Source organism: Streptomyces sp. CNT360, assembly GCF_000424785.1.
Genome location: NZ_AUKO01000001.1, coordinates 671,543 through 728,069, shown reverse-complemented (window position 1 = coordinate 728,069; position 56,527 = coordinate 671,543). Strand labels below are relative to the sequence as shown.

Annotated in this window: 55 protein-coding genes (1 of these 55 only partly in view); 35 read left to right on the top strand and 20 right to left on the bottom strand. The window is 71.5% G+C overall.

The annotated features are described in order from the left end of the window. The 12 genes from H297_RS0103165 to H297_RS40115 all read left to right on the top strand — a co-directional run. A protein-coding gene (locus H297_RS0103165) for an AAA family ATPase (protein ID WP_027735870.1) crosses the window boundary here: on the top strand, positions 1-1,219 show its 3' portion. The gene continues 590 nt to the left of window position 1, outside the view; 1,219 of the gene's 1,809 nt are visible here — the last part of the coding sequence; its start codon lies off the left edge, out of view; its stop codon occupies positions 1,217-1,219. Between the two features lie 6 nt (positions 1,220-1,225). Continuing rightward, on the top strand, positions 1,226-1,627 hold the full coding sequence (locus tag H297_RS0103160; RefSeq protein ID WP_027735869.1) for a TadE family protein: 402 nt from the start codon (positions 1,226-1,228) through the stop codon (positions 1,625-1,627). A gap of 112 nt (positions 1,628-1,739) precedes the next feature. After that, entirely contained in the window at positions 1,740-3,110 is a 1,371-nt protein-coding gene (locus H297_RS0103155) for a TadA family conjugal transfer-associated ATPase (RefSeq protein WP_027735868.1), read from the top strand. A gap of 101 nt (positions 3,111-3,211) precedes the next feature. After that, positions 3,212-4,168, top strand: coding sequence for a type II secretion system F family protein (locus H297_RS0103150; protein WP_027735867.1), 957 nt, complete (start codon positions 3,212-3,214; stop codon positions 4,166-4,168). 4 nt (positions 4,169-4,172) lie between these two features. After that, complete coding sequence (locus H297_RS0103145; protein ID WP_027735866.1) at positions 4,173-5,063, top strand: type II secretion system F family protein; 891 nt, start codon at positions 4,173-4,175, stop codon at positions 5,061-5,063. A 103-nt stretch (positions 5,064-5,166) separates the two neighbouring features. After that, positions 5,167-5,850, top strand: a complete 684-nt coding sequence (locus H297_RS42515) for a hypothetical protein (protein ID WP_051351437.1) — start codon at positions 5,167-5,169, stop codon at positions 5,848-5,850. Continuing rightward, complete coding sequence (locus H297_RS0103135; protein WP_051351436.1) at positions 5,847-6,827, top strand: hypothetical protein; 981 nt, start codon at positions 5,847-5,849, stop codon at positions 6,825-6,827. The genes H297_RS42515 and H297_RS0103135 overlap by 4 nt, the downstream gene beginning before the upstream one ends. 257 nt (positions 6,828-7,084) lie before the next feature. Next, positions 7,085-7,288 (top strand): hypothetical protein, encoded by a 204-nt coding sequence (locus tag H297_RS0103130; protein ID WP_027735864.1) that lies wholly within the window; start codon positions 7,085-7,087, stop codon positions 7,286-7,288. 50 nt (positions 7,289-7,338) lie between these two features. After that, positions 7,339-7,947 carry a hypothetical protein gene (locus tag H297_RS0103125; RefSeq protein ID WP_078513690.1) on the top strand — a complete coding sequence of 203 codons (609 nt, stop codon included), beginning with the start codon at positions 7,339-7,341 and terminating at the stop codon, positions 7,945-7,947. Between the two features lie 32 nt (positions 7,948-7,979). Further along, positions 7,980-8,567, top strand: coding sequence for a hypothetical protein (locus H297_RS0103120; RefSeq protein WP_027735862.1), 588 nt, complete (start codon positions 7,980-7,982; stop codon positions 8,565-8,567). Between the two features lie 2 nt (positions 8,568-8,569). Beyond that, on the top strand, positions 8,570-9,322 hold the full coding sequence (locus H297_RS0103115) for an OmpA family protein (protein WP_078513689.1): 753 nt from the start codon (positions 8,570-8,572) through the stop codon (positions 9,320-9,322). Positions 9,323-9,359: 37 nt separating this feature from the next. After that, the gene (locus tag H297_RS40115) at positions 9,360-9,947 is read left to right on the top strand and encodes a hypothetical protein (protein WP_051351435.1); all 588 of its coding nucleotides are present in this window, start codon (positions 9,360-9,362) and stop codon (positions 9,945-9,947) included. A 37-nt stretch (positions 9,948-9,984) separates the two neighbouring features. Here the strand turns inward: H297_RS40115 and H297_RS0103105 are convergent, their stop codons facing one another. Together H297_RS0103105 and H297_RS0103100 are read right to left on the bottom strand one after the other, a co-directional pair. Then, positions 9,985-10,947 (bottom strand): hypothetical protein, encoded by a 963-nt coding sequence (locus H297_RS0103105; RefSeq protein WP_027735860.1) that lies wholly within the window; start codon positions 10,945-10,947, stop codon positions 9,985-9,987. A gap of 209 nt (positions 10,948-11,156) precedes the next feature. After that, positions 11,157-11,378, bottom strand: coding sequence for a hypothetical protein (locus H297_RS0103100; RefSeq protein ID WP_027735859.1), 222 nt, complete (start codon positions 11,376-11,378; stop codon positions 11,157-11,159). Between the two features lie 208 nt (positions 11,379-11,586). Between H297_RS0103100 and H297_RS0103095 the strand changes: the two genes are divergently transcribed. Continuing rightward, positions 11,587-12,339, top strand: a complete 753-nt coding sequence (locus H297_RS0103095) for a prepilin peptidase (protein ID WP_051351502.1) — start codon at positions 11,587-11,589, stop codon at positions 12,337-12,339. Between the two features lie 186 nt (positions 12,340-12,525). On the opposite strand, the gene mgrA is transcribed toward H297_RS0103095, so the two are convergent. Then, positions 12,526-13,617 carry an L-glyceraldehyde 3-phosphate reductase gene (gene mgrA, locus H297_RS0103090; RefSeq protein ID WP_027735857.1) on the bottom strand — a complete coding sequence of 364 codons (1,092 nt, stop codon included), beginning with the start codon at positions 13,615-13,617 and terminating at the stop codon, positions 12,526-12,528. 106 nt (positions 13,618-13,723) lie between these two features. Between mgrA and H297_RS0103085 the strand changes: the two genes are divergently transcribed. From H297_RS0103085 to H297_RS34170, 4 genes are all read left to right on the top strand, one after another. Then, positions 13,724-14,485, top strand: coding sequence for an isoprenyl transferase (locus H297_RS0103085; RefSeq protein ID WP_027735856.1), 762 nt, complete (start codon positions 13,724-13,726; stop codon positions 14,483-14,485). A gap of 502 nt (positions 14,486-14,987) precedes the next feature. Beyond that, entirely contained in the window at positions 14,988-16,328 is a 1,341-nt protein-coding gene (phoH2, locus tag H297_RS0103080; RefSeq protein WP_027735855.1) for an RNA 5'-3' helicase PhoH2, read from the top strand. 420 nt (positions 16,329-16,748) lie between these two features. Next, on the top strand, positions 16,749-17,489 hold the full coding sequence (locus H297_RS0103075; protein ID WP_199787130.1) for an aggregation-promoting factor C-terminal-like domain-containing protein: 741 nt from the start codon (positions 16,749-16,751) through the stop codon (positions 17,487-17,489). 215 nt (positions 17,490-17,704) lie between these two features. Continuing rightward, positions 17,705-19,117, top strand: coding sequence for an AI-2E family transporter (locus tag H297_RS34170; RefSeq protein WP_037792532.1), 1,413 nt, complete (start codon positions 17,705-17,707; stop codon positions 19,115-19,117). A gap of 79 nt (positions 19,118-19,196) precedes the next feature. Here the strand turns inward: H297_RS34170 and H297_RS34165 are convergent, their stop codons facing one another. Beyond that, complete coding sequence (locus H297_RS34165) at positions 19,197-21,032, bottom strand: alpha/beta-hydrolase family protein (RefSeq protein WP_078513688.1); 1,836 nt, start codon at positions 21,030-21,032, stop codon at positions 19,197-19,199. A gap of 305 nt (positions 21,033-21,337) precedes the next feature. Here H297_RS34165 and H297_RS0103060 point away from each other — a divergent pair, with 305 nt between their 5' ends. Next, entirely contained in the window at positions 21,338-22,273 is a 936-nt protein-coding gene (locus H297_RS0103060) for an SPFH domain-containing protein (protein ID WP_027735853.1), read from the top strand. Continuing rightward, complete coding sequence (locus H297_RS41025; RefSeq protein WP_486589381.1) at positions 22,270-22,554, top strand: type II toxin-antitoxin system antitoxin; 285 nt, start codon at positions 22,270-22,272, stop codon at positions 22,552-22,554. Before H297_RS0103060 ends, H297_RS41025 begins: the two co-directional genes overlap by 4 nt. A 47-nt stretch (positions 22,555-22,601) precedes the next feature. Here the strand turns inward: H297_RS41025 and H297_RS0103050 are convergent, their stop codons facing one another. Then, positions 22,602-23,582, bottom strand: coding sequence for a hydrogen peroxide-inducible genes activator (locus H297_RS0103050; RefSeq protein WP_078513734.1), 981 nt, complete (start codon positions 23,580-23,582; stop codon positions 22,602-22,604). 176 nt (positions 23,583-23,758) lie between these two features. Between H297_RS0103050 and H297_RS34155 the strand changes: the two genes are divergently transcribed. Then, positions 23,759-24,313 (top strand): peroxiredoxin, encoded by a 555-nt coding sequence (locus tag H297_RS34155; protein WP_037792819.1) that lies wholly within the window; start codon positions 23,759-23,761, stop codon positions 24,311-24,313. Positions 24,314-24,319: 6 nt separating this feature from the next. Beyond that, positions 24,320-24,853: an alkyl hydroperoxide reductase gene (locus H297_RS0103040; protein ID WP_027735851.1), complete on the top strand. Its 534-nt coding sequence runs from the start codon at positions 24,320-24,322 to the stop codon at positions 24,851-24,853. Positions 24,854-24,982: 129 nt separating this feature from the next. Here the strand turns inward: H297_RS0103040 and H297_RS0103035 are convergent, their stop codons facing one another. The 5 genes from H297_RS0103035 to H297_RS0103015 all read right to left on the bottom strand — a co-directional run bounded on the left by H297_RS0103035 (position 24,983) and on the right by H297_RS0103015 (position 32,036). Continuing rightward, positions 24,983-27,085, bottom strand: coding sequence for a SpoIIE family protein phosphatase (locus tag H297_RS0103035; RefSeq protein WP_027735850.1), 2,103 nt, complete (start codon positions 27,083-27,085; stop codon positions 24,983-24,985). Positions 27,086-27,141: 56 nt separating this feature from the next. Next, positions 27,142-27,852 carry a methyltransferase domain-containing protein gene (locus tag H297_RS0103030; protein ID WP_027735849.1) on the bottom strand — a complete coding sequence of 237 codons (711 nt, stop codon included), beginning with the start codon at positions 27,850-27,852 and terminating at the stop codon, positions 27,142-27,144. A gap of 105 nt (positions 27,853-27,957) precedes the next feature. Next, positions 27,958-28,650, bottom strand: coding sequence for a cytidylyl-2-hydroxypropylphosphonate hydrolase (gene fomD / locus H297_RS0103025; protein WP_027735848.1), 693 nt, complete (start codon positions 28,648-28,650; stop codon positions 27,958-27,960). A 107-nt stretch (positions 28,651-28,757) separates the two neighbouring features. Continuing rightward, a complete protein-coding gene (locus H297_RS0103020; protein ID WP_027735847.1) occupies positions 28,758-30,155 on the bottom strand; it encodes a class II fumarate hydratase in 1,398 nt (465 codons plus the stop codon). A 180-nt stretch (positions 30,156-30,335) separates the two neighbouring features. Then, positions 30,336-32,036 carry a fumarate hydratase gene (locus H297_RS0103015; RefSeq protein ID WP_027735846.1) on the bottom strand — a complete coding sequence of 567 codons (1,701 nt, stop codon included), beginning with the start codon at positions 32,034-32,036 and terminating at the stop codon, positions 30,336-30,338. A 197-nt stretch (positions 32,037-32,233) separates the two neighbouring features. Between H297_RS0103015 and H297_RS0103010 the strand changes: the two genes are divergently transcribed. Beyond that, complete coding sequence (locus H297_RS0103010) at positions 32,234-33,019, top strand: DUF1707 and DUF2154 domain-containing protein (protein WP_027735845.1); 786 nt, start codon at positions 32,234-32,236, stop codon at positions 33,017-33,019. A gap of 376 nt (positions 33,020-33,395) precedes the next feature. Next, positions 33,396-33,767 carry a WhiB family transcriptional regulator gene (locus H297_RS0103005; RefSeq protein ID WP_027735844.1) on the top strand — a complete coding sequence of 124 codons (372 nt, stop codon included), beginning with the start codon at positions 33,396-33,398 and terminating at the stop codon, positions 33,765-33,767. Positions 33,768-33,894: 127 nt separating this feature from the next. Here the strand turns inward: H297_RS0103005 and glpX are convergent, their stop codons facing one another. Beyond that, complete coding sequence (glpX, locus tag H297_RS0103000) at positions 33,895-34,929, bottom strand: class II fructose-bisphosphatase (RefSeq protein WP_027735843.1); 1,035 nt, start codon at positions 34,927-34,929, stop codon at positions 33,895-33,897. Positions 34,930-35,161: 232 nt separating this feature from the next. Between glpX and H297_RS0102995 the strand changes: the two genes are divergently transcribed. Next, entirely contained in the window at positions 35,162-35,749 is a 588-nt protein-coding gene (locus H297_RS0102995) for a DUF4245 domain-containing protein (RefSeq protein ID WP_027735842.1), read from the top strand. A gap of 244 nt (positions 35,750-35,993) precedes the next feature. Here H297_RS0102995 and H297_RS0102990 read toward each other — a convergent pair whose 3' ends face one another. From H297_RS0102990 to H297_RS0102975, 4 genes are all read right to left on the bottom strand, one after another. Next, on the bottom strand, positions 35,994-36,587 hold the full coding sequence (locus H297_RS0102990) for a malonic semialdehyde reductase (protein ID WP_027735841.1): 594 nt from the start codon (positions 36,585-36,587) through the stop codon (positions 35,994-35,996). A gap of 198 nt (positions 36,588-36,785) precedes the next feature. Further along, complete coding sequence (locus tag H297_RS34150) at positions 36,786-37,130, bottom strand: exodeoxyribonuclease VII small subunit (RefSeq protein WP_027735840.1); 345 nt, start codon at positions 37,128-37,130, stop codon at positions 36,786-36,788. A 9-nt stretch (positions 37,131-37,139) separates the two neighbouring features. After that, positions 37,140-38,354: an exodeoxyribonuclease VII large subunit gene (gene xseA / locus H297_RS0102980; RefSeq protein WP_027735839.1), complete on the bottom strand. Its 1,215-nt coding sequence runs from the start codon at positions 38,352-38,354 to the stop codon at positions 37,140-37,142. A gap of 325 nt (positions 38,355-38,679) precedes the next feature. Continuing rightward, complete coding sequence (locus tag H297_RS0102975) at positions 38,680-40,110, bottom strand: APC family permease (RefSeq protein WP_051351434.1); 1,431 nt, start codon at positions 40,108-40,110, stop codon at positions 38,680-38,682. A 116-nt stretch (positions 40,111-40,226) separates the two neighbouring features. On the opposite strand from H297_RS0102975, the gene H297_RS0102970 reads away from it, so the two are divergent. Next, the gene (locus H297_RS0102970; RefSeq protein ID WP_027735837.1) at positions 40,227-41,264 is read left to right on the top strand and encodes a 4-hydroxy-3-methylbut-2-enyl diphosphate reductase; all 1,038 of its coding nucleotides are present in this window, start codon (positions 40,227-40,229) and stop codon (positions 41,262-41,264) included. 84 nt (positions 41,265-41,348) lie between these two features. Here the strand turns inward: H297_RS0102970 and H297_RS40110 are convergent, their stop codons facing one another. Beyond that, entirely contained in the window at positions 41,349-42,335 is a 987-nt protein-coding gene (locus H297_RS40110) for a DUF6542 domain-containing protein (protein WP_051351433.1), read from the bottom strand. A 265-nt stretch (positions 42,336-42,600) separates the two neighbouring features. Between H297_RS40110 and ychF the strand changes: the two genes are divergently transcribed. The 4 genes from ychF (at position 42,601) to H297_RS0102945 (ending at position 45,402) form a co-directional block, all read left to right on the top strand. Beyond that, positions 42,601-43,689, top strand: a complete 1,089-nt coding sequence (gene ychF / locus H297_RS0102960) for a redox-regulated ATPase YchF (protein ID WP_027735836.1) — start codon at positions 42,601-42,603, stop codon at positions 43,687-43,689. Positions 43,690-43,951: 262 nt separating this feature from the next. Further along, entirely contained in the window at positions 43,952-44,236 is a 285-nt protein-coding gene (locus H297_RS0102955) for a hypothetical protein (protein WP_027735835.1), read from the top strand. After that, positions 44,218-44,631, top strand: a complete 414-nt coding sequence (locus H297_RS0102950) for a PIN domain-containing protein (protein WP_027735834.1) — start codon at positions 44,218-44,220, stop codon at positions 44,629-44,631. The genes H297_RS0102955 and H297_RS0102950 overlap by 19 nt, the downstream gene beginning before the upstream one ends. 312 nt (positions 44,632-44,943) lie before the next feature. Then, a complete protein-coding gene (locus H297_RS0102945) occupies positions 44,944-45,402 on the top strand; it encodes a DEAD/DEAH box helicase family protein (protein ID WP_158693630.1) in 459 nt (152 codons plus the stop codon). A 93-nt stretch (positions 45,403-45,495) separates the two neighbouring features. Here the strand turns inward: H297_RS0102945 and H297_RS0102940 are convergent, their stop codons facing one another. Next, a complete protein-coding gene (locus H297_RS0102940; RefSeq protein WP_027735832.1) occupies positions 45,496-45,840 on the bottom strand; it encodes a hypothetical protein in 345 nt (114 codons plus the stop codon). A gap of 352 nt (positions 45,841-46,192) precedes the next feature. On the opposite strand from H297_RS0102940, the gene H297_RS0102935 reads away from it, so the two are divergent. Further along, complete coding sequence (locus H297_RS0102935) at positions 46,193-47,203, top strand: aldo/keto reductase (RefSeq protein ID WP_027735831.1); 1,011 nt, start codon at positions 46,193-46,195, stop codon at positions 47,201-47,203. 289 nt (positions 47,204-47,492) lie between these two features. On the opposite strand, the gene H297_RS0102930 is transcribed toward H297_RS0102935, so the two are convergent. Further along, complete coding sequence (locus tag H297_RS0102930; RefSeq protein WP_027735830.1) at positions 47,493-48,236, bottom strand: SDR family oxidoreductase; 744 nt, start codon at positions 48,234-48,236, stop codon at positions 47,493-47,495. A 167-nt stretch (positions 48,237-48,403) separates the two neighbouring features. Between H297_RS0102930 and H297_RS0102925 the strand changes: the two genes are divergently transcribed. The 4 genes from H297_RS0102925 (at position 48,404) to H297_RS0102905 (ending at position 52,397) form a co-directional block, all read left to right on the top strand. Continuing rightward, positions 48,404-49,330 (top strand): LysR family transcriptional regulator, encoded by a 927-nt coding sequence (locus H297_RS0102925; protein WP_027735829.1) that lies wholly within the window; start codon positions 48,404-48,406, stop codon positions 49,328-49,330. 23 nt (positions 49,331-49,353) lie between these two features. Beyond that, a complete protein-coding gene (locus H297_RS43130; protein WP_158693629.1) occupies positions 49,354-49,512 on the top strand; it encodes a hypothetical protein in 159 nt (52 codons plus the stop codon). A gap of 1,228 nt (positions 49,513-50,740) precedes the next feature. After that, positions 50,741-51,571: a GltA gene (locus H297_RS34135; protein ID WP_486589380.1), complete on the top strand. Its 831-nt coding sequence runs from the start codon at positions 50,741-50,743 to the stop codon at positions 51,569-51,571. Further along, positions 51,564-52,397, top strand: coding sequence for an AAA family ATPase (locus H297_RS0102905; RefSeq protein WP_027735828.1), 834 nt, complete (start codon positions 51,564-51,566; stop codon positions 52,395-52,397). Before H297_RS34135 ends, H297_RS0102905 begins: the two co-directional genes overlap by 8 nt. 190 nt (positions 52,398-52,587) lie before the next feature. On the opposite strand, the gene H297_RS0102900 is transcribed toward H297_RS0102905, so the two are convergent. Further along, a complete protein-coding gene (locus H297_RS0102900; protein ID WP_037792527.1) occupies positions 52,588-53,388 on the bottom strand; it encodes an aminotransferase class IV in 801 nt (266 codons plus the stop codon). A gap of 903 nt (positions 53,389-54,291) precedes the next feature. Here H297_RS0102900 and H297_RS0102890 point away from each other — a divergent pair. Beyond that, positions 54,292-55,083, top strand: a complete 792-nt coding sequence (locus H297_RS0102890; RefSeq protein ID WP_486589400.1) for a serine hydrolase — start codon at positions 54,292-54,294, stop codon at positions 55,081-55,083. A gap of 314 nt (positions 55,084-55,397) precedes the next feature. Here H297_RS0102890 and H297_RS0102885 read toward each other — a convergent pair whose 3' ends face one another. Beyond that, a complete protein-coding gene (locus H297_RS0102885; protein WP_027735825.1) occupies positions 55,398-56,153 on the bottom strand; it encodes a dienelactone hydrolase family protein in 756 nt (251 codons plus the stop codon). Positions 56,154-56,527 lie beyond the last annotated feature (374 nt).

Here is a 56,527-nt window from a genome sequence, read left to right as displayed (position 1 = left end):
GCAGGCCGGTGACGTGGCCTCGTATCTCGACGTGCGCTTCCGCCGCTCCGTCGTCGACCTGGCGGGCATCCGGGACCTGTCGCCGCGCGTCCTGAAGGACGCCGTCTATCCGCACGAGACGGGTCTGGGGCTGCTCCTGGCCCCCGCGGAGGGCGAGCGGGGCGAGGAGGTGGACGAGCGCGCGGCGCGTCAGCTCCTGGCCGCGCTGCGGTCCCGGTACGAGGTCGTCGTGGTCGACTGCGGCACCCAGCTGCACGCGGCCAACGCCGCCGCGGTCGAGTCGGCCGACGTGGCTCTGCTGCTGACCACCCCGGACGTGGTCGCGGTACGCGGCGCGACCCGCATGGTGCGGCTGTGGGACCGGTTGCGGGTCCGCAAGGCCAGCGAGACGCTCACCGTGGTCAACCGGGCCTCCCGGCACAGCGAGATCCAGCCGCAGCTCGTCGCCCGCATCACCGGCACCCCGGTGGCCCGCACGGCGGTGCCCGCCCACTTCAAGGAGCTCCAGTCGGCGCTGGACGCCGGCCGGATGCAGGACCTCGACCCCAGGGGCAGCGTCCGCCAGGCGCTGTGGGGGCTGGCCGGGGAGCTCGGCCTGACGGGGCAGGGGCAGCAAAGCGGCCGCACCGCACCGGGCGAGCGCCCCCGCGCCCGGCAGGCCCTGCCGCCGGGCGCCTCCGCACCGGGCGGCTCCGCACCCGGGACCTCCGCGTCGGACGGTTCCGCACCCGGGACCTTCGGACCCGGCGCCTCCCCGCCGCATACGGAGGGGGCGGGTCCCTCTCCTGGCGGCCCCGACCGGGGCGCGCTCGGCTTCCTGCGGCGGCACCGCCTGGCACCTCGTACCCGCGCCGAGGGGGAACGGGGCTCGCTGACCGTGGAGTTCGCGGGGATGGCGCCCCTCGTGCTGCTCACGCTCGCCCTGCTGTGGCAGTGCGTACTGATCGGCTACACCTTCTCCCTCGCGGGCAACTCCGCGGACGAGGCGGCCCGCGCCGCCACCGCGGCCGCCGCCTACGGCGACCCGCAGGGGGCGTGCGAGGCGGCGGCCCGCGCACATCTGCCCGCCAAGTGGCGTGCAGACGCCTCGGTCCGCTGCACCCGCGGCGGCACGGTGTGGAAGGCGGACGTCGACCTGAGAACGCCGCTCCTCTTCCCGGGCGCGGCCGGGCTGCCGTTCACGGTCGGTGGCGAGGCGGGCGCGGCGGAGGAGGGGTGAGCCGGCGTGCGGCGGAGCGGACGAGGGCGGGCGGCGCAGGGCGGCGACCGGGGCTCCAGCGCCCTGGAGTTCGCCGGGATGCTGCCGCTGCTGCTGTTCGTGGCGATGGCGGCCCTCCAGTTGGGCATCGCGGGGTACGCCGTGCAGCAGGCGGGCACCGGGGCGCGGGCGGCGGCCCGGGTGGCCTCCCAGGAGGAGATCGCGGACGGTTACGCGGCGAGCGGGCGGGCCGCCATGTCCGGCTGGACGGCGCGCCGCAGCAGCTTCGCGCTCTCCGCAGGGCGCGACGAGGTCCAGGTCACCACCACGGTGACCATCCCCTCCCTGATCCCCGGCATCGACGACCTGGGCGAGGTCTCCCGCTCCGCGACGATGCCGAGCGACGGAGCGAAGGACCGGAGCGGGTGAGCCGGCGTGCGGCGAAGGGAACGGAGGAACCGGAGCGGACCAGCAGGCGGGAGCCGACGAGGAAACCGCTCCGGCCAGGTGACGAGAGGGAGTTCGTGAGCGAGGGGGGACGATGAGCCTGCGGTCCCGGATCAGCGCCAACGCCGCACAGCAGGGGCCCGAGGGCGGTCCGGTGTCCGGCGCGGCGTCCGCCGACGCCACCGGTCACCTCGTGGCGGCCTACCGCACCAAGCTGCTGGAGGAGATCGACCTCGCCGAGATGTCGGCGCTGTCCCCCGCCGAACGCCGCTCCCGCCTCGAACGGGTGCTGGGCCATCTCATCAGCCGCGAGGGCCCGGTGCTGGCGACGGGCGACCGCACGCTGCTGATCCGCCGCGTGGTGGACGAGGCGTTGGGCCTGGGTGTGCTCGAACCGCTGCTGGAGGACGGCTCCATCACCGAGATCATGGTCAACGGCCCCGACCAGATCTTCGTCGAGCGCGGCGGCCGGGTCGAGCGGGTGCCTGTCCGCTTCGCCTCCGACGAGCAGCTCATGCAGACCATCGAGCGCATCGTCTCCACCGTCAACCGGCGGGTGGACGAGTCGAATCCGATGGTCGACGCCCGGCTGCCGTCGGGGGAGCGGGTCAACGTCATCATCCCGCCGCTGTCCCTGACCGGCGCCACCCTCACCATCCGCCGCTTTCCCCGCGCCTACACCCTGGCCGAACTCATCGGCCTGGGCACCCTCGACGAGCACATGCTGGCCCTGCTGTCCGGATTCGTCCGGGCCCGCTGCAACCTCATCGTCTCCGGGGGCACGGGCAGCGGGAAGACGACCCTGCTCAACGCGCTCTCCGCGCTGATCCCCGAGCACGAGCGCATCATCACCGTCGAGGACGCCGCCGAACTCCAGCTCCAGCAGAGCCACGTCATCCGGCTGGAGACCCGCCCGCCCAACGTCGAGGGCAAGGGCCAGGTGACCGTACGCGAACTGGTCCGCAACTCGCTGCGGATGCGTCCCGACCGCATCATCGTCGGCGAGGTGCGCGGCGGGGAGACACTCGACATGCTCCAGGCCATGTCCACCGGGCACGACGGCTCGCTGGCGACCGTGCACGCCAACAGCGCCGAGGACGCGCTGATGCGGTTGCAGACGCTGGCCTCCATGTCGGAGGTGGAGGTGCCGTTCGCGGCCCTCCAGGACCAGATCAACTCCGCCGTCGACGTGCTCGTCCAACTCGCCCGGCTCGCCGACGGCTCCCGCAAGGTCGTCGAGATCTCCCTGCTGGCCTCGCACGCGCGGGAGGCCTTCCGGATCGCGACGGTCTCCCGGTTCGCGGCCCGCCCCATGGGCCCGGACGGCCGGGTGCACGGCACGTTCGACCACCTGCCGCTGCCGCGCCGCGCCGCCGACCGGCTCCACCTGGCGGGCGAGTCGGTACCCCCGGCCTTCGGCGTGGCCCGCACCGACGACCAGCTCGCCACCAGGGAGGCGCTGTGACCGGTCCACTCGGCCCGCCGCCGGCAGCGGGACCGCCCTCCGTGCCCGCAGCCCCCCTCGCATCCGGGCCCGGCGGCCACCCGGCGCCGGTGGCGCTCGCGCTGGACGCCACCGCGGCCTTCGCACTCGGTGCCGCACTGGCCGCCTGCGTGCTCGCCGCCGCGGGCGTGCTCAGCCTCCTCTCCGGACGGGCCCGCCGCCGCGCACTGCTGGAGCGGCTCGGCCAGGACGAGGGCGCCGGCCAAGGAGCCGCATCCGGTCCGACCGGACGCGGACGCCGCTTCGCCGGTGTCGACCGTCGGGTGCGGGCCACCGCCGCAGGCCGCCGCCTGGAGAGCAAACTGGCCGCCACCGGGCTGGAGGTGACCCCCGGCGAGTACGTCGTCGCCATGGCCGGACTGGTGGCCGTGCTGTGGCTGCTGGCCTCCTCCGTCCTGGCGCCGTTCTTCGGACCGATCGCCGCCCTCGTCGGCGTCCTGGCCGGCAACGCGTTCCTCGGCCATCAGCGGCAGCGCCGCACCGAGCAGTTCATCAACCAGCTCCCCGAACTCGCCCGCATCCTGGCCAACGCCACCTCCGCCGGGCTCGCACTGCGCACCGCACTCGGCATGGCGGCGGAGGAGCTGGAGGCACCGGCCGGAGACGAACTGCGGCTGGTCACCGATCAACTGGCCGTCGGCCGCTCCGTCGACGACGCGCTCGGCGAGCTCGCCGAGCGGCTGCCGTCGCGCGAACTCGTCGTCCTCGTCACCACGCTGGTCCTCTCCAACCGCGCGGGCGGCACCATCGTCGCCTCCCTGCGCAACCTCACCACCACCCTGGAGGAACGCAAGGAGACCAGGCGCGAGGTGCGCACCATGCTCGCCGAGGTCAACGCGACGGCCTTCACCATTCCGCTGCTCGGTCTGGGCGCCATGCTGATGATGAACTCGATGATGCCCGGGGCCCTGACCCGCGTGACCGGCAGCCCCGTGGGGCAGATCGCCATGGTCGTCGCTGTCGGACTGTTCGCCGCCGGGTTCTGGGTGATCCGCCGGCTCGGCAGGATCGAGGTGTGAGCCCGTGATCGCACTGGGACTCGCCCTGCTCGCCGCCGTCGCCGTGTACGGGGCCTTCGCCGGAGTGCGGCTGTACCGGGCCGAGACCAGGCTGCCGCCCGACCTGGCCGTCGCCCTGGAGGTCGGCGCCACCCGCACCACCAAGGGCGAGGCCGCCATCGACCGCCTCGGGATGCGTCTCGCCCCTCTCGTGCTGCGGCTGATGGGGCCCCGCCAGGTCGCCCGCAAACGCCGCAGAATCGACCAGGCGGGCAACCCCGGCGGCCTCACCGTGCAGCGGTACGCCGCCCGCCGTGCCGTCTACGGCCTCTTCGGCGTTCTGATGGCCGTAGTGGGTCTCTCGGCCGGCAGCCTGTTCTTCACCGTTCTCGTGCTGGCGTTCGGCTGGTACGCCGCGGACCTCGTCATCCGGCAGGCCGTCAAGGACCGCCGCCGCGTCATCGAACGCACCCTGCCGGACTTCCTCGACGTCCTCGCCGTCGTCGTCTCCGCCGGCCTCGGCTTCCGCCAGGCGCTCGAACGCGTCGCCGACCGCTACGCCGGCCCGTGGGCGGACGAACTGCGCATCACCCTGCGCCAGATGGACATGGGCGTCAGCCGCCGGCAGGCCTTCGACGAGCTGCGCAGACGCAACGCCAGCGACCAGGTCGACCAGTTCGTCACGGCCCTCCAGCAAGGCGAGGAACTGGGTGCCCCCATCGCCGAGACGCTCATCCAGATCGCCACCGACATGCGCCGTACGGACGCGCAGAATGCGCGGCGCAAGGCGGCCAAGACCGTGCCCAAGGCGACCATGTCGACCATCGCCTTCCTCCTGCCGGGCACGCTCATCCTCATCGTGGCCACCTTCGTCCTCGGTTCCGACACCGACCTGGGTTCGGTGCTGGGCGGATGAGGCCCCAACTCCGCTTGTACGCATCGCTGTTGCGCCTGTCGCAAGGGTGCTCGAATGATTACTCTGGGCGGTCACCGCTGTCGGCTGACGGGAGTCGCGCACGATGAGCAAGCGGACCACTGCAACGTCCACGGCACTCACCGCAGCGGCCACCCTCGCGGCGGCGCTGCTGCTCGGCGCCTGCGGCGCCGAGGGCGGCTCCGGCGACGAGATCAAGGGGGCGGGCAAGGGCGGCGACGCCTCGGCCTCCGCGTCTGCTTCGGCCGAGGACCGCGGCGGCAAGAAGGCCGGCAAGGGCGACGGCCTGGGTACCCCCGAGTTCGACTTCCCGGACGGCGTCAAGGTCGACATCGCCGACGAGGACACCGGCGACCCGGCCCAGGACGAGGTCCTGCGGGACCACGGGTACGCGCTGCGTGCCGTGGTCCTGTCCATCGCAAAGGCCGACAGCGGCCTGCCGGTGGCCTACCGGTTCCTGTGGAAGGACGCCGGTGAGGCGCTGAAGTACCACATCTCGAAGTTCAAGGACGACGGCCAGGTCGGCACCGGCGTGTACCGCTACTACGACCGGAAGGCCGTCGTCCAGGACAAGGACTCGGCGGTCGTGACCTACTGCGAGAGCAAGCGGGACGCCTTCGCCAAGGTCGTGAAGACGGGGAAGGTCCTGCGGACCGAACCGAGCGACGAGGACTTCGCGCGCTTCCGGTCCCGCATGGAGAAGCACGGCGGGGAATGGAAGGCGATGACCATGACGGCGAAGACGGGGGACCCGGGATGCAAGCGGTGACGCCCAGACGCACCGGGGTCACCGTGTTCATCGCGGCCCTGGCCGTCGTGGGCGGATACCCCGCCCACGCGGGCGACGACAAGAGCTGGGAGCAACCACCGGCCCGGTCCGACAAGGGTGGTGGGGGCGGTGGCGGAGGCATCTCCGCCACCGTCCAGTACAAGAAGGTGAACGTCCCCTCCGGGGGTGCCCCGATGGTCCCCGCGGCGGGAGCCGCCTGGCAGCCGCCGCCGTGCTGGTACGTGCCGCGCTACACGCCGAAGCAGTTCGACAAGGTGACGCTGGCCGCACGCAACTACCCCGGCAGCGCGGCCGCCGAGCTGACGAGGAAGTACGGGGAGCACGACTTCAACAAGGGCCGCAAGGGCCTGTGGTGGGAGTTGGAGATCTCCGGGGACGACGACGGCTCCTGCAACACGAAGGAGGGTTTCTTGTGGATCGGCCCCAAGGATCCGCCGCCGCCCGATGCGCCCGTCATCGATCCGGAGATCCTCGCGGGGCTGGCCTACCGGGAGACGAAGCTCCCGGCGCCGCCGCTGGAGCTCAGCCCGCCCGCAGGACGGCAGATCGTCAATCTGAAGACGTACGCCTCGTTCGCGAGGAAGCTCCCGCGCGTGTGGGTGACCGCGAGTCTCGATTACCCCGGCGGGGCGCTGGCGGCGACGACGACCGCCGTTCCCACCAAGCTGCGGCTGGAGGCGGGTTCGGCCCAGGCCGACCCGTCCTCGTGCAGCTACGACCTGCGGGCCTCGAAGGGCTCGTACGGGATCGACACCAAGGGCGCGGGCTGCAACATCACCTACCGGCGCGCCTCGGGCGACAGCGGTTCCACCCTCACGGCGTACGTGACGTGGAAGGTCCACTGGAACGAGGGCGAGAGCCCGGACGGCGGGCCGCAGCATGCGATGCCCAGTGGCACGTCGGACAGCCGGACGGCGGTCACGGTCAAGGAGGTGCAGTCGATCGTGCGGGACTGAGGGGCGAGCCGCCGTGGACCGCGTGGCCGACGGGTTTTCCGCTCCCTCTTCGCCGCCACAACGACTTGTGGCACAGTCTGCATTCGGGCAGCGACTGTCAGCTACACCGCGCGGGGGTGAGGGAGGGGCGCGTGACGTGAGACCACCACGCTGCGGCGGTTCCCACGGCGGCCGCCACGCGGGACGGGTCAGCCGGTCGGACACGGGGACGTGTCCCTGCGGGGACACCGAGTCAGCCACCAACGGAGGAGATCCCGATGTCGAACGCCATCCGCAGGCGGATCCGGACCCGCGTCACCCGTCTTCGGGGCCGGGCCGCGGACCGGGGCGCCAACTCGATCGAATACGCCGGCATCGTCATCCTCGTCGCCGGCATCATCCTCGCCATCCGCGCGCTCGGGCTCGACTCGATGATCTCGGGAGCGATCGCCAACGCCGTCAGTGCCGTTCTGGGAGGCTGACCACCCGGTGGCGCGGTGACGAGGGGCAGACGGTCCTGCTGTACGGCGCGGTGATCGCGGGTCTGCTCTTCCTGGCCTTCGCCTTCTTCGCCGTCGCCCAGGCCGCGACCGTCCGCAACGGCGGGCAGACCGCCGCTGACGCCGCCGCGCTGGCGGCCGCCAGGGACGACCGGGACCTGTACTTCGACGGCTTCCTGGACGCCCTGGCGGGGGACGAGGAGTGGCGGGAGTGGCTGGAGGGGGTGGCGCCGCTGGACGGTGACGGCTGCGGTGCAGCCGCCCGGTTCGCCGGCCGCAACCGTTCCGACCTGCTCTCCTGCGCTCCCGTGGCGCGGGAGGGGGACGGCGGCTACACCGTCCGGGTGCGGACCCGGTTCGACACGGGCGACACCTTCGTCCCGGGCGCGGACCACAAGAAGGCCCGGGCCACCGCCACCGCCGTGGTCCGCCCCCGCTGCGCGGCCGAGGAGGACGCCGCCGGGAGGGACGCCGAGGACGGCCCCGGCGAGGACGCGGGCGGCGAGGAGGCGGGTGGCGAGGACGCGGACGCCGAGGAGATCGAACTCACCTGTGCGGGCGAGGACCTCACGATCGACCCCCGCGACGAGAACCCCGACGTGAGACCGTCGGACCTCTTCGCCGTGGTGCTGGTCGAATGACGAGCCAACGACGAAGGAGAGTCGGGTACTTCATGAATCTTCGGCGCACCACGAAGCTCCGCAGGGGCGTTGCCGCGGTCGCGCTCGCAGCCGGGCTGGTGCTCACGGCCGCGGCCTGCGGCGGAGGCGGCGGTGGCGACGACGCCAAGAAACCGCGGCCTTCCCAGGAGGAGCACAGCGACGGGGGCGGCGACCCGGACCAGGGCAACGGCGACGGGCCGCTCGCACAGGTCAAGGGCGGGGACGACATCACCCTCACCGTCGCCGCGGCCCGCCGCGAGTCCGGCGGTTTCGTGACGGTGACGGGGAAGGTCACCAACGGCAGCGGAAAGATCTGGGTGGCCCCCGGCTGGGAGGGCAACGAGTCCGAAGTGGCCCTGCGCAACAAGCTGTCCGTCGCCGGAGCCAAGCTTGTCGACAAGAAGGGCAAGAAGCGCTACCTCGTGCTGCGCGACACCGAGGGCCGCTGCCTGTGCACCTCCTTCGGGCAGCCCGTGCAGGCGGGCAAGTCGAAAACCTGGTACGCCCAGTTCCCGGCGCCCCCGCAGGGCAACGACAAGGTCGAGTTCCAGATCGCCGACATGCCTCCCGCCGAGGTGACGATCGGCGGGGAGGGATGAGGATGAGCCTCCCCCGTCCGTACGTGACCAGGGCTGTGGCCTGTTCGTCGTTCTCGGCCGCGCTCGTCCTCGGCCTCGGCGCCTTTGGTGCCGCGGCCGACGATCCGACGCCACGCCCCACCCCCTCGATCCCCGACATCGCCACCAAGTACCCCACGGACGACCCCACCACCATCCCGACCGGGCAGGCACCGTCCCTCCCGGGGGAGAAGGGGCCGGGGGACCCGGGGTACAGCGAGCCGCCGGACAACATCGGGGACTCCGAGGCCCCTGTCCAGGTGGATCCGGAGGCGGACGGGCTGCGGCTGGCGGGCGGGGCGAAGCTCGCGGAGCCCAAGGTGCTGGACATCGAGTTCGTGACCGAGGACCTGGGCGGCGAGGAGCGGCGCGAGGACAGCACGGCGAAGACGAAGTTCACCTTGCAGGCGGAGGTGCTCTTCCCCAAGGACAGTTCGAAACTGAACAGCGGGGCGAAGTCGCGGATCGAAACGATCGCGAAGGAGATCGAGCAGCAGGAGAGCACCGAGGTCAACGTCTTCGGCTTCACCGACGACCTCGGTTCCTACGCGCACGGCAAGAAGCTGTCCAAGAAGCGGGCCACCGCGGTCCAGGGCGAGTTGGCCTCCCACCTGGGCTCCGACGTCAGCTTCCAGGTGCGCGGCTACAGCGAGGACTACCCCGTCGCGGACAACCGGTCGGAGGAGGGCCGCAAGAAGAACCGCCGGGTGGAGGTTTCGTTCCCGAAGAAGGACTGAAGGATGAGGCGGGGACGACGAGGGAAAGGGCGCAGGGGTGAACAGTGAGGTGACCCGGGAGGAGGCGGCGGAGGGCACGACCGCGCGGACCGAGGCATCCGGCGTCGTCCGCCGCGACGACGGCACGCGGGCCGCCGGCGCCGCCTCACCCGCCCGCGCCTGGACCACCGGCTGGACAGCGGGCGTCGCGCACGCGCTCGGAGCCGCGCTGCTGCTGATCACCGAGTTCGTCCGCGGGGACGTGGCGGGACTCGGCGAGCGGGTGCCGCCGGGCGCGCGGCTGCCCGGTTACGCGGACGGTTTCCGCCATCTCGTCGACGTGCTGGACGGCCAGTGGTGGTTCCGCGCCGCCGAGGACGTACGGGATGCGGTCAGCTTCGGCGAGCCGCGGGCCGCGCTGTGGGCGGCCGTGTGCGCCGCGCTGGTGGTGCGCCTCAACGCGGACGGGCCGCCCCGCCTCCAGTGCTTCCTCTCCCTGGCGGGCGCGTTCTACTGCGTGGTCGCGGCGCTGACCGCGGTGCCGTTCTGGGCGCTGCCGGGCGCGGCACTGCCCTTCGTGCTCGTAGCGGGTACGACAGCGGTGGTGGCGGCCACGCCGACCCGGTGGCGGCGGCGTCCCGGCTGAGGCGCCCGCAGCCCGTCCCGGCGGGATCGGGAGCGGCTCATTCCGTCGCGTCCGCGGTGCACAGTGTGCGGCTGCCGCCGTCGACCTTCCATGTCCAGTAGCGGGAGTGCACACCGTCGTCGGTCTCCCGGCACGGGGCGGGCCGGTCGCGGACACCGGTGATGGTCAGCAGCGTGTCGTAACGGCCTTTCTCATCCGCTTCGTTGCTGCGCCCCGGGTGGGCTGTGCCGCTGCCTTTCGCGGGTGGCCGGGTGGAGCATGCGGGCGCCGACATCAGGGCGGCCCGGATCCGGCCGCCTTCGGACTCGGCCAGCAGGCACTGGCCGGTGCGGAACTGCCGGGTGACACACAAGGCGGTCTCCCCGTGGGACCAGGTGGCCCGCCCGTTGCCGGTGGGGCAGGAGGGGCCGGCTCCCTCGCCCGCCTCGCCCGGTCCGGTGCGCCGGACGGCGGTCACCCGGGTGAACGCCCGGTCGTCGCCGCACGGGACACGGGTGGCCTTGTCCGGAGCGGGGCGGCTCCAGCCGGAGCCGTTGCCGTGCACAGTCAGGCACTGTCCGGCCCGCACGCTGTGGAAGGCATCCGCCAAGGCGTCGTCCGACATGCCGGGGTCGGTGGCGCCGGGGCGCGGCGCGTCGGCGGGCGGGGTGGGCAGGGAGCTGCCCGGTGGCAGGCCGGAGCGCGGCGGCGAGGAGGGCGCCGGTCCGCTGCCGCCGGGGCGGGGCGTCGGATAGGCGGGCACGCTCCGGGCGCTGGGAGAGGGGCGGGCCGACGCGCCGTCGGCCTCCCCGGGCGGGGTGACGACCTTGGGCAGGACCAGCGTCGCGAACAGCGCTGTGGCGAGCAGCAGTCGCTGCCGTCCGCGCCGGGCACGAGCCGCGGGACCGTCCGCCTCGGGCCCTGTGCCCGTCCCGGCTGCCCTGCCCGTGCCGCCGTGGCCGCCGGTCACGTCCTTGCCGTCCGGCGGCCGACCGCCGCGCCGCAGTCCGAACTTTCCCACCGAGCGCTCCGTCTCCCCATGGCCCGCGCCCCCGCGCGTACCGCTCCTGCGTACATGCTTGCGGATCAACGCGCGACTGGCGAGACCCCGTTGGCGGAGGGATCGGCACGGGACGTCGGAGAGACCGAACGCCGCGTGGCGTCAGGAAAAGGAGGGGAGGAGGTTTCGAGCGGGAGGGCGGAGAGAAGAGATGGTCGAGGCGGCGGCCCTCACGCCGCCTCGACCATCTCGGCACGAACGGCGCGCTGCCACTGCCCGCGCAGCCGGTCCAGTTCGGCGAGGGCTTCCTTCGACCAGAGGGTGCGGCCGGCGACGAAGTCCCTGATCGCGTCGTTCGCCGCAGTGACGGAGAGCTCCGGCGCGGGCCCTGCGCCCCTGTCGGCCTCCGCGGACCGTCCGGGCTCTCCGGGCCCGGTGGAAGTCGATGTCATACGGACTACAGTACGGCCCCCCACTGACAACGGCAGTTGGTTAACGAGGCCTTTGGGGCGGCCTATTGGTGCTGCGTCGCAGGTGTCGGCGCTGTCCCGCTCCAAGATGCTCCGACCGGGTGTGAGATGAATCGCTCCCGGAGACCTCCGTACGGCGGACAGCGGGGCAGGTCGCGGACCGTGCCCGACGTAGGCTCGCCGTGTGCCGCTGGAGTGGATAGCGATCGTGGCCGCCGCCGCATACGGCGCCGCGGCCGGTGCCGCGCTGCCGAGGGCCGCCTACCGCCTGTCCGTGGAGCCCGGTCAGCCCTGGCGCGCGGCCTGCCCCGAGGGACACCCGCTGGGCGGGGGAGTGCGCGGCGTGCTGGGCCCCGCCGTATGTGCCGGGTGTGCGGGGGCGCAGGAGAGCTACGGGGCGAACCGGTACGGGCGCGGCGCCCTCGCGCTGCTCGGTGCGTTCGGCTGCGGCGGACTGACCGCGGCCGTCGGGGTACGCCCCGAACTCGCGGTGTGGCTGCTGTTCGTCCCGTGCGCGCTGCTGCTGGCGGCCGTCGACTTCGCCGTGATGCGCCTGCCGGATCTGCTCACCCTGCCGCTGGCCGGCGGTGCCGCCGCCCTGCTGGGACTGGCCGCGCTGCTGCCCGGCGCGGGCGGAAGCTGGCGACGCGCCCTGCTGGGCGGGGTGGTTCTGGCCGGGGCGTTCTTCGTGCTGTTCGTGATCAGCCCCCGGGCCGTGGCCTTCGGGGACGTCAAGCTCGCGCTGTCGGTCGGGGTGGTCCTGGGGTGGTACGGCTGGCCGGTGCTGTTCGGCGGGGCGTTCCTCGGTTTCCTGTCGGCCGCCGTGTACGGCTTCGCGCTGGTGCTGACCGGCCGCGCCCGCCGGACCAGCGCCATGGCCTTCGGCCCCTTCATGGTGCTCGGGGCCCTCGCGGGTCTCGCACTGGGCGGGCTCGCGGCCTGACAGCAGGCCGTCGGACACGGGCCTCGTACCGGCCTGCAGGACACGGCCGTTGACGTCCCACGCGACACGGTCGTTGGTGTACGGAACATCGCCTCCGAGGGGCTAAGGTGGGAACCCCCCCCTCGGGCCGGTCCGTATCCCCCCACGGACCGGCCCGCTTCTGCGTACGGGGACGGTGCGTCCGCCTCAGTTGTTGCTGCTGGCCGCCCAGATGTTGGTTCCCGGTTCGGAGACGGCGAGCTCGTCGATCTCGGCCAGTTCGGCGTCCTCCAGCGGCGCCGCCCGCAGCGCGGCCACGTTGGCCTCCAGCTGGGTCACGGAGCTCGCGCCGATCAGCGCGGAGGTCATCCGGGGGTCGCGCAGCACCCAGCGCAGGGCGAGCTGTGCCAGGGACTGGCCGCGGCGCTCGGCGAGGGCGTTCAGGCCGCGCAGCCGCCGTACGACCTCCTCCGTCAGCAGGCCCGGGTCCAGGGACTTGCCCTGCGAGGCGCGGGAGCCCTCGGGGACGCCGTGGAGGTACTTGTCGGTGAGCAGGCCCTGGGCGAGTGGCGCGAAGGAGATGCAGCCCATGCCCTCGCTCTCCAGGGTGTCGAGGAGCCCGTCCTCCTCCGTCCAGCGGTTGATCATGGAGTAGGAGGGCTGGTGGATCAGCGCGGGGACGCCCATCTCACGCAGCAGCCGGGCCGCCTCGCGGGTGCGGGCAGCGCTGTAGGAGGAGATGCCCGCGTAGAGCGCCTTGCCCTGGTGGACGGCGCTGGCGAGGGCCCCCATCGTCTCTTCGAGCGGGGTGTCGGGGTCGTAGCGGTGCGAGTAGAAGATGTCGACGTGGTCGAGCCCCATGCGGCCCAGCGAGGCGTCGAGCGAGGAGAGCAGGTACTTGCGCGAGCCCCACTCGCCGTACGGCCCCGGGTGCATGAGGTAGCCCGCCTTGGTGGAAATGACCAGTTCGTCGCGGTACGGGCGGAAATCCTGAGCGAAGAGGCGGCCGAAGTTCAGCTCGGCGGAGCCGGCCGGCGGGCCGTAGTTGTTGGCCAGGTCGAAGTGGGTGACGCCCAGGTCGAAGGCGCGGCGCAGGATCGCCCGTTGGGTGGCCAGCGGGCGGTCGTCGCCGAAGTTGTGCCACAGGCCGAGCGAGATCGCGGGCAGCTTCAGCCCGGAGCGGCCGGTGCGCCGGTACTCCATCGTCTCGTACCGCCCCGGCTCGGCGCGGTAGAGGGTGTCGGAGGGAACAGCGGTGGGAGTGGGTGCGGCAACGGAGGATGTGGTGCGGTGCGTCATATGCCATTTCTTATCACCGCTGCCTGACCGCCTCGGTTCGTACGTCAGGCCGAACGGCAGTAGGGTGCTGGAATCCCGATTCGGCACGGAGAGGCTGGCCGTTCCCATGAAGTTGCGCGACCTGGTGTACAAGCTCTACGCGCGCCGGGTGGAGGACCGTCTCGACCACGCTCGGGTGCCCAAGCACATCGGCGTCATCCTGGACGGCAACCGGCGGTGGGCGCGCGCCTCGGGCGGAACGGCCGAGCAGGGACACAAGGCCGGAGCCAGCAAGATCCAGGAGCTTCTCGGGTGGTGTGAGGAGACCGACGTCGAGGTCGTCACCCTGTGGCTGCTGTCGACCGACAACCTCAACCGTCCCGAGAGCGAGCTGCTCCCGCTGGTCGGCATCATCGAGGACACCGTGCGCGACCTGGCCGCCGACGGGCGCTGGCGCGTGCACCACGTCGGACAGCTCGACCTGCTGCCTGACAGCACCCAGAAGGTGCTCAAGGAAGCCGAGCAGCAGGCGGGCGACATCGACGGGATACTGGTGAACGTCGCCGTCGGGTACGGCGGGCGCCAGGAGATCACCGACGCCGTCCGCTCCCTGCTGGCGGACCGTGCGACGCGCGGGATAAGCCTCGACGAGTGCGCCGAGCGCCTCACGGTCGAGGACATCTCCGAGCACCTCTACACCCGGGGCCAGCCCGACCCGGACCTCATCATCCGCACCAGCGGCGAGACCCGGCTGTCCGGCTTCATGCTCTGGCAGAGCGCCCACTCCGAGTACTACTTCGCCGAAGTGCTGTGGCCCGGCTTCCGCAAGGTCGACTTCCTGCGGGCCCTGCGTGACTACGCCGCCCGCCACCGCCGCTACGGCAACTGAGCGACCCCGGCCACCGAGCCGTCCCGGCCACCGAGCCGTCCCGGCCACCGAGCCGCCCCGGCGATCGAGTGATCCCGCAGAGCGAGCGCACCCGGCGATCGGGCGGTCCTGGGTGGCCGGAGGCATCCGGCGCTCGGGTGAACCCGGCGGCCGGACAGCGGCGCGCACGCGGATTCTTCCCCCGTCCTCTCTTTCCCCTCCTCCCCCTCCCGGTTCTCTCCGTTCCTGCCGTTCTCACCGCTCTTACGGTGTCCCCCGTTCCGGGCCGCTCCTCGGCGTACCCGGCGTGATTGCATGCTTGACCACTCGGGCGGGAATACCCCTCACGACCGTGCCCCTCTCACGGAGCGCGGTCGCCGGGAGGCCCTGTTGGACACCACGGAGACCCCACCCAGTGGGGCGCGGAGGGCCGGAGGCCGGCCCGCGTGGTGCGGGCGCTCTCCGGTCTCTTCCCCCGCGACGCCGTCGCTCCCCGACCTCATCCGAGGGGGTTCGTCCCACCGTGGTGATCAGCAAGAAGCGCAGCGAGTCCGACCGGCGCACGTATGTCATCGACACCAGCGTGCTGCTGGCCGACCCGGCCGCCATGGACCGGTTCGACGAGCACGAGGTGGTGCTCCCCGTGGTCGTCGTCACCGAGCTGGAGGCCAAGCGCAACCACCCAGAGCTGGGCTACTTCGCCCGGCAGGCCCTCCGGCGGCTCGACGAGTACCGGGTCCGGTACGGTCGGCTCGACGCGCCGATCCCGCTCAGCGAGGCAGGCGGGACACTGCGGGTCGAGCTCAACCACTCCGACCCCGCGGCGCTGCCGGCCGCTTTCCTGACCGCGCAGGGCCGCCTCGGTGACAACGACGCCCGCATCCTCGCCGTCGCGCGCAACCTCCAGGCGGAGGGGTACGACGTGACCGTCGTCTCCAAGGACCTGCCGCTGCGCATCAAGGCGTCGTCCGTGGGGCTGCTCGCCGAGGAGTACCGCGCGGAACTGGCCATCACCGACTCCGGCTGGACGGGCATGGCCGAACTGGCCGTCTCCGGCGAGGACGTCGACGAACTGTTCGCCAGCGAGAGCGTGGCGCTGCCGCACGACGCCCCCGAGCTGCCCGTCCACACGGGACTCGTCCTGCAGTCGGAGAAGGGCAACGCGCTGGGCCGGGTGACCGCGGACGGCGGGATCCGGCTGGTGCGCGGGGACCGGGAGGCCTTCGGCATCAAGGGACGCAGCGCCGAGCAGCGGGTCGCGCTCGATCTGCTGCTCGACCCGGAGGTGGGCATCGTCTCCATGGGCGGCCGCGCCGGCACCGGCAAGAGCGCACTGGCACTGTGCGCGGGCCTGGAGGCGGTGCTGGAGCGCCGGCAGCACAGCAAGGTGATGGTCTTCCGTCCGCTGTACGCGGTCGGCGGCCAGGAGCTGGGCTATCTGCCGGGCACCGAGGCGGAGAAGATGAGCCCGTGGGCGCAGGCGGTCTTCGACACGCTCTCGGCCGTCACCAGCCGCGAGGTCATCGAGGAGGTCGTGGCGCGCGGCATGCTGGAGGTGCTGCCGCTCACCCACATCCGGGGGCGGTCGCTGCACGACGCGTTCGTCATCGTCGACGAGGCGCAGTCCCTGGAGCGGAACGTGCTGTTGACGGTGCTCTCCCGTATCGGCACCGACTCCCGGGTCGTGCTCACCCACGATGTGGCGCAGCGTGACAATCTGCGGGTGGGCCGGTACGACGGGGTGGTCGCCGTCGTTGAGCGACTCAAGGGGCACCCGCTCTTCTCCCACATCACACTGACGCGTTCGGAACGGTCGCCGATCGCCGCACTGGTGACGGAGATGCTGGAGGAGGGCCGTGCCTGAACCGCCCGGCCCGCTTTTCTGACGAGAAGTCAGCGCGGCGCCGTACGACAGCTCCTGACCGGGCCCTGTGCCGAAGGGCGAAACACCCTAGCGGTACGGGGCCCGGTCGCGCGCTCTTTTCCGGGATCGGTTTGCCCCAAACGCCGTGTGAGCTTTCCCACTCAACGTCGAATTGATTCCGCGCGTCCCGGTCCGGCAAGGTGTGGGTTCTGTCAGGCCCCGCATACGGCACACCCGCACCTTCAACGGTGCGACACCGCACAGCAGTACAGAACTGAACAGCAGCGCGCCGTATGCCGCCCGAAGAACCACGCGGGCTGTCCCTTCCGGGAAGCCCACCGGGCCCGTGTCTCCCACGCCCACTCGAAGGGAGGCCAGAGTCAGGGGCACGATTGCGTCCGCGAGGTCATCCGAGCGGGCATGTTGGAAGGAAACCGTGTGACTGCTCGGATTTCGGTCCGGGGATTCGCCGTGGCGTCCGCCACCGCGGTCACCACCGTCGGCGCCGTCGTCGGGGTTGCCGCAGGCGCCGACCAGGGTCAGGCGTCCGACGCCGAGGCCACCGCCGCGCAGGCGACGCTCCTAGAGGACATACCGGCCGGGGCGCAGACTCAGGCACAGACCGCTTCCCTCACGCAGCAGGCCGACGCCGCGTCGGCGGCCTCGGACGCGAAGGCGAAGAAGTCGGCCGAGGAAGCCGCTCGCAAGCAGGCCGCCAAGGACGCGGCAGCCAAGAAGGACAAGGCCGAGAAGGACGCCGCTGCCAAGGCGGCCGCCAAGAAGGCCAAGGAGCGCGACGAGCTCAAGACGGCGTCCAGCCGCTCGGCGGACCGCGCCGACGCGGGTGACTTCGCCCAGAAGTCCTCGTACTCCACCTCCGAGGTCCAGTCGATGGCCAAGCAGATCGTCGGCGGTGGCCAGTACCAGTGCTTCTCCGAGATCGTCTCGCGGGAGTCGGGCTGGAACTACCAGGCGACGAACGCCTCCTCGGGCGCCTACGGTCTCGTCCAGGCGCTGCCGGGCTCCAAGATGGCCTCGGCCGGCGCGGACTGGAAGACCAACCCGGCGACCCAGATCAAGTGGGGCCTCAACTACATGAACGACCGGTACGGAAGCCCCTGCGGCGCCTGGGACTTCTGGCAGGCCAACAACTGGTACTGAGCCGGAGCCGCCGCCGGCAGCTGCACGGACCTCGTGTCCGCACGGGATGCCCCCCGTGGTGATCCGCAGGGATCGCCACGGGGGGCATCCGTGTGTGCACCTCCACCGGCGTCCGGTGGCGGAAGCAACCTGCGGTCCGGGTAACGTCGTCCCTCACACGGCGAAGCAGACGGCCCGCGGCGACGCCGACGGCCAAGGGGGGCGGAGGAAGCGGAATGACGAGCAGAGTGGACAGGCTCAAGTCGGCCGTCGGCCGGTGGGCCGCGAAGGCGGCCGAGCGGCGCGCCGAGGTGGAGAAGGCGGCCGAGGCGGCCCCCGGCACGGACGACGGGATCGACCACCGGCTCTCCAACACCGAGGCCGGCCGCGCCCAGGCGGAGGCGGAGGTCGGCGGCACCGCCGCGGGCAGTGACTACGTTCCACCGCCCCCCAAGTACGCCCCGGCCATAGCCGCAAAACCGGAACCGGCCGCCGCCGTGCCGTGGGGCGTGCGGGTCGCCGCCGAGGCGGGGTGGCGCCTGCTGGTGCTCGCCGGTGTCGTCTGGGTGCTGATGAAGGTCGTCAGCACGATCAGCCTGGTGATCATCGCCTTCTCCGCGGGGCTGCTCATCACCGCGCTGCTCCAGCCCACCGTCGCGCGGCTGCGCCGGATAGGGCTCGGGCGCGGTCTGGCCACCGCGATCACCTTCATCGGCGGGTTCGTCGTCATGGGGCTGGTCGGCTGGTTCGTGGTGTGGCAGGTGATGGAGAACCTGGACACCCTCACCGACAAGGTGCAGGCCGGTATCCAGGAGCTGCGTGACTGGGCGCTCAACGGCCCGTTCCACGTCTCCGAGGACCAGATCAACCACATCGCCCAGAACCTCAGTGACTGGGTCGGCGACAACAGCAAGGAGCTGACCTCGGCGGGCATCGAGGGTGTGACCGTCGTCGTCGAGTTCCTCTCCGGTGCGCTGCTGACGATGTTCGTGACGCTCTTCCTGCTCTACGACGGGCGCCGCATCTGGGAGTGGGTGCTCAAGTTCGTGCCCTCGGCGGCGCGCGAGGGCGTGGCGGGTGCCGGCCCCCGGGCCTGGGCCACGCTGACGGGATATGTGCGCGGCACGGTGATCGTCGCCCTCATCGACGCGATCTTCATCGGCATCGGGCTGTACTTCCTCAACGTGCCGATGGCGGTGCCGCTCGCCGTCTTCATCTTCCTCTTCGCCTTCATTCCCATCATCGGTGCCGTCGTCTCCGGTGCCCTCGCCGTCGTCGTCGCCCTGGTGACCGACGGCATCTTCACGGCACTGCTCGCCCTGTGCGTCGTCCTGGCCGTCCAGCAGATCGAGAGCCACATCCTGCAGCCCTTCATCCTCGGCCGTCTGGTGCGCGTCCATCCGCTCGCCGTCGTCCTGGGCGTGACCGGCGGCAGCCTGATCGCGGGCGTCCCCGGCGCCGTGGTGGCGGTTCCGCTGGTCGCCGTCAGCAACACGGTCGTCGGCTACCTGAAGGGGTACGCGCAGGAACAGGCGCTCCGTCAACTGCGGGACGCCGCCCCGCAGCCCACGGCTCCGGCAGAACCCGACGAGGGCGCCGCTCCCGGTTCCGGCCGGCCGGAGGCGCCGGGCAGCGGCTCCGAGAAGTAGGAGGGGCCCGAGATGTAGGAGGGGCCCGGCTGTCGGCCGAAGGACGCAGCGCGGCCGTCGGCCGAAGGCCGCGCAGGCGTCAGTACGGGGCTTCGCGCAGGTCCATGAACCGGCGCAGCCTCCTGGTGTCCGCGTCCGTCCACCCCTCGGACGGTGCGACGGCGGCCCACGCCTCGACCGAGCCGTTGCCGTACCGGTGGCCGTGCGGGGCGCCGACGCCGTAGGAGACGGCCATGTCCACCGTCGTCTGCCAGAAGGTGACCAGCGGGAACCAGTTGACCGCGTCCGTGATGTCGGGCCCCAGCGGTTTCCGCAGCCAGCGCGGCGGGTTCAGCGCGAGGCCGGGCGACCACCACACGATGGCGTCCGAGGCGTTCTGCAGATAGACCACGCGCGGCTCCTTCCAGGACGACACCGGGCCCGGCCGGGCGAGGTCCTTGCGGGGCCACTGGGCGAACCGGAAGTGCCGCCCGTGCTCGTACTCGGGCCGCCACACGGGGCTTCCGGGGTCGCGGTGCGCGGTCAGCTGCCGGCGGATGGGGGAGAAGTTCGGCGAGCCGGCCAGTACCGCGCCGTCCACCTTGTCGAGCATGTCGTCCGGGCCTTCGAACGAGGCCTCGATGCCGTAGGCGCCCAGGGACTCGCCGAAGACGACGAGCTCGGGCCGCTCGTCGGCGGGCCGTTCCTGCAGCCTGGCGCGCACCGCGTCGACGAGGGCGCGGGTGGCGCGCCCGGCCTGCTCCTTGTCGACCAGGAAGGACGCCCAGCTCGGCAGGTAGGAGTACTGCACGGCCACGATCGCGGTGTTGCCGCTGTGGATGTACTCCAGGGGTTCGGCGTCCGTGGAGTTGACCCAGCCGCGTCCCGTCGTCCCCGCGACGGCCACGACGCTCCGGTCGAACGCGCCGGTACGCTCCAGCTCCCGCACCGCCAGATCGGCCCGCGCCCGGAAGCCGGACGCCGACTCCTGGCCGATGTAGACCCGGATCGGCTGGATCGCCCACTTGCCGGTGACCGAGCGGATCTGCTGCGAGGTGAGGGAGGAGCCGGTGAAGTTGCGGCCCTCGTAGCCCATCTCGTCCCAGTCCACCAGCGAGGCCGCGCTCCCCGAGACCAGGGGTGAGCGGGGGCGCGTGATGCCGTCCTTGGTGCTCTTGTCGGTCTGCTCGGCCAGGTGTGCGGCGACGTCGATGACCCCGCGGTCGAAGACCACGTCCCGGGTGCCGAAGACCACCACCAGGGCGCTGACCAGCAGTCCGACACCGATCGCCAGCGGCCGCGGTACGTAGCGGCCCAGCAGCCGGATCAGCACGCGGGTGCCGAGCCGGACCGCACGGCCCAGCGCCACCAGCGCGCCGCAGAGCACCAGCGCCAGCAGCGCGATCATCAGGGAGTGCCAGGTGAGGGTCGCCGGCATCTCCTGCAGCCTGCGCAGTTGCCGCTGTGCGTCGGCGCTCCAGGACAGCGCCGCGATGGTCAGTACGGTGCTGAGCGCGTAGTACGCCAACCAGGCGCGGGCCCGTCGGCGCGGCCGTGGGCGGGAGCGGCCCCGGCGGCGCAGCATCGGCCGCAGGGCGAGCCGGACCGGCCACTCGACGAGCGCCCCTATCGCGTACCCCATGGCGGCCGTTATCCCGCCGATCACCCCTTGCAGCAGCCAGGGCCGGGGCACCAGCGAGGGGGTCAGCGACAGCCAGAAGAACAGCGTCGCGCACCACATGGCGGTCAGCCCGGGCCAGCGCCTGACGACGTACGAGGGGTGGGGCGGGTCCCAGTAGGGGCGCCGCACCAGCGCCCGCACCCACCGCCGGACACCGCGCCATTGCCGCCGGGCCCGCCGCAGGGAGCGCCGGGGCCCGGGCGGCGGGGGTGTGCGACGGGGCGGTGCGAGCTCTTCGTCCGCTACCTGCCCCATCGTCCCTTTCCTGTCCCTCGTGGCGCCGCGTGCGACAGCCGGCCGGGCGGCGGTCGTGTGCCGGTGGCCGTCTGTCGCTGGTCGGGGCGCCGACCGTCCAGTATCGACCGCCCGTGTCAGCGGACGCAGCGGGGGGTGGCGGAGTTGCTCCGCAGGGTGGGTGCGCGGCGCGGCGCGTCGGGCTGTGCTCCGCGGTGCTGGCGCGAACCGGGCCGAGCCGTTAAAGTGATAGCACATTGATAGGGCGCACAGAGCAGGTCATGGACCTGACCCGCGCCGACCACCGCACAGAACGGGGGAGAGCGATGACCTTCGACCAGCCCACCGACGTACCCGAGATGCCCGTGCCGGAGGTGCGGGAGTCGACCGCGCACAGCATTCCGGGCGGGCTCGCCCTGCTGCTGGGACTGATCGGCTTCCTGCTCGGCGTCGGGGCGGTCGTCCTGGGCGGCGGGTTCGCCTCGGACGGCAACGGGGTGGCGGGCGGGACCCTGATCGTCGTCGGCATCCTGCTGGTGATCGCGTCCGTCTTCGGGATGGCGGGGCTGAACATGGTGGCGCCCGGCGAGGCCCGTGTCGTCCAGCTCTTCGGCCGGTACACCGGCACCATCCGTGCGGACGGCCTGCGCTGGGTCAACCCGCTGACCAGCCGCACCAAGATCTCCACCCGGGTGCGCAACCACGAGACGGCGGTGCTGAAGGTCAACGACGCCTACGGCAACCCGATCGAGCTGGCGGCGGTCGTCGTCTGGCAGGTCCGCGACACCGCGCAGGCCACCTTCTCGGTGGACGACTACGTCGAGTTCGTCTCCACCCAGACCGAGGCGGCCGTCCGCCACATCGCCATCGAGTACCCCTACGACGCGCACGACGAGTCCGGCCTCTCCCTGCGCGGCAACGCGGAGGAGATCACCGAGAAGCTGGCCGCCGAGCTGACGGTGCGGGTGCAGGCCGCGGGTGTGACCATCGTCGAGTCCCGCTTCACCCACCTCGCCTACGCGCCCGAGATCGCCTCCGCCATGCTCCAGCGGCAGCAGGCCGGTGCGGTGGTCGCGGCCCGTCAGAAGATCGTGGAAGGCGCCTGCGGCATGGTCGAGGACGCCCTGGCCCGGATCACGGCGCAGGACTTCGTGGAGCTGGACGAGGAGCGCCGGGCCAGCATGGTCAGCAATCTGCTGGTCGTCCTGTGCGGCGACCGCTCCCCGCAGCCCGTGCTCAACACCGGGTCGCTCTACCAGTGACGGACCACGGTGAGAGCGCCGCCTCGGGAGACGGTCCCGAGGCGGCGTCCGGCACCCCGGGGGCGCCGCCCGCGAGGAGGGTGTCGCGGCAGCGCAAGCAGGTGCTGCTGCGGCTCGACCCCGCGGTGTACGACGCGCTCGCCCGCTGGGCCGGAGACGAACTGCGCTCCACCAACGCGCAGATCGACTACCTCCTGCGCCGAGCCCTCAAGGAGGCGGGCCGGATGCCCACGGAGGCCCGACCGCACCCCCGGCGCGGCCGCCCGGCGCGCGAGGAGTGAGGACCAGGCCGGGCTCCGTCATCGAACGGCGGCCCGGCTGCGCGGCGTCAGGGCAGTGCGGGGCGGACCGGCAGCTCGGCGAGTGCGGCCCGCAGGGCGTCTCCGAACGCGCGGAACTCCTCCTCCCGTGCGGCGCCCTCCCGGGTCGCCAGCGCGATCCGCCGGGACGGTGCCGGGTCGGCGAAGAAGGCGGTACGCAGCGCCTCGTTGCGTCCCGCCTCCACCCGGACCGCAGTCTGCGGCAGCAGCGTGACGCCCATGCCGCCGGCCACCAACTGCACCAGGGTGGAGAGCCCGGCCGCGCTGGTCGTCACCCCGCTCGATTCGGTGCGCCCCGCCTCGCGGCAGATGTCGAGCGCCTGGTCGCGCAGGCAGTGGCCCTCGTCCAGCAGCAGCAGATCCAGCTCGCGCAGCATCGAGCGGGGCAGGTCGCTCCGGCCGGCAGCTGGGTGATCGTGCGGGGCGACGAGTACGAAGTCCTCGTCGAACAGGGGTATCTCCCGCACCCACGGCGCCGCCAGCGGCACCGCGCACAGCAGCAGATCCAGCCGCCCCTGCCCCAGTCCCTCCAGCAGCGAGTCCGTCTGCTCCTCGTGCACCTGGAGGTCCAGATCCGGGTAACGCCGGTGGACGAGCCCGAGCACGGTCGGCAGCAGGTACGGGGCGACCGTGGGGATGACGCCCAGGCGCAGCACCCCGGTGAAGGGCGCCTGTGCCGCCTCCGCCTCCTCCATCAGCTCACCCAGGGCGTGCAGCACGGCACGCGAGCGCACCGCCATCCGCTCACCGGCGGGGGAGAGCAGCACCTTTCGGGTGGTCCTCTCCAGCAGCTGGACCCCCAGCGTCTCCTCCAGTGCGGCGACGGCGCCCGAGAGCGCGGGCTGACTCATGCCGATGGCGGCGGCGGCCTCCCGGAAGTGCAGATGCTCGGCCACCGCGGCGAAAGCCCGCAGTTGGGAGAGGGTGGGCTGCCTGGTGCGGGCCGCGCGCGGCAGGGGTGCGGCGGGCGATGCCGGGGCGGGGTGCACGGGCTGCGCGGGGTCGGACGGTGCGGTCGGTGCGGTCACTGATAACTCACTCCAATCAACCACACCAACTGTAGCTATTTCCGCGATCAATGCCGCATGTGGTTAGGTGGTTTCGACCAACCTCCAGGAATGCGTGTAATCCGGGCATCCTGGCCGCAAGTGCAAGGAGTGTGTACGTGCTCACCGTCGGTGACAAGTTCCCCGAGTTCGAACTGACTGCCTGCGTCTCCCTGGAGAAGGGCAAGGAGTTCGAGACGATCGACCACAAGACCTACGAGGGCAAGTGGAAGGTCGTCTTCGCATGGCCCAAGGACTTCACCTTCGTCTGCCCGACGGAGATCTCCGCCTTCGGCAAGCTGAACGACGAGTTCGCCGACCGCGACGCCCAGATCCTCGGCTTCTCCGGTGACTCGGAGTTCGTGCACCACGCCTGGCGCAAGGACCACCCGGACCTCACCGAGCTGCCCTTCCCGATGATGGCCGACTCCAAGCACGAGCTGATGCGCGCGCTCGGCATCGAGGGCGAGGACGGCTTCGCGCAGCGCGCCGTCTTCATCGTGGACCAGAACAACGAGATCCAGTTCACGATGGTGACCGCCGGCTCGGTCGGCCGTAACCCCAAGGAGGTCCTGCGGGTCCTCGACGCGCTGCAGACCGACGAGCTGTGCCCCTGCAACTGGACCCAGGGCGAGGAGACTCTCGACCCGGTCAAGCTGCTGGCGGGTGAGTGAGCAGCCATGGCCCTCGATGACCTGAAGCAGGCCCTTCCGGACTACGCGAAGGACCTGAAGCTGAACCTCGGCTCCGTCATAGGCAACTCCGAGCTGCCCCCGCAGCAGCTCTGGGGCACCGCGCTGGCCTGCGCCATCGCCTCCCGCTCCGGCATCGTGCTGCGGGCGCTGGAGCCGGAGGCCAAGGAGAACCTGAGCGAGACGGCCTACACCGCCGCGAAGGCGGCCGCCGCCGTCATGGCGATGAACAACGTCTTCTACCGCACCCGGCACCTGCTGTCGGACCCGGAGTACGGGACGCTCCGTGCCGGGCTGCGGATGAACGTCATCGGCAACCCCGGTGTCGAGAAGACCGACTTCGAGCTGTGGTCGCTCGCCGTCTCAGCGATCAACGGCTGCGGGCAGTGCCTCGACTCGCACGAGCAGGTGCTGCGCAAGGCGGGTGTGGACCGCGAGACGATCCAGGAGGCGTTCAAGATCGCCGCCGTCGTCCAGGCCGTCGCCACCACCCTCGACGCGGAGTCCCAGCTGGACGCCTGACCCCGGAGGCCGTCGGCCCGCACCCGGCAACGATGCGTCCGCCCCGCACGGGGCGGCCCGTCGGGGTCGGTGCGGGCCGTTTCGTCTGCCGTCTCCGGCCCGGTGGCAGGGGCCGTCCCGGCGGGAACGTCACAGCTCCGGGTCGGGCTCCACCGGCTCGGGGACGGGCAGCTCGAACCACACCACCTTGCCGGTCGACAGGCGCGTGGCCCCCCACCGGCGGGCCAGCCGGTTGACCAGATACAGTCCGCGGCCGCCCTCGTCGGTGGCGCGGGCCTGGCGGAGCCGCGGCAACTGCGGAACGTCGTCACCGACCTCGCAGCGCAGCATGTCGGTCCGCAGCAGCCGCAGGGTGATGGGACGTTCGGCATACCGCACCGCGTTGGTGACGATCTCGCTGACCAGCAGCTCGACCGCGTCGGACAGCTCGTCGAGGCCCCAGCGGGCGAGCGCGCGGCGGGCCAGCCGTCGCGCCTGGCGCGCGGTCTGGGCGCGCGGGTCGAGGAACCAGTACGCCACGTCGCTCGGCGCGATGCCGTCGAACCGGGCGGCCAGCAGCGCGATGTCGTCGTCCCGGTCGCCGGGTCCGACGATGTCCAGCACCTCGTCGCACAGCGGCTCCAGCGGCGCGGCCGCACCGGGGCGGGTCAGCCGCGCGGTGGCGGCCAGCTTCTCGCGCAGGTGCTCGATTCCGGTCCACACGTCCCGCTGCCGGGACTCGACGAGCCCATCGGTGTACAGCAGCAGCGTCGCCCCCGCCGGAGCGTCCAGCTCGACGGCCTCGAAGTCGACACCGCCCACACCGATCGGCGCCCCCGCCGGTATCCGCAGCACCTCGGCGCGGCCGCCCCGGTGGAGCATCACCGGCGGCGGGTGGCCCGCGTTCGCGACGACGATGCGGTGCGCCACCGGGTCGTAGACGGCGTACAGACAGGTGGCCATGCGGTCGCTGCCCAGCCGCTGGGCCTGCTCGTCCAGGTGGTGCAGCACCTCCTGCGGCGGCAGGTCGAGACCGGCCAGGGTCTGCGCGGTCGTGCGGAGCTGCCCCATGATCGCGGCGGAGGTCATGGAGTGGCCCATCACGTCACCGACGACCAGCGCCACGCGGGAGCCCGGCAGCGGGATGGCGTCGTACCAGTCGCCGCCGACCCGCGCCGTCTCGGCGGCCGGCAGGTAGCGGCTGGCGAGCTGGACGCCGGTGGGCTGCGGCAACTCGTCGGGGAGCATGGTGCGCTGGAGCTCGTCGGCGATGTAGGCCTCGCGCCCGTAGAGCACCGCCTTGTCGACGCCGAGGGCCGTGTGGGTGGCGAGCTGCGCCGCGATGAGCAGGTCGTCCGGCTCGAACGCGGGGCGGTCGGGGCGGCGCAGGAAGACCGCGGCGCCGATCACTCTGCGGCGGCCCCGCAGCGGGGCCACGATGGCTCGGTTCCCCGTGGGCACCTCCCGGTCGGGGCCCAGCAGTTCGGACAGCGCCGCGCTGACCGCGGGCGAGTCGGCGAAGACGGGGCGTACGCCGCGCAGTACCTCGGCCAGCGGCCCGCCGGGGCGCACCTCGGCGAGATGGGCCGCCGCCGTGCCCGCCGCGCCGGCCGCCATGCCGGAGGCCATCCCGAAGGCGAGCCCCGTGCCGGGCTGCGGCGCCGGGTGTGCCCCGGCGCCGGCCTCCGCCGCGGGCGGCGGCACGAGCGTCTGCGTGGCCTGCAGAGCCTGGGCGGTCAGCGGATCGTCGGGGATGCGGTCGCTGCGCCGCAGCCGCAGCATGAAGGGGCCGGTAGGGCGCTCGTCGCCCACCGGCAGCGGGTCGCGCAGGTAGACGAGGATCGCGTCCGAGTAGGCGGGCACGCTCGCCCGGCACAGGCCCAGCACGGTCTCGTCGAGGTCCACGCCGCGGGCGATGCGACGCGTCGCGGCCCCCACGAACCGCAGCCGGTCCCCGCCCCGCCGCTCCCGCTCGGAACGCTCGCTGCGGTCCGTGCCGTTGGGCCGGTCGGTGCCGGCGGGCTGCGGCGGGTGCGCCCGCGGCTGCAGGGGGACGGTGTCGCGGCCGTGCGGGGCCGATGTCTCGTCACCGGAGGCGGTGGGGGACCCTCCGGGGGCGGCGGCACCGGCCTCGCCGGCAGGGGCCCCCTCCGGCGAGGCCGGTGCGCTCGCGGGGTCCGGGGGCTCGGGCGTCGGCTCGGCGGTGCTGCTCGCCGCAGGCTTCTCGTGCTCCGTCACGCGTTCGGTTTCCATCCATCCGGGGCTGCGCGTCGGCGCACGCCCAGCGCCAGGTGCTCGCGGTCCACGGTCTATGGGCGTCGTCGGCAGTGCAGGAAGAGCTGAATCTCAGGCGGTATGTCCGTGCTCGCAGGAGCGTACGCGCGTGCGTCCTCCTCCACGACGTCGAATCCCGCGTCCTGGACCACCGCGCGCAACTCGTCCCGCAGGTAGCCGGATACCCGGATCGCGTTGCCCAGGAACGGAATGGCGTAATCGTTCACATCCGCTTCCACCATGCCCAGGACCAGGGGCCCGTCGCCCCGCAGTTGCCGGTGCAGCGTCCGCAGTGCGAAGGGGATCTCGGTCCGGGGGAGCATCAGCAGCGAGAAGAAGGCCGCGACGCCGTCGAACGGGCCCAGGTCGGACGTCTCCAGGTCCGCGATGTCCAGTTTGCGGCACTCGCTCTCGGGAACGTTGTCCCGGCACAGCTTGAGCATCGACGGCGACAGGTCGATGCCGACGACCTTGTGTCCCGCGTCGGCCAACTGACGCGCTGTCGGCAGTCCGGTGCCGCACCCCACGTCCAGGACGCGGGAGCCGGGCGGCAGCTCGCCGTCGAGCCAGGCGGCCGCAGCGATCTGGCCCTCCTTGTGAGGGAAGGCCTCGTCGTAGCGGTCACCGATGGAGTCGAACGCCTCGGACTGACCGGATCTGTCGATCCGGGCACGGTCGAAAGCGGCATAAGTCCCGACACCTGGCCCGGCTGTCCCGCCAGCCCCAAGACCCGCAGAGCTGCTCACGGCTGGGCTCCTTCCTGGCTGCCGGCCAAGTCCCCGGGGGGTGCGGAGAGTTGTGCGGCGCATTTCGTACGGAGGTTGATCCTACGTTTGCAGTATGGGGGCGTATCAAGAGGCACCGTCAGGTCGGTCCGGGCACGTCTCGAACGGCGGCCGGTCCCAGTCCTCGGGCAACGGGGGCACCGGCCACGCCGGGTCGGGCCGCCACCGGTCCCAGCGGTCCGCGAAGGGGAAGCCCCAGGCGCGGACCGCAGCCACCGCCTGCCGCCCGGCCTCGCGCACCCGTTCGGCCTGGGCGGCGTCCATCAGCCCCACCCGCTGAGCCTCGGCGAACTCGTCCTCGTCCCGCCACTCCCAGCGTCCGTCGGGGCGCACCTCGATGTCCAGGAAGTGGTCCTCGGAGTCCACGCCACCCGGCCAGCGCAGCCGGGGCTCCTCCAGGTTCACGTAGTAGTTCTTGAACCGCCACCCGCGGTCCCAGAACAGCCACACCGACCACGGCTCCCCGGGCCGGGCCAGCTTGAGCACCCCCATGCCGAACCAGCGGGTGAAGGCGGCCCGGCGGGGCTTGGTGTAGCGGGTGGCCAGCGGCTCGCGGTGCAGCGGGGTACCGTCCGCCAGTTCGGGGCGCACACAGAGCGTGTCGGGCGCCATCCAGGCAGCCAGCAGGTCGGGGGTGTCCTGCACGACGGTGACGGGGCGGCAGATGTGGTGGTGCGCGGCGCCGTTGGCACGGTAGCGCCACAGGATCGGGGTCCCTGCGGGCCAGCGCTCCGTCGTCGACGTCTGTTCCGCTGTCATGACGAGATCTTAGGTGCCCGCCCCGCCGCCCCGCCGTGAGCTGCGCCGCAGCACCCGGGTGGGCGGGGGTGCGGGGAGGGCGCGGGGCGGCCCGCTCGCCGGACGGTTCAGGGGTGGGTCATCCGCAGGACGTCCAGCGCCTCGTCGAGCTGCTCCTCGGTCAGTTCGCCGCGCTCCACGTAGCCGCCGCGCAGCACCGCCTCGCGGATGGTCAGCCGTTCGGACAGCGCCTTCTTCGCGACGGCCGCCGCGTTCTCGTAACCGATGTACTTGTTGAGCGGGGTGACGACCGAAGGCGAGGACTCCGCGTACTCCCGTGCCCGCTCCGCGTTCGCGGTGATGCCGTCCACCGTGCGATCGGCCAGCAGCCGCGAGGCGTTGCTCAGCAGCCGCACCGACTCCAGCAGGTTCTTCGCGAGGACGGGGAGCATCACGTTCAGCTCGAAGTTGCCCGCGGCACCCGCTGCCGCGACCGTCGCGTCGTTCCCCGTCACCTGCGCCGCGACCATCAGGACGGCCTCGGGGATCACCGGGTTGACCTTCCCCGGCATGATCGACGAACCCGGCTGGAGGTCGGGCAGCGCGATCTCGGCCAGCCCGGTGCGCGGCCCCGAGGACATCCAGCGCAGGTCGTTGCAGATCTTCGTGAGGCCCACTGCGACGGTGCGCACCTGCCCGGAGGTCTCCACCAGTGCGTCCCGGGCGCCCTGCGCCTCGAAGTGGTCGCGGGCCTCGGTCAGCGGCAGCCCCGTGGTGCGCGCGACCTCCTCGATGACCGCGGCCGCGAACCCAGGCGGCGTGTTGATGCCCGTGCCCACCGCCGTACCGCCCAGCGGCAGCTCGGCGAGCCGGGGCAGGGAGCCGCGCAGCCGCTCCACGCCGTACCGCATCTGCGCCGCGTAGCCCCCGAACTCCTGCCCGAGCGTGACGGGCGTCGCGTCCATCAAGTGGGTGCGGCCCGACTTCACGACGTCCGAGAACTCGCGCGCCTTGGCCTCCAGGGACGCGGCCAGGTGTTCCAGCGCCGGGATCAGGTCGGCCGTCACCGCGGCCGTGGCGGCGATGTGGAGCGAGGAGGGGAAGACGTCGTTGGACGACTGGCTGGCGTTGACGTGGTCGTTGGGGTGCACGGAGGTGCCGTCGAGCCGTTCGGTGGCCAGCGTGGCCAGCACCTCGTTCATGTTCATGTTCGAGGAGGTGCCCGAGCCGGTCTGGAAGACGTCCACCGGGAAGTGCGCGTCCCAGTCGCCGCGGGCCACCTCCCCGGCCGCCGCACCGATCGCCTCGGCCCGCTGCTCGTCCAGCACCCCGAGCCGGGCGTTCACCACGGCGGCGGCCGCCTTGATGCGGGCCAGCGCCTCGATGTGCGCCCGCTCCAGCCGCTGCCCGCTGACGGGGAAGTTCTGCACGGCCCGCTGGGTCTGCGCCCGCCACTTGGCGTGCGCAGGGACCTGCACCTCGCCCATCGAGTCGTGCTCCGTACGGTACTCCGCGCTGTCGCTCATTCCTGCACCTCCACTCCGCACAGCGTTCCGCACGGGTGCCCGCATTCCCCGCCCGACATCCCCGAAGCCGGCGCGAAAACCCGCGCGCGGCGGCGCGGAGAGCGGGGAAGGGCGGTGGGGAGAGCGGGGACGGACGGGAGGGACCGGGGACGGAAGGAGGCGGGGGCCGGGGGCGTGGCGTCAGGAGCCCTGGCGCACCGGGATCGAGGCGACGAACGGCTGCTCGGGGGCCGGGTCCGCGAAGAAGTCGTTGCCCTTGTCGTCCACGACGATGAACGCCGGGAAGTCCTCGACCTCGATCCGCCAGACGGCCTCCATGCCCAGCTCCTCGTACTCCAGGACCTCCACCTTCTTGATGCAGTCCTGGGCGAGCCGGGCGGCGGGGCCGCCGATGGAGCCGAGGTAGAAGCCGCCGTGCTGCGCACACGCGTCGGTGACCTGCTTGCTGCGGTTGCCCTTGGCGAGCATCACCTTCGAGCCGCCCGCGGCCTGGAACTGCTCGACGTAGGCGTCCATACGCCCCGCCGTGGTCGGACCGAAGGAGCCGGAGGCGTACCCCTCCGGGGTCTTGGCGGGGCCCGCGTAGTAGACGGGGTGGTCCTTGAGGTACTGCGGGATCTCCTCGCCCGCGTCCAGCCGCTCCTTGATCTTGGCGTGGGCGATGTCCCGGGCGACCACGAGGGTGCCGGTCAGCGACAGGCGGGTCTTGACCGGGTGCTGGGACAGCTCGGCCAGGATCTCGTCCATGGGGCGCGACAGGTCGACGCCGACCGCGTCCAGGTCCGCGCCCGCACCCTCGGTGAGCTGGGCGTCCGTGGCCTCCGGAAGGAAGCGCGCCGGGTCGGTCTCCAGCTGCTCCAGGAAGACGCCCTCGGCGGTGATCTTCGCCTTGGCCTGCCGGTCGGCCGAGCAGGAGACCGCGAGGGCGACCGGGCAGGAGGCGCCGTGCCGGGGCAGCCGCACCACGCGCACGTCGTGGCAGAAGTACTTGCCGCCGAACTGCGCGCCGATCCCGATCTTCTGCGTCAGTTCGAAGACCTTCTCCTCCAGCTCCGTGTCCCGGAACCCGTGGCCGGAGGGGGAGCCCTCGGTGGGCAGCTCGTCCAGGTAGTGCGCGGAGGCGTACTTGGCGGTCTTGAGCGCGTACTCGGCACTGGTGCCGCCGACGACGATCGCCAGGTGGTACGGCGGGCAGGCGGCGGTACCCAGCGAGCGGATCTTCTCCTCCAAGAACTTCATCATGGAGGCCTCGTTCAGCACCGCCTTCGTCTCCTGGTACAGGAACGACTTGTTCGCGCTGCCGCCGCCCTTGGCCATGAACAGGAACTTGTAGGCGTCACCGTCGGTGGCGTACAGCTCGATCTGCGCCGGCAGGTTGGTGCCGGTGTTCTTCTCCTCCCACATGGTCAGCGGAGCCATCTGGGAGTAGCGCAGATTGAGCTGGGTGTAGGCGTCGTGGATGCCGCGTGAGAGGGACTCCTCGTCGCCGCCCGCCGTCAGTACCTGCTGGCCGCGCTTGCCCATGACGATGGCCGTGCCGGTGTCCTGGCACATCGGCAGCACGCCGGCCGCGGCGATGTTGGCGTTCTTGAGCAGGTCGAGGGCGACGAAGCGGTCGTTGGCGCCGGCCTCGGGGTCGTCGAGGATGCGGCGCAACTGCGCGAGGTGCTCGGGGCGCAGATAGTGCTGGATGTCGTGGATCGCCTCGGCCGCCAGCTTGCGCAGCGCCTCCGGCTCGACCTTGAGGAAGGTGCGCCCGTCCGCCTCGAAGGTGCTGACGCCCTCGCTGGTGATCAGGCGGTAGGGCGTGGGGTCCGCACCGGTGGGGAGCAGGTCCGTGTAGGAGAACTCCGGGCTGGCCGGTCGGGAGCTGGCAGACATACTGGGGACTCTTCCTCTCACACACTCACGGCCTCCCGCGCGAGCGCCGCGAGGTGGCCGCGGGAGGGCCGCGTGATCGCTGCGAGGGGTGTGCCGTGGCTCTCGACGATGGGAGCGCGTCTCACAGCGTAGAACGAGACCGCAAGAGGTCCGTGCGGGGGTAGTCGCGATCTATCGCGTCTGGGTACCCTGCACGGGTGACTGACGACTCTTCGCGCCCCTCGCTCGAAAAGCAGCCCGACGACGGGCGCCCGCCGGCCCCCGCGGCGTCGGCCGCCCCCGCGGCTCCGGCTCCCGCGCTCTCCGAGCGTGAGGTGCGGGCCTCCGACGCCGACCGGGACCGCGTCGCCGACATCCTCCGGGAGGCCCTGGCCGAGGGCCGGCTGGACGCGGAGGAGCACGGCGAGCGGGTCGAAGCCGTCTACGCGGCCAAGACGTTGGGCGAGCTGGAGCCCCTCGTCCGTGACCTGCCCGCGGGCCGCGCCACCGCGGGGGCGGCGTCCGGTGAGGATCCGCAGGACCGGCAGGGCGGCTCCCACGCCTCGGCGTTCGCCAACTTCTCCGCCTCGCACACCTCCGCGCACGGGGTGCCCGGCTGGGGGCCCAAGGAGAACCTGGTCGCGATCTTCAGCGGCTCCGGCCGCAAGGGGCGCTGGCGGGTGCCGCGCAAGATCAACGCGTTCGCCCTCTTCGGCGGCATCGAGATCGACCTGACCGAGGCGCTGTTCGAGCACCCGCATGTGCAGATCAACGCCACTGCGATCTTCGGGGGAATCGAGATCCGCGTCCCGGAGAACGTCACCCTCCAGCAGAAGGGCGCGGGCATCTTCGGTGGCTTCGACGTCCAGGTCACCGAGTCCTCGGACCCGGGAGCGCCCACCGTCCTGGTCGAGGGGGCGGCGATCTTCGGCGGCGTCGACGCGAAGCCGAAGCGCGGCCGTGCGGTCCAGAACCTCCGGGACCGGTTCCGCAAGGAGCTGTGACGCCTACGGGCGGGCTGCTGCGGGGCGGTACGCGCGCGGTCGTGGGCCGGTCGTGGGCCGTCTCGTGAGCGCCGGTGACGTTTCCCCGAAGGGGCCGGGGGCTTCTGCCGGGAGGGGCGGAGTCGCCCTCTTCCGAGGGCTGAAGGGCTCCGGCGTGAGCCGCCGTTGAGGGTGCGCCGGGGAGCGTGCGCCCCGGGGTGCACGCGGGGCCACGCAATGCATACCGGCGCGTACAGCGGGTAGGGCTCGGGCATCGTCTTTCGTACGGTCAGACTGCGGACCGGCTCCGGCGAGCCGGTGGGGGACCCGCGGACTGCCGTGCGGAGAAAGACGGGTGAAGGAGACCGAACCTCCGTCGTCGCGTCAGGAGCAGACCGTGCTGCACACGCCGCATCAGTCCCTGCAGGCCGCCGTCACCGTCCCCGCCCAGCGAACGCCTGAGCGAGATGACCAAGCCGGCCCCTGGCATGGGGACGCCGTCTGCCGCCGGGACGAGGCGGGCCTCTTCTTCGCCCCCTCGAAGGAGCCCACCGCCGCCCGGCTGACCCGCGAACAGGCGGCAAAACGCGTCTGCGCCCGCTGTCCCGTCCTGGTCGAGTGCCGCGAACACGCCCTGCTGATGCCCGAGCCGTACGGCGTCTGGGGCGGGCTCACCGCCGCCGAGCGCCGCGTCGTCCTCTCCCGCCGCCGCCGTGCCAAGGCGCCCGCCTCGCCGGAGGCTCCCGCCCAGGTCCCGCACATCGCCTGACGCCGCGCCGTCCCGGCGGGAGGGCACCCGACGCCCCTACCGGGACAGGTCCAGGAGGACAGGTCCAAAGGGACGTGCCCGGCCGGATCGGCTCGCATCCGGCCGGGTCGCTGCGCTCCGGGGGACCTCAGCGTGCCCGGTCGAAGTCGACCGCGCTGTAGGCGCGCAGCTTCGAGAGCCGGTGCACGGACTCGATCTGCCGGATCGTCCCCGACTTCGACCGCATCACCAGGGACTGCGTGAAGGCGCGCTCGCCCCGGTAGTGCACGCCCCGCAGCAGATCGCCGTCCGTGATGCCGGTGGCGACGAAGAAGACGTTCTCGCCCTGCACCAGATCCTCGGTCAGCAGCACCCTGTCCAGGTCGTGCCCCGCGTCCAGGGCCCGCTGCCGCTCCTCGTCGTCCTTGGGCCACAACTTGCCCTGTATCGTCCCGCCGAGGCACTTGATCGCACAGGCCGCGATGATGCCTTCCGGGGTGCCGCCGACGCCCAGCAGCAGGTCGACGCCGGTCTCCTCGCGCACCGTCATCACCGCGCCTGCCACGTCGCCGTCCGCGATGAACTTGATGCGGGCGCCCGCCTCGCGGATCTGCCGGACGAGGTCCTCGTGGCGCGGCCGGTCGAGCACCACGACGGTCACGTCCTCCACCCCGCAGCCCTTGGCCTTGGCGATCCGGCGGATGTTGACGCCGGGCGGAGCCGTGATGTCCACGAACTCGGCCGCCTCCGGCCCGGTCACCAGCTTGTCCATGTAGAAGACCGCGCTCGGGTCGAACATCGCCCCGCGCTCGGCCACCGCCAGCACCGAGACGGCGTTGCCCATGCCCTTGGCGGTGAGCGTCGTGCCGTCCACCGGGTCGACGGCGACGTCGCACTCGGCGCCCGTACCGTCCCCCACGCGCTCCCCGTTGTAGAGCATCGGCGCCTCGTCCTTCTCGCCCTCGCCGATCACCACGATGCCGTTCATGGAGACCGTCGAGACGAGGGTGCGCATGGCCTTGACGGCCGCGCCGTCCGCTCCGTTCTTGTCGCCCTTGCCGACCCAGCGGCCCGAGGCCATGGCGCCCGCCTCGGTCACCCGTACGAGCTCCAGCGCGAGGTTGCGGTCCGGCGCCTCCGGGCTGACTTCGAGCTGCGAGGGCAGGTGGTGGTGTTCGGTCATGGAACACACCTTTCTGTACGGCGACTCTGAACGGCGGCCACTGCGGCGACGTGAGCTGTGCCGATTCGGCGAGGGTGGGCAGGATTTTACCGGTCGGCCGCAGGCTGAGCAGGGGCGCCCACGGATGAGCAGGCTCCGCGCGGCGCCGCCCGCACCGTCCCGCGTCCGGTCGCCGGTCCTCCTCGGCGCCCCCTCACGGTGATCGCCCACCGGCATAAGGGACGATGGGGGCGTGGCAGCAGACAAGAAGCGCGGTGCTCAGACCGCCCGCGACATGGTGCTCTCGCTCGCGGTGATCGTGCTCGCCGCGGGGGTGATCTACCTGTTCGTCCCGCACGACGACTCGAAGGACCCGGTCAAGACCGTCGGCTACCGCGTGGAACTGGCCTCCGCACGGCGCGCCGCACCGTACCCGGTCGCCGCACCGCAGGGGCTGTCCAAGGACTGGCGCGCGACCTCCGTCCGGTACTCCGCCGACGGTCCGGAAGGCGCCGCCTGGCACCTGGGCTTCATGACGCCGGACAACCAGTACGCGGCGGTCGAACAGAGCGCCCCCGAGCGCCCCTCCCGGTACCTCGACGAGGTCACGCAGGGCGCCGAGAAGACCGCGAAGACGCAGCGCGTCGGGGACGAGAAGTGGACGCGCTGGACCGGCTCCCGGTACGACGCGCTGGTGCATACGGCGAAGGACGGCAAGTCCGTGACGGTCGTCACCGGGACGGCGAGCTTCCGCCAGTTGGGCCACCTCGCCGAAGCGCTGGAGGCCAAGTCCCTCAAGCCGCCGAAGGCCACCGCGTCGCAGGACTCCGCCAAGTCGTAGCCGTCCCAACGTCACGGCGTGGCCGCCGAGGCCGAGTGGGAGCTGCCGAGGCCCGGCACGAGCACTCACGTCATAGGGCTCCGCGGGGCGGCACCGGTTCTGCGGAACGCGGGGCCGCACCGGTCGCCGGAACGCCCCTCGATCGCCGGGGTGCCCATGCGTCCTGTGGCGCACAGGAGAAGCCCCCCGCGCGAGAGGGGGGAGTACGCGCGGGGGGCGGTCTGTCGGATGACGGGTCAGCGCCTCACAGGACGGTGACCACGTCCTCGTAGGCCGGGCGCGGCGAGCGCGGGCGGAACGCGTCGGGACCGGGCCTGCCGATGTTGACGACCATCAGGACCCGCTGGCGGCCGTCACCGAAGAACTCCTTGTTGACGCCCTCGGGATCGAAGCCGGTCATCGGTCCGGCGGCGAGCCCGGCGGCCCGCACGCCCAGGATGAAGTACCCGGCCTGGAGCGTGGCGTTGAGGGCACCGGCGGCCTCGCGGGACGCTTCCTCGGAGAAGACCGCGTCCTTGATGTGCGGCGCGTGCGGGAAGAGCTCCGGCAGCTTCTCGTGGAAGTCGATGTCGTAGGAGAGGACCGCCGTCAGCGGCGCCTTGCGGGTCTTGGGCACGTTGCCCTCGGCCATGTGCGCCAGCAGGCGCTCGCGGCTCTCGGAGGAGCGCAGCAGGGTCACGCGGAGCGGCGACTGGTTGAACGCCGTCGGACCGTACTTCACCAGGTCGTGGATCGCCCGGGTCTGTTCCTCGGTGACCGGCTCGTCCGTGAAGGTGTTGGCGGTGCGGGCTTCACGGAAGAGGAGGTCCTGGGCGGCGGGATCGAGAGCCAGTGCCATGAGGATGGTGCCTTGCCTTTGCGTGCGACGTTCGGGGGTGCACAGGTAAGTGTAACCACCACTTGTTCAACCTTGAATAATGCCTGGTCGGGGCCGCCCCGACCGGGCGCCCGCTCGCCACCGGGCGCCTGCCCCGTACGAGCCACGGGCCGCCCCCCCCCCGTACCGGCCACCTCCCCGTACAGGCTGCCTGCCGCGCTACCGTCCGGCCTGGCCCGCTTCCTCCGCGGGGTCCTCGTCCTCTTCCGCGTCCTCGCCCTCTTCTTCCTCCAGAACCGCGTCCAGCCGTGCCCGCGCGCCCTCCAGCCAGGCGCGGCAGATGCCCGCGAGCTCCTCGCCGCGCTCCCACAGAGCCAGCGACTCCTCCAGCGTGGAACCGCCCGACTCCAGGCGCTGCACCACCTCGACCAGCTCCGCACGGGCCTGCTCGTAGCTGAGCGCGTCCGCCGTGGCCAGCTCCGCCTGAGAGGTGCCCCCGCCCTTCGGGGACGCTCCGCCCTCCGCCGCCCCGGCAGCCGCGGGACCTTCCGCTTCCGTCGTCATACGGCCAGCCTATGCGTGCTCTCCGACAGCGACGCCGAACTCCCCGCCCGCGACCCGGGCCCGCAACTGCTCACCCTCGGTCACCTCGGCTGCGTCCCGCACGACGGCGCCGTCCGCGCGCTGGAGCACCGCATAGCCGCGGTTCAGCGTCGCCGCGGGGGAGAGCGCGACGACCCGGGCGCGGGTGTGCGCCAGCTCGTCCTCGGCGCGGGCCAGCCGGTGGTCCAGACAGCGGCGGGAGCGGTCGAGCAGCACCGCCACCCCGTCCTCGCGCTCCTCCACCAACGCGTACGGGTCGGCCATCGCCGGGCGGCTCATCACGTCCGCCAGGCCGCGCTCCTCCCGCTCCAGCCTGCCGTTGATCACCCGCCAGGCGCGCTCGCGCAGCGCCCGCACCCGCTCGTGCTCCTCGCCGACGTCCGGCACGGTGTCCTTGGCCGCGTGCGTCGGCGTCCGCGACCGCAGGTCGGCCACCAGGTCGAGCAGCGGCGCATCCGCCTCGTGGCCGATCGCCGAGACCACCGGCGTACGGGCTGCCGCCACGGCGCGGACCAGGTGCTCGTCGGAGAACGGCAGCAGATCCTCCATCCCGCCGCCGCCCCGCGTGACGATGATGACGTCCACATCCCTGCGGGCGTCCAGCTCGTGCAGCGCCTCGACGATCTGCGGCACGGCGTAAGGCCCCTGCACGGCCGTGTTGCGCACCTCGAAGCGCACGGCCGGCCAGCGCTCCCGCGCGGTGTGCAGGACATCCCGCTCGGCGTCGGATGCCCGGCCGGTGATCAGCCCTATGCGCTGCGGCAAAAACGGCAGCCGCTTCTTGCGCTCGGCCGCGAACAGCCCCTCGGCGGCCAGGGCCTTACGCAGCCGCTCCAGCCGGGCCAGCAGCTCGCCGACGCCCACCGGGCGGATCTCGGCGGCGCGCAGCGAAAGCCGCCCGGCCTTCTCGTACCACTCCGGTTTGGCGTGGACGACCACACGGGTGCCCTCGCTGATGACGTCCTTGACCTGCTCGTAGACCTGCCGGAAACAGGTGACGCTGAGGGAGACCTCGCGGGAGGGGTCACGCAGCGTCAGAAAGACCATCCCGGCGCCCGGTCTGGGCGAGAGCTGGATGATCTGGCCCTCGACCCAGACGGCACCGAGCCGGTCGATCCAGCCGCGGATCAGCCGGGAGACCTCGCTGACGGGGATCGGGGACTCGGCGGACGTCGTGAGAGGCATGACGAAAAGGCTAGGCCCTCCCACCGACAACCCGACCCCGCCCGCCCGCACCCCCTGCCGCGGGGTGTGGCGGCTGTCTGCGGAGTGGGCGGCGTGCTGCGGAGTGTCCCGGGGCGCTCCCGGTCCCGGGGACACTCCGCAGCATCTTCCGCTCTGGTCAGCCGGCAGCCACAGCGGGCAGTCGGTGGTCGGCCGAGACGGACTCGGAGCGGATCAACCCGCCGCCGCGTCCGTTCCGGTGCGGCTCGGTCCGCTGCCGGTACCGACCCGACTCGGCCCACTGCCGGATCCGGCCGGACCCGGTCCGTTGCCGGGCCCGCCCGGGTCAGTCCGCCCGCGACTCGCGGCGGTCCCGTACGCGGAGCGCGGTCAGCACCACCAGGCCGAGGATCAGCCAGCCGAGCCCGACCCAGTGGGCCTCGCGGTTCGCGGTGACGATGACGGCGACGACGATGGCGAGCCCCACCAGCGGCAGCACCCAGTCCGCCACCTTCCGGGGGGCGGGCTCCGCCTCGGGGGACCGGTCGGCCGCGGCTCCCACGCGGCGTCCCAGCCCGTAGTAGCCCATCACCGACAGGTGCAGCATGCCGAAGGCGAACAGGGCGCCGATGTCCACGATGGAAACCAGCCGGTCCAGACCGTCCGCAGCGCGCGCCGCCCACACCGCGGCGCACAGCGTCAGCACCGCGCTCACCAGCAGCGCACGCGCCGGCACCCCGGTGCGCGAACCGACCCGGTCGAGGACCTTCGGCAACTGCCGGTCCCTGGCCATCGCGTACAGCAGCCTGGAGGCGGCGGCCTGCCCGGCCAGTGCGGCGAACGCCGCGCCCAGCGCCTTGCTCGCCGCGACGGTCGTCTCCAGCCACCCTCCGACCGCCGTTCTGGCCGCGTCGTAGAAGGCCGACCCCTGCGCCGCCGGGTCCTCGGCGAGTTGCCGCGAGGAGTCCTGGGAGATGAGCGCGGCGAGGTACGTCTGGGCGATGAACAGCACCCCCGTGATCAGCAGGCACCACACCAGCGCCCGGGCGACCATCGGGGCGCTGTTCCCGCGGCTGCCCACCGCCTCCTCCGCGAAGTTCGCGATGGCGTCGAACCCGAGGAAGGAGAGCACGGCGACCGAGACCGCGCCCAGCAGCGCTGTCAGCGAGAAGGCCCGGTCGCCGGTCAGCGGGGAGAGCCAGCCGCGCTCGGGCCCGTCCTGGACCAGTACGACCACCGCGGCCGCGACGAAGACGAACAGCACCAGGATCTCCATGGCCAGTACCAGGAACCCCACCAGTGCGGCACGGCGGACCCCCGAGAGGTTGAGCGCCGTGGTGACCACCACCGCGATCGCCGTCCAGACCCACTGGTCCACCTCGGGGACGAGCTGCGTCATGGCGATGCCCGCGAAGAGGTAGGCGACGGCCGGAATGAGCAGGTAGTCCAGCATCATCATCCAGCCGGACACGAAGCCTGCGCCGTGACCCAGTCCCACGCGCGCGAACGCGTACACCGAGCCGGCCTGCGGCGCCGTGCGGATCATCCGGGCATAGGAATAGGCCGTGAACGACATGGCCACCGTGGCGACCACGTACACCAGAGGGACCACGCCGTGGCTGCGGGCGTCGAGGGCGCCGTAGATACCCACCGGGGCCATCGGGGCGATGAACAGCAGCCCGTAGACGATCAGGTCGCGAAGGGACAGACTGCGCCGCAGGGGACCGCCCGGGCGGTCCCCCAGGATTCCCGCGGTACGTGTGCGAGCTGAAGGCATGGGCCCAGCTTGCCGCAGAACGCCGCTCACGGCAGCAGAGCACGCCCTGGCCGCGCCCCCGGAGTGACTCCGCGCACACCCCGCCCACCGTCATGGCCCGCCCTTACGATGGAGCCATGACTGGAACGCCCGACCGCCGGCCCGCCGACACATCGGAAGCCACCACAGCCGAGGCCGCCGCCGGGAGCCGCCGCCGCGTCCTGCTCGCCGCGCCCCGCGGCTACTGCGCGGGGGTCGACCGCGCGGTGATCGCCGTCGAGAAGGCGCTGGAGCAGTACGGCGCTCCCATCTACGTGCGGCACGAGATCGTGCACAACAAATACGTCGTCCAGACGCTGGAGAAAAAGGGTGCGGTCTTCGTCGAGGAGACGGAAGAGGTGCCCGAGGGCGAAATCGTCATCTTCTCCGCGCACGGCGTGGCCCCCACCGTCCACGAGGAGGCCGCCCGCGGGAAGCTGGCCACCATCGACGCCACCTGCCCGCTGGTCACCAAGGTGCACAAGGAGGCCGTGCGTTACGCCAAGGAGGACTACGACATCCTCCTGATCGGTCACGAGGGCCACGAGGAGGTCGTCGGCACCAGCGGAGAGGCCCCCGACCACATCACGCTGGTCGACGGTCCCGAGGACGTGCAGAACGTCGACGTCCGCGACCCGGAGAAGGTCGTCTGGCTCTCCCAGACCACCCTTTCGGTGGACGAGACGATGGAGACGGTCGACGCCCTCAAGGGCCGCTACCCGAACCTGCTCTCGCCCCCCAGCGACGACATCTGCTACGCCACGCAGAACCGCCAGACCGCCATCAAGCAGGTCGCCGCCGAGGCCGACCTGGTGCTGGTCGTCGGCTCGAAGAACTCCTCCAACTCCGTCCGCCTGGTCGAGACGGCGCTCACGCACGGCGCCGAGGACGGCCATCTGGTGGACAGCGCCGAGGAGATCGACGAGGCCTGGCTGGAGGGCGTGGAGACCATCGGCGTCTCCTCCGGCGCCTCCGTCCCCGAGGTGCTGGTCGACGGCGTTCTGGAGTGGCTGGCGCAGCACGGCTGGGACGAGGTCGAGATCGTCAAGCCGGTCGACGAACACATGCAGTTCTCGCTGCCCAAGGAGCTGCGGCGCGACCTGCGCGCCGAGGCGTCCGAGAAGCAGCAGGCCTGACACCGCGCCCCGGTCCCACCGGGACCGGGGCGAGCTGTACCGTCCGGGCGTCCCTCTTCCCTGCTTCCCTGGGATGCAGGGAAGTCAGTGGGCCTCCGACGCCCTGGAACGCCGCCGCCTGCGGCGCTCCAGGGCCAGCCCGACCCTCCGTACGAGGACGAGGAGCCCGGTGATCAGCGTCCCCACGTACAGCCATGCGGCGTGCAGGGCCAGGCCCGTGAACGCGTCCTGGAGCAGCCCGGTGAACCCGTGTCCCGACCCGCCCAGGAAGAAGAGCCCCACGGCGTAGGCGAGCGGAGTCGCGACCGGCGCCGCGAACAGCTCCGCAGGCCGCACCCACAGCCCTGCGGCGACACAGACGAGCACGTACGCGCCGCCGTAGAACGCGGGAGCCCCGCCCGGCAGCAGAGCCGCGAGCGCTCCGAAGGCCGCTCCGAAGCCCACCATCAGCAGTGACGCGAACACCCCGACGCCCAGCCCGGTCAGCCGGGGCGCGGGCAGCCTGCCGCGCGACCGGCCCGGCGCACCGCCGCGCGCCCCCTCCGGTGCGTCCGCCGGACGGTGCCCCCCGGGACGGGCCGCCCCGCCCCGGCCCGCCTCCGCGGGCGCGTGCGGGGCCACGGCGGCGGAGGCGGCGGCCGGTGCCGCCGGACGCGGCAGACGCGGGCTGCGCCGCGGGCGGACCGCGCGGTCGCCCGCGGGGTGCGCGCTCGCGGCCCTCTCCGCGGTCTCACCGGCGTCACCCCGCAGCCGGGTGTACTCCATCAGCCGGGCGTCTGCCCGCATCCGGCCGTCGCCCTCCACGGTCCGCTGCTGCCCGTGGTGGGCCCCGTCGCCGCGGTGGCCGTGGACCGCGCCACGGGAGGGCACATAGGACCCGCGTGGCTCGTGACCCTGGTACGGCTCGGTCGTCTGGGAGCCCCCTTGCGCCGCGGGCGGCCCGTAGCCCCCGTACGGCTCGTAGGCCTCGTACGACTCGTAGCCTTCAGATGACTCGTAGGGCCCGTAGGCCTCGTGCGGGGCGTACGGCTCGGAGGGGTGCTGGGTCGGCTGCGCGCTGCGTTGCTCCACCGGGCCACGGTAGGTCGTACGTGCCCGGCCAGGCGGTCATGGACACGCGATATCCGCCACCGCCACCGGACCGGCACGCCACCGGCCCCCGACCGGCCGCGTGGTCCCTCGGCAGGCGCCGCCTTTGGGGCGAGCCGGGGCCCTGATGTGGAGCAGGGAGCCCACGGCGGCTTCCGTAGACTGGGTGGTCGGCCATCCAGGGCCGCCAGTCCGCCGAAGACCGCTATGGAGAACCCCGCCAGGGGCCACGGGAAGTAGTCGCCACGTGTCGCTCACGATCGGAATCGTCGGCCTGCCGAATGTCGGCAAGTCGACCCTGTTCAACGCCCTGACCAAGAACGAGGTGCTGGCGGCCAACTACCCGTTCGCCACCATCGAGCCGAACGTCGGTGTCGTGGGCGTCCCCGACCCCCGCCTGGACAAGCTCGCCGAGCTCTTCCAGTCGCAGCGGGTGCTGCCGGCCACCGTCGACTTCGTCGACATCGCGGGCATCGTGCGCGGCGCCAGCGAGGGCGAGGGCCTGGGCAACAAGTTCCTGGCGAACATCCGTGAGTCCGACGCCATCTGCCAGGTCATCCGGGCGTTCAAGGACGAGAACGTCGTCCACGTCGACGGCGAGATCTCGCCCAAGAACGACATCGAGACGATCAACACCGAACTGATCCTCGCCGACCTGCAGACCATCGAGAAGGTCCTGCCCCGCCTGGAGAAGGAGGCGCGGGTCAAGAAGGACAAGCAGCCCCAGGTCAAGGCCGTCCAGGAGGCCAAGGACATCCTGGAGGAGGGCCGCACCCTCTTCTCCGCGGGCATCGCCCAGGGCACCGAGCGCGCCGAGCCGCTGCACGAGCTGCACCTGCTGACGACCAAGCCGTTCCTGTACGTCTTCAACGTCGACGAGGACGAGCTGACCGACGAGACCTTCAAGCAGGAGCAGCGCGAACTGATCGCCCCCGCGGAGGCGGTCTTCCTCAACGCCAAGCTGGAGGCGGACCTCGCCGAGCTGGACGAGTCGGAGGCCCTCGAACTCCTCCAGACCGTCGGCCAGGAGGAGCCCGGCCTCGCCACCCTCGCCCACGTCGGCTTCCGCACCCTCGGCCTCCAGACCTACCTGACGGCCGGCCCCAAGGAAGCCCGCGCCTGGACCATCCCCAAGGGCGCCACCGCCCCCGAGGCCGCCGGTGTCATCCACACCGACTTCCAGAAGGGCTTCATCAAGGCCGAGATCATCTCCTACGAAGACCTGTTGCAGACCGGCTCCGTAACCGAAGCCCGCGCAGCAGGCAAGGCCCGCATGGAGGGCAAGGACTATGTGATGCAGGACGGGGACGTGGTGGAGTTCCGGTTCAACGTGTGACCGCTGACCTGTCCCCATGTCACTGATCCGGTGCACGTGCAGGTCAGGAAGGGCCCGACTCTTCGGGGTCGGGCCCTTGGTTTTTCCCCGGCTGGGATGGTGCTGGGATGGGTGAGAGCGCCCGTGCCGAATTCGGACGCTGAGCTACCCGATGCGAGGGGCGAGCGGGACGGGTTCCATCTGCACACCTGCTTCGAGGCTCCGGGGCTGCGCGCGGATGCGGGCCGTGGCGCTTTTCCTACTCGTTTGACACACTCGAGCTATGGATGAGACGACGTACGGCATCGGGGAAGGACCGGCGACGCGGGTGAGTCTGTCGCTTCCCGAGGGGACCGCGGAGGCGATTCGGGCTCGGGTGGGGAAGCGGGAGTTCTCCGCATTCATCACCGAGGCGGTCGAGCGTGAGCTGCGCGGCCAGGTCCTTGATGAGTACCTGGCGGACTACGAGAGCCGCAAGGGGCCGGTCTCCGAGCCGGCCCGTCAGCGGGCGCGGCAGGTCTTCGACGAGGTGTTCGCCGAGGAGGCCGAGTGGCCCGCCGCAGGCTGAGTCACGAGGGGACGCTGGTCCTTGACAGTGAGGGACTCTCGAAGCTGCTCGCCGACGACGAGCAGGTGGTGGCTCTGATCGCTGAGGCACGCTCGCGTGGCATGGAGGTCGTGATCAGTGCGCTCACCATCATCGAAGCCGTCCACGCCCGTACGAACAAGTCCCGCCTGAACTGGGTGCTTTCGGGGCTGCAGGTTGTCCCGGTCGGTGACGAGGAGGCCAGGACTGCCTCGAAGTTGCTGATGCATGCCGGGTTGCACGGGCACAGGTACGCGATCGATGCGGCTGTCGCCGAGGCCGCGCTGCGACAGCACCGCCCCGTGGTCATGCTGACTTCCGACATCGACGACATGGCCAAGCTCTGCGGTGACCGGGTGCGGCTGGTGGGGATCTGAATGCCTCTGACCCCGGTGCTGCCTTCCGGCCGAGACCCGCAAGGACGGGATTTGGACGCCGTACTCTGGCGGAATTGCCAGTGGTGAACGCGAAGTCCGGACTGGTCCGGGCAGCACGGTTTTCGCGGGGGAACGTGGGCTGGCAGGAAGAAGTCGCCTCGGCGCTGGACGCCCGGGTGGCACACGAGGGCGTAGCTGCTCACGAGCCAGGTGGCGCCCCTGGGGCGAGCGGTGCGGGGCCGGAAACCTGGGCAGTACGTAGTCGACGTGCGCGGGTCCGAAACCGGGACGGACCAGCCCCAGGGGGACAGTGTGCGACTGGCCGAACCTGATGAGGGTGACATCGACGCAGGTCACTCCGTGCTCGACGTGTACAGGGACGGCACCGCGCTTCACGTGCGTGTTCCGGAGCTCGCAGACCCGGCGGATCCCTGTCTGTGGAAGAAGCCGCAGCCCACCGGATTCCTCGTCAAGGCGCTGCGGGAAGGCATGGCCTCGCTCGCCGATGCCCCACTGGCCCATCTCATGGCCCGAGGCGAGGCGGGCACGCGGCGGCTTGCTGCCCTTGGACTGCCGCCCGGCACGCTCTCGCCTGCCCAGGATCACTCCTGTCGTGCATGCATGGGCGAGGGGCTGTGGCTGGTGTGGGGGCCGCCGGGTACTGGCAGGACCACAGTTCTCAAACGCGCCATCAGCGATCTTGTTGCCCGGGACTACCGGATCCACAAGGAACTGCGCGCTTCGGCCAGCCTTGCGGCAAACGTCTCGTAGAACGAGATCTCGTCATCGACATCGGAAACTTCGACAGCCGTTGATCATCGAACGCGCAGACTGGCCCCGGGCAGCGCAGTCCTGCACGGTTGCTCATCGCTCGGCGTCCCCCTGCGGATCGCTGGCGCTCTCCTCGATTCCGCACTCCGCGCGGAGCTGTGCGACCCGCTTGTCCTCTGTTCCGCGCCGTGCCACCAGGCCGGAGATCAGCGCGGCGCCCCCGCCGACGACGAGTGCCGTCGCCGCTACCAACACGGCGCGGAGTACAGCCGACAGCTGGTAGTGCTCCGACAGCTTCCATGCGGTGTACGCGCTGACGACCAGAGCACAAACGCCCCACACGACGGAGACGCAGCCGTTTGCCTGCCGTTCTGTGTGCTTTTCCGCGACTTCGGGCCCGAAGATGTACTTGCCGGCCGGGGCAGGGGGTTCAGTCATGCTGATTGCTCACCACTCGTACTCGTCGTTCCAGGGCGGTAGTGGCTACCGACCCCACTGCTTCTGCTTGTACTCAGAGACAGAACGATCGACCTACCCAACTCTTCGACGCAGACACCTCCATGCAGGGCAACGTCTTGGAGATCCCGCGGGCAAGGGCGCCGTCGCCGAGCCGAGCAGCGACCCACGCGCTCCGGCCGAGAAATGACGGCTTGTTACCCGCCGACTGAGTTCTTGGAAACGTCTGGCCGAAGCGGTCGAAACCTGGCTGGGCGCACATGCTTCACGCCTCCGCATTCCGGACCGAGTCGTATTTGCGTTGGAGCGCACTCCAACTTCTAGGTTCGGAAGCGTGCGATACATCAAACTCGGAACGAGCGGACTGGAAGTCTCCGCCATCACCCTCGGCTGCATGAGCTTCGGCGAGCCGGACCGGGGCGGCGAGCCCTGGTCCCTGGGCGCGGACGCCAGCCGGGACATCATCAAGCAGGCCCTTGAGAGCGGCGTCAACTTCCTCGACACGGCCAACGGGTACAGCGCCGGAAGCAGCGAGGAGATCGTCGGACAGGCGGTCAAGGACTTCACCCGGCGCGAGGAGGTCGTCCTCGCCACCAAGGTCTGGATGCGGATGCGCCCCGGCCCGAACGGCGCCGGGCTGTCCCGCAAGGCGATCTTCGCCGAGCTCGACGCCTCCTTGAAGCGGCTGGGCACCGACTACATCGACCTGTACCAGATCCACCGCTGGGACTACGGCACCCCGATCGAGGAAACCCTTGAGGCGCTGCACGACGCGGTCAAGTCCGGGAAGGTCCGCTACATCGGAGCCTCTTCCATGTACGCCTGGCAGTTCGCCAAGGCCCTGTACCTGGCCGACCTGAACGGCTGGACCCGCTTCGTTTCCATGCAGGACCACTACAACCTCATCCACCGAGAGGCAGAGCGGGAAATGCTTCCGCTCTGCGCCGACCAGGGCATCGGCGTGATCCCGTGGAGCCCGCTGGCGCGGGGCAGGCTGACGCGGGCCCGGGACACCGCCACGGCCCGTGCCGAGACCGACGAGGGCGGCAGGATCCTCTACCGCGACGAGGACCAGGCAGTGGCCGAGCGCGTCCACGAGATCGCGGGCCAACGGGGGCTGTCCCCGGCCCAGGTCGCCCTGGCCTGGGTCATGCGCAATCCGGTGGTGTCCTCGCCCGTCGTCGGGGTCACCAAGCCGGCCCAGTTGGCCGACGCGGTCGCCGCGGTGGACATCGCACTCGACGAGGACGAGGCCGCCTACCTGGAGGAGCCCTACCGGCCGCACGAGACCGCCTACCTGGAGGAGTCCTTCTACAAGCCGCACCCTGTGGCGGGCTCCCGGTAGCCCGGGCAACCGCCGGGCCTTCGACGCGTCCTCGGCCTCGGCCTTCACAGCCCTGTGGCCGGCCCAGCGGCGCTTGCGGGCGGTCGCGCGCACCTGCATTGATCCGCGCGCTGACCGCCCGCGTGGCGAGCGGGATGCCCGCCACCGCGGCCGGCAGCAGGGCCACGCACAGCCGAACGTGCCCGTGGGCACCGGTCGAGTGGTCGCGGACGGCCGACGGCCGCCTCCCAGCAGCCCGTCGATCACCGGGAGGCGCAGAGTGCCGGGCCGGACCATCGGAAGCCGAGCGTCAGATCTGGGAGCCGCCGCCGTCGACGGCGAGTTCGGCGCCGGTGGTGAAGGTGGCGTCGAAGGCGAGGAAGACAACCGCCCTGGCGACCTCGGCCGGGTTTCCCATACGCAGCATGGGGTTGTCGGCGGCCATCTGCGCCTTGCTCTGCTCGGCCGCTTCCTCGGGCATGGACTTCTCCAAAATCCCGGAGTCGATCGGGCCGGGGCTGACCGCATTGACGCGGATCCTGCGCGGGAGCAGTTCCCGGGCCAGGCTGCGGGTCATCGAGCGCACGGCCGCCTTCCCGGCGGCGTACGCGCTGAGCACCGGCAGCCCCAGGACGTTCGCCACGGAGGTGGTGAGCACGACGCCGCTGCCTTCCGCCAGAAGCGGCGCGAGCTTTTGCACCGTGAAGTAGGGGCCCTTGGCGTTGACGGCGAAAAGTTGGTCGAAGAGCTCCTCGCTGGTTTCCTCGAAAGGCGCGAAGCCGTTGACGCCCGCGTTGGCGAACAGGGCGTCTGCCGTGCCGAACTCGGTCTTCACCCGGTCGGCCAGCGCGTCGATGTCGGGCAGCGACGAGGCGTCGCTGCGGACCGCGATCGCCTGGGGGCCCAGTTGCCGACGGGCGGTTTCCAGGGCGTCCTGGCCGCGGCCGGTGATCAGGACCCGTGCTCCCTCGTCCACGAGCAGTTGGGCGGTGACCAGGCCGAAGCCGCTGCTGCCCCCGGTGATCACTACACGCTTGCCGTCGTACTTGCTCATTTCGGACACACTCCATCCATGGGGATGCTGTAAGAAGCGAGGGTCGGGATTCGTCCGCGGGGTCGATCCGGCAGGACACCATCGAGTCAACAGCTGTCCGAAGCAGCCGTCCAAGGCCCGTTTCGCACCCCGACATGCAGGATCTGCATAACGAGTAGGCTGCTGGTATGTCCGCCGAAGATCAGCACTCCGCGGCCTCCCGGTCCAGCCCCGACCTGGACCTGAGACTGGTCCGGTACTTCACGGTTGTCGCGGAGCACCTGAACTTCGCCCGGGCGGCCGAGGAACTGCTCGTCGCTCAGCCCTCCCTCAGTCGCCAGATACAGCGGCTGGAGGACAGCCTCGGTGTGCGTCTGCTGGAGCGCACCACCCAGGGCAGCCGCCTCTCGGCGGCCGGCGCGGCCTTCCTCCCGCAGGCGCAGACGCTTCTGCGCGCGGCCGACCGGTCGGTGCTCACCGCACGCGCCGCCGCACCGCCGCGTGCGATCACCATCGGGTATGTGGAAGACCTCGTCATCACTCCCGCGGTACGTCGCCTGCGCCGTCTTCACCCGGAAGCGCACGTGCGCACCCGGCACCTGGACTGGGACGAGGCCCGCGCCCTGCCCGACCGCCGTGTCGACGCGCTCGTCGTCCGCACCCCCCTGCCGATCCCGGCCGATGGCCTGGAGGTGACCGCCCTCTACGACGAGCCCCGGGTTCTGCTCGTGCCCGCGCTCCACCGCCTGGCCGGCAAGGAGGTGGTCACGCCGGACGACTTCGCCGACGAACCTCTCGTGGCCTGTGCCGGCATGGCCGCGCAGTGGACGGGTTTCTGGCGGCTCGATCCTCGTCCGGGCGGCGCTCCGGCACCAACAGGCCCCCTGCTCGTCGACACCTTCGAGGACAAACTCGAAGTCGTCGCCGACGGCCAGGCAGTCGCCCTCGCCCCGGCCGACGACCCGCGCTGCTCGCTCCGGGACGACCTCACCACCGTCCCCGTCGAGGGAATCGAGCCCTGCCGGGTAGTGGTCGCAGCGCGCTGCGGTGATGCGAACCCACTCGTCGCCGACTTCCGCGAGTGCGCGAGGGACCACCTCGTGCGCAAAGCCTGACCACTGCCAGAACCCGTGTCGAGGTGAACGGGGACGAGCAGCCGCCGTTCCCTCGGAGCGCTTCGTCGAGCGCCGTCCCGTGCATCGACCCGCTCCTCCAGTGGCACGTCGACGATGCCCGCCAGTTGGTGGTCGTCCTGCGACTTCGGCTCGGCAAGAACGTCGGCCTCCGGTTCGGCTGACGCCGGTCGGCGTCATCGGCACACTGCGACCAGCAGTTACGGGACAACTCCCAGCCTGCTCATCGGCTTCCGAGCAGCCGGAAGCCATGGCCGAGGGCGCGCCGCTGCCTCACCGAAGACAGCGCGGAACCGCGCCCCGGCCTGTTTGATGAGGCCGAGCCAGTAGCAGTACACCGAGGCGAAGGGTTCGAGACCGTCCCCACCGCGACGGGCTGCCTCCATCAGCGCCGGCCGTGCACGTCTCACCGTGGTTGCGGTCGGACGCGCCGTGCTCGCCGGACCGGCTGCTCTGCCACATCTGTGGCCGCGCGAAGACGGCCTCCCAGTTCATTCCCGGCGGGCCGCACTCCTGCGTCGCGGCCCTGGACGCGGACGGTTCCCGTCTTCGAGGTCCACCTCCAGCAGCGAGCCGATCGGTGGCCGGAAAGCGCACCGTCCGGGGCGGCCATGCTTCAGCAGGGACGGGGACATCGCCGACTGCACGTACAGGCGGTCGGCGCTGGATTCGCCGACCCGGGGCCGGCGGCCGGCATGCGGGGCCCCGCTGGGCTGCGGGTCGTGCTGGAAATGGCACTGCCCTGTCGACGCACAGCTTGTGCGAGAGGCGGGCGCCGCAACCGTCCAGCGTCTGGACCGTGCCCGCCGCCCCGATGCGGCTCCCGGCACAGTTAGGGTGCCCTCCGCGTCGAGGAAGGGAATGGCATGGCAGAGAAGAGCTGGCAGCTCAGACAGGAAGATCGCCTCGTAGGGACGTTGCCCCTCGAAGATTCCGACATGTTCTGGTCGGAATGCCGCTTCGAGCCCGCTCCCGCCTGGGACGACCTCCGCTCTCTCTTCGCCACGTCGCGGGACGCACGGGAGCGCGGTGATGAAGAGTCGCCTCGGCAGCCGATGAGGCGACCCAGGCTGAGGGGCTCGTCCTCGTTCCCGACGGAGGCGGCATTCCCCTCACGGACTTTCTGATCCGGATCCACGGAGAGACGGCCCGCTTCCGGAGCTGACCGCGGCCGGCGGAAACAGCCGGACGAGGCGCAGCGCAGAAGGAGCGGGCACGGGAGGCAGCCTCTGCTCCCCGACTTCGTCGTCCTCGTCGCTCGCACCGCCGGCACAGAGCGACCGTTCCGGGACCATGCCCGCGCATGCGGGGTGCGGGCACCGACATCCCGCTGCCCGCTGACTGCTCAGTCCTCGTCCACGTCACCGAACTACCGAAGTGGAGCGACTCCTGATGCCGACGATCACCGTTCTGACGCCCGTACACGAGAGCGGGTACTCCTACCTGCACGAACTCCACGAGTGCCTCTCCGACCAAAAGCTCTTCGACGGCTGGCAGTTGGAGTGGATAGTGCAGGAGGACGGACGGACGGGCAAACCTCTGGGCGCTGTCCCGGACGCCCCGTGGATCTCGAAGGGCGCCGGCCGCTGGGGCGGAGCCGCCCAAGCCCGCACGCTGGGACTGGCACGCGCCACCGGCATCCTGCTCCGTTGCATCGACGCCGATGACCTGCTGCCCGATCAGGAAACCCTCGCGCGCGACATCGAGGTCCTGATGACCGATCCGTCCTACGGCTGGACGGCTGCCCCGTGCCTGGATCTGCACCCTGACGGCCGCCTGGAGCCTGGTCCGAACGACCCCGACCCCGGGCCGCTGCCAGAGCGGGCGCTCCTGGACGGCGCCAGGCGCGGCATGCTGCCGGTCATGGGCACCACGCTGACCGCCCATACCGACCTTGTGCGTTTCGTGGGCGGCTGGCCGGCGATCCCGGCCTTCGAGGACGCCGGCCTCGTCCTGTTCTGCGAAGCGGTCAGCCGCGGGTGGATGCAGGCCGAACCGGGCGAGATCTACCGCAAGCACCCTGGTCAGCACACCGTCACCGAGGCCTACCACGACATCGAAGAGAAGAGGCTCCGCCAGGAGATCGTCATCAACCGGGCCGAGGCACTGCATGCCTCCGGCTGGCGCTGGTCTCCGCACGACATAGCGACCCCGCCGGCGATCCGGCAGCGAGCAGACCGTCCGTTTCGCCTGGTGGATCAGGGAGTGGCGGCAGATGGATGACCTCGGATCCGTGATGTGGCTGGGCGGCCCGCCGGGTGTGGGGAAGACCACCGTCGCCCGGCTGCTCGCCCGGCGCCACGGGCTGCGCTGGTACAACGCCGATGCCCGCACCTGGGTGCACCGTGACCGAGCGATCGCCGCAGGTCATCCGGCCGCGATCCGGTACGAGGAGATGCCGGTCCCCGACCGCTGGTCGGCTCCCATGGAGGAACGGCTCGCCATGTCTTTGCACCACGAGCGCGGTCCTATGGTCCGGGACGATCTTCTCGCACTGCCGACTGCACCCCTGACGATTGCCGAGGGCACACCGATCACGCCCAAGGCCGTCGGCAGCGGCCGAGCCCTGTGGTTGATTCCGACTCCGGAGTTGCAGCTTGCTCGGCTGGAGGAACGCGATCTGCTCCCCGGCGTACGCGAGTTGCACGAAAAGCTGCGGGACGAGATCACGGCGGAGGTGAAGCAGTTCGGCGGCGAGACGGTGGTGGTCGACGGCTCGTGCAGCCTGGAGACAGTCGTCGCGAAGGTCGAATACCATTTCGCCGGCAGGCTTGCCGGTGGTCCTGTGGCGACATGTCAGATGGAGCGGCGCCGACTGCTGCGGCACGCGAACCGCGCCCTCGTCGACCAGTACGAGACCTTCTTCACCCGAGCGTGGGCGCAAGCGCTCGGAGACACATCGGATGTCGTGCTCTCCTTCTCCTGCGAGTGTGCACGGAGCTCCTGCGAGGAGCAGATCGACCTTGCCGTGGCCGACTTCCCTGCACCGCCCGACGACGCATCGCCTCCGCTCCTGGCCCCGGGCCACCACATCGCATGGAGCCACTGAGGGCAGTGCGGTTCGCCTGCCCGCGCCTCTCGGCCGAGGCCGACCCGCCGCCACCTGCACCCCACCGGCCGCGGTCGTACCGATGATGCTCGCTCACTCTCGCCAGGCGAGGTCGTTCGAGCCGAGCGGGTCGGCCGGCAGCGGGTTGCGAAGGTCGCTCCACGACCTTGGTCGACATCTCGGGCAAGGCCTAAAGCCGGTCCCAGGCGTTCGTCTCGTAGCACTTGTGCAGGAGGGAGCGAGCTGATGCGTCGACGGAGAAGAGGACACTGTCGACCGAGGCCACCGGCTGGGCCGGGCTGATGGAATTCGTGAGGAACGCCGCGCTGTACCGGGAAAGCTCTCCGAGCTGGATGGTGCGGTCCCGTACCGGCACGTCGAGACGCGCCATGCCTCGTCGCAGCAGACCACGCATGACACCGGGGAGAGCCGGAGAGTCGGGCCAGACGAAGCCCCTGTCCTCGACGAGTACAAGGTTGGCGAGAGCTGCTTCGGTGACGTGTCCCGCCCGGTCGGTGAGCAGCGCGTCATCGAAGCCCTCATGTCGTGCCCGGCGACTCTGCTGGATGAGGCCCATCGTGTCGAGGTGCTTGAGGTGCGGCAGAAGCCGCTCGTACTCGACCGACCGCAGCCGTTGCGGGCCGGTGGCAGGCTCCGCCGGGGGCCGGACCATCACCATGACGCGGGGCTCCAGCGCGGTCCCGGTCATCAGGACTCCCGGGTCGCCGGGGAAGATCTGCACCCGCACCGAGGCATCCTCGCGGTCCGCTCCTTCGAGTGCGTGACGGATGTACGCACGGGTCCGCTCGATGTCCAGCTCCGCCCCGAAAAGCTGCCTGGTCGCCCCTGTCAGCCGGTCCAGATGCAGGTCCAGGCCGCGGACCGCGCGTGCGCGCACCTGCATGTAGGTGAAGTGCCCGTACCCGCTGAGAGCCGGGCCGAGACTGGTTGTGGTGGCAGGGGAACCGTCGACCTCGATGTACTGATCCATAGTGCGGTCAACCACACCACAGTGAAATACATTTCACGGGTAGGCACCCGTCGGAGTGCGGACCGGAGTGCGGGCCTCCCAACGGCTGCCGTCGGCTCACCGAACGCAACGGCGCCCGGGTTCTGCGTGAGCGGTTCCGGGCCGGTGTGTGGCCGTGCCGCCGGTGGAACGGTTCGCCGTGCGGCAGGCGCCTCACCGCCGGGATCAGCCCCGCAGTGGCTCGTGCGGGAGGTTGTGGGCCATACGCCCGCTGGGCGCCCGCACGGCCCCCGCCGTCGGCAGCGCGGTCGACCACCGCCTCCGCCCGGCTCGCCTCCGCCCGGCTGTGCAGAACCGCCATGAACACCGGCTTCAGGTCCCCGGACGGGAAGGTGAGGAGCATCACCCCGGAGTCGCCGCCGCCGCGCCGAACGCGGCGCCCACCCGGCCCGTGCCCAGCTGCGCCTGCCGGAGCAGCAGCCGGTCCGCGGTGTCCTGCGCGTACATCCCTTCGCGGCCCGCAGGGCCTCCGAGACGCCCCCCGTCAAGCTCTCGCGAGCACCCGCGAGGTGCACCGCGGAAATGGTCCCCTGACCAGCAACAGGATTCTCTCCAGTCAGTCGGTCCCAGTAGTCCGACATACCTTCTTTGACTGCCTGAACACTGTGTGCAACTGGAAAGGATTCCGTGTCACTCGACACATTTGAGCCTCCCCGGCCATGGATTCGCCATACGGGGCAGGAGCATGGGGGCAAGAACGCGGAGCCTTCGCAGCCGAGCGACGGCGCCCGTGTGACCGAACGCACCAGCGAGAACGGACAGCGCACCATGGGCCGGCACCGACGCACAACCAAGACCTCCCGCAACGCCCTGGCATCCAAGGCAGTGCTTGCCGCGGGGGTTCTCATACCGACGATCGCCTCCGTGGGATCGGCCGACGCGGCCACCCCGCAGGCCGCGGTCTGCACCTCGGACAGCCCGGAACTCGCCGACCAGCTGACCGAGGACATCAACTCGGCGCTGGACGGCTCCGCCAACACGACGTCGGTCAGCCTCCACGACCGCACCACGAACACCACCTGCACCGTGGACGCGGACCACAAGTACGACTCCGCCAGCGCGGTGAAGGTGACTGTCCTCTCCACGCTGCTCTGGGACGCGCAAAAGGACGGCCGCGCCCTGACGGGGGAGGAGAAGAAGCTCGCCACCGCCATGATCACGAAGTCCGACAACGACGCCACCACCACGCTGTGGAAGCAGCTCGGACCGGACAAGATCAACGGTTTCCTCCAGGCCGCGGGCATGGCCAACACCACACTCGACCCCGACCTGGCCTGGGGACTCACCCAGATCAACGCCAACGACGAGGAAAAGCTCCTGCAACTGGTGACGCATGCGAACCCGGTACTCAGCGACGACTCCCGTGCCTACATCCTCAAGCTCACCGGCGACGTCATCCCCTCCCAGCGCTGGGGCACCCCGGCAGGCGCGCCGGACGACGCCGAGGTGCATGTGAAGAACGGCTGGCTGGAACGGGACTCGAACGGTTGGCGCGTACACAGCCTCGGAGCGTTCACGGGTGCCGGCCACGACTACACGATCTCCGTGCTCTCGCAGGACAACAAGACGATGGACGAGGGCGTCGACAACATCGAGAACGTCGCCCGCGTGGTCCACAAGGACCTCAACTCCCCGGCCGCCGACGCCCCGCGGTAGAACCTCCGCACCTTCGCGGTTCCCCGCCGACGGGCTCGGACCCCCACCACCGGACCAGCGGCAACGTCCGCCCGGGGTCCGACGGGCCGACCCTCTGCCTCTGCGCCGCGAGCCTTCCCGGTGAGGACCGGGTGCGGCGCGGCACCGTCAAGACCTGGCGGTGCCCGCGCACGACGCGGCCCGCCCCGGGCGCTGAGGCCCGAGGCATGGCCCGAGCCGTCGGGGGCCCCGGCGCATCCCAGCCGCGCAGTGCAGCAGTGCGGGAAGGAGCGCCGGTCGGCGGGAGGCGAAAAGGCCCCCGCCGAGGTGGGGCGTCAGAGGTTGCGTCGCAGAAGGTTCAGGAGTGCCTCCCAGTGCCGCTCCTCCGCGGTGGCGTCGTAGGCGGCGGTGTCTGACTGGGTGAAACCGTGCTGGGCGCCCTCGTAGACCTCGGACTTGTGGCGGACGCCCGCGGAGGTGAGGGCCTCTTCCAGGCGTGCGACCTGCTCGGGGGGCAGCCCTGGATCCTGGTCGGCGTGGCCGAAGTAGAGCTCCGCGGTGATGCGGTCCGCGAGCAGGTGCGGGCTGTCGGGCGCCTCGGAGGCCAGGTGCGAGCCGTGGAAACAGGCGGCTGCCGCGACGCGTTCGGGGTGGGCGCCTGCCGTGCGGACGGCCAGGACGCCGCCCAGGCAGTAGCCCGTCACGCCCGCGGGGCCGGTGGTCGCGTGCGGGTGGTCGGCCAGGAAGCCGAGGTAGGCGTCGGCGTCCTGCATCGCCCGCTCGACGGTGAGCTCCTGGAAGGGCTCGTGCAGGCTCTCGAAGATGTCGGGCCGGGCGGACACGTCGATGAACTCGGGCAGGTCCAGGAGAGGGGTGCGGCCGTTGCGGTAGAAGACGTTGGGGACCAGCACCGTGTACCCGGCGGAGGCCAGCCGGTCGGCGAGCGACTTGAGGGCAGGACGGATGCCGAACGCGTCCATGTAGAGGAGCACCGGCGGGTGCGGGGCGTCGTCGTCGGGGCGGACGAGGTAGGCGTCGGCGGTGCCGTCCTGGGTACGCAGGTCGATGTCGGTGCCGCGAACGGTGGGCATGGTGGTTGGTGTCTCCTTCTGGTGTCGGTCTGTCCTGGTGGTACCGGCCTTGCTGGTGTCTGCCGTGCGGTGTCCGTACGGCAACGGTGTCGGCGTGAGGCGGCGCACCACATCGGCCGGGACACGGACGAGGGCGCCGGTCCCGCCGACGCCCTGCCCGCCGTTACCCGCCCTCACCCGCGCTTCTGCTCCAGGTCCTGTCGGGCTGCGCGTGCTCTCCCGCTACCTGCCGCTGAACCGCGTCGGTGCTTCGACGGTGGAAACTCTCGCCAAGCCACCGGCCGTTGCTCGCAGCCTGCCATAGCGACGAGCACGCACGTCCGCTGCTCCAGTACATTGCCGCTGCCCGCTGCCCGCTGCCCGCTGCCCGCTGC

Coding starts and splice junctions, on each gene's coding strand:
- H297_RS0103155 (WP_027735868.1), top strand. CDS start 1,740: ATGAGCCTGCGGTCCCGGATCAGCGCCAACGCCGCACAGCAGGGGCCC.
- H297_RS42515 (WP_051351437.1), top strand. CDS start 5,167: ATGAGCAAGCGGACCACTGCAACGTCCACGGCACTCACCGCAGCGGCC.
- H297_RS0103130 (WP_027735864.1), top strand. CDS start 7,085: ATGTCGAACGCCATCCGCAGGCGGATCCGGACCCGCGTCACCCGTCTT.
- H297_RS0103120 (WP_027735862.1), top strand. CDS start 7,980: ATGAATCTTCGGCGCACCACGAAGCTCCGCAGGGGCGTTGCCGCGGTC.
- H297_RS0103115 (WP_078513689.1), top strand. CDS start 8,570: ATGAGCCTCCCCCGTCCGTACGTGACCAGGGCTGTGGCCTGTTCGTCG.
- H297_RS0103100 (WP_027735859.1), bottom strand. CDS start 11,378: ATGACATCGACTTCCACCGGGCCCGGAGAGCCCGGACGGTCCGCGGAG.
- mgrA (WP_027735857.1), bottom strand. CDS start 13,617: ATGACGCACCGCACCACATCCTCCGTTGCCGCACCCACTCCCACCGCT.
- H297_RS0103085 (WP_027735856.1), top strand. CDS start 13,724: ATGAAGTTGCGCGACCTGGTGTACAAGCTCTACGCGCGCCGGGTGGAG.
- H297_RS0103075 (WP_199787130.1), top strand. CDS start 16,749: ATGTTGGAAGGAAACCGTGTGACTGCTCGGATTTCGGTCCGGGGATTC.
- H297_RS34170 (WP_037792532.1), top strand. CDS start 17,705: ATGACGAGCAGAGTGGACAGGCTCAAGTCGGCCGTCGGCCGGTGGGCC.
- H297_RS34165 (WP_078513688.1), bottom strand. CDS start 21,032: ATGGGGCAGGTAGCGGACGAAGAGCTCGCACCGCCCCGTCGCACACCC.
- H297_RS0103060 (WP_027735853.1), top strand. CDS start 21,338: ATGACCTTCGACCAGCCCACCGACGTACCCGAGATGCCCGTGCCGGAG.
- H297_RS0103040 (WP_027735851.1), top strand. CDS start 24,320: ATGGCCCTCGATGACCTGAAGCAGGCCCTTCCGGACTACGCGAAGGAC.
- H297_RS0103035 (WP_027735850.1), bottom strand. CDS start 27,085: ATGGAAACCGAACGCGTGACGGAGCACGAGAAGCCTGCGGCGAGCAGC.
- fomD (WP_027735848.1), bottom strand. CDS start 28,650: ATGACAGCGGAACAGACGTCGACGACGGAGCGCTGGCCCGCAGGGACC.
- H297_RS0103020 (WP_027735847.1), bottom strand. CDS start 30,155: ATGAGCGACAGCGCGGAGTACCGTACGGAGCACGACTCGATGGGCGAG.
- H297_RS0103015 (WP_027735846.1), bottom strand. CDS start 32,036: ATGTCTGCCAGCTCCCGACCGGCCAGCCCGGAGTTCTCCTACACGGAC.
- glpX (WP_027735843.1), bottom strand. CDS start 34,929: ATGACCGAACACCACCACCTGCCCTCGCAGCTCGAAGTCAGCCCGGAG.
- H297_RS0102990 (WP_027735841.1), bottom strand. CDS start 36,587: ATGGCACTGGCTCTCGATCCCGCCGCCCAGGACCTCCTCTTCCGTGAA.
- H297_RS34150 (WP_027735840.1), bottom strand. CDS start 37,130: ATGACGACGGAAGCGGAAGGTCCCGCGGCTGCCGGGGCGGCGGAGGGC.
- xseA (WP_027735839.1), bottom strand. CDS start 38,354: ATGCCTCTCACGACGTCCGCCGAGTCCCCGATCCCCGTCAGCGAGGTC.
- H297_RS0102975 (WP_051351434.1), bottom strand. CDS start 40,110: ATGCCTTCAGCTCGCACACGTACCGCGGGAATCCTGGGGGACCGCCCG.
- H297_RS0102970 (WP_027735837.1), top strand. CDS start 40,227: ATGACTGGAACGCCCGACCGCCGGCCCGCCGACACATCGGAAGCCACC.
- H297_RS0102955 (WP_027735835.1), top strand. CDS start 43,952: ATGGATGAGACGACGTACGGCATCGGGGAAGGACCGGCGACGCGGGTG.
- H297_RS0102940 (WP_027735832.1), bottom strand. CDS start 45,840: ATGACTGAACCCCCTGCCCCGGCCGGCAAGTACATCTTCGGGCCCGAA.
- H297_RS0102930 (WP_027735830.1), bottom strand. CDS start 48,236: ATGAGCAAGTACGACGGCAAGCGTGTAGTGATCACCGGGGGCAGCAGC.
- H297_RS0102925 (WP_027735829.1), top strand. CDS start 48,404: ATGTCCGCCGAAGATCAGCACTCCGCGGCCTCCCGGTCCAGCCCCGAC.
- H297_RS34135 (WP_486589380.1), top strand. CDS start 50,741: ATGCCGACGATCACCGTTCTGACGCCCGTACACGAGAGCGGGTACTCC.
- H297_RS0102905 (WP_027735828.1), top strand. CDS start 51,564: ATGGATGACCTCGGATCCGTGATGTGGCTGGGCGGCCCGCCGGGTGTG.
- H297_RS0102900 (WP_037792527.1), bottom strand. CDS start 53,388: ATGGATCAGTACATCGAGGTCGACGGTTCCCCTGCCACCACAACCAGT.
- H297_RS0102885 (WP_027735825.1), bottom strand. CDS start 56,153: ATGCCCACCGTTCGCGGCACCGACATCGACCTGCGTACCCAGGACGGC.